The organism is Paenibacillus faecis (assembly GCF_008084145.1).
GTDB classification, from domain to species: domain Bacteria; phylum Bacillota; class Bacilli; order Paenibacillales; family Paenibacillaceae; genus Fontibacillus; species Fontibacillus faecis.
On sequence record NZ_VSDO01000002.1, the window covers coordinates 1152206 to 1209876 of the forward strand.

A 57671-nucleotide genomic window follows, 5' to 3' on the forward strand; every position below is an offset into this window, starting at 1 on the left:
TGAAGCAGGAAAAAGCCGTGCATCTATCGCTGGAGGAACGTCTGGCTTCCTACGTCGTGGAAGGAACGAAAGACGGGTTGATTCCGGACCTGGAAGAAGCGCTGAAAAAATACAGTGCGCTCGAGATCATCAACGGACCGTTGATGGCGGGGATGGAAGAGGTCGGCCGCCTGTTCAACAACAACGAGCTCATCGTAGCCGAGGTGCTGCAAAGCGCGGAGGTTATGAAAGCCTCGGTCGCGTTCCTGGAGCCGTTCATGGAAAAGAACGAATCCTCCGTTAAGGGTAAAATTTTGCTGGCAACGGTAAAAGGCGATGTTCATGATATCGGAAAAAATCTGGTGGAGATCATTCTGTCCAATAACGGTTACCACATCGTGAATTTGGGTATAAAAGTACCACCGGAACGTATTATTGAAGCTTGCAGGGAAGAGCTTCCGGACGCGGTAGGTTTGTCGGGTTTGCTGGTGAAATCGGCGCAGCAAATGGTGACCACCGCCCAGGACTTACGCAATGCGGGGATCGATGTCCCGATTCTCGTCGGCGGGGCGGCTTTAACCCGTAAATTTACCAGAACCCGGATTCGTCCGGAGTACAACGGGCTGGTGGTGTACGCCAAAGATGCGATGGACGGGCTGGATCTGGCCAATAAGCTGATGGATCCGTCGCACCGTGAAGAAATCCGGAAGGATATCGAGGCTGAAAAAGATGCCGATGCCAAAGCCGTTCCTGCGGCACCGCTTCCGGAATTAAGCCGGGCCGTCCGCTCGAATATCTCGACCGATGCTCCTGTGTTTATTCCGCCGGACCTGGACCGGCATGTGCTGCGGGATTATCCGATCAATCATATTATTCCGTACATTAATATGCAGATGCTGCTCGGACATCACCTGGGTCTGCGCGGTTCGGTGGAGCAATTGCTCGCCCAAGGGGACGAAAAGGCCGTTCAGCTTAAAAAAACGGTGGATGAAATTTTGCGGGATGCCGCCGGTAAAGGAATTATCCGGGCTCAGGCGATGTATCGTTTCTTTCCGGCCCAATCGTCGGGGAACGATATTATCATCTACGATCCCGCGGATAATACCCGCGTTCTCAAAACGTTCACATTCCCAAGGCAGCGGGTCGAACCTTTTCTCTGTCTTTCCGACTTCCTAAAATCGGTAGACAGCGGTATGATGGACTATGTCGGGTTCCTTGTGGTCACGGCCGGCCAGGGAGTGAGGGAGCTTTCGGAAGAGTGGAAAGCCAAGGGGGATTACCTGCGTTCGCATGCCCTTCAGTCGGTGGCGCTGGAAACCGCCGAAGCTTTGGCGGAACGCGTGCATCATATCATGCGCGATATCTGGGGCTTCCCGGATCCGCCGGAAATGACGATGAAGCAGCGCCATGGCGCGAGATACCAAGGGATTCGCGTATCTTACGGATACCCGGCCTGCCCGGATCTCGAGTATCAGCAGCCGCTGTTTGAATTAATGAAGCCCGAAGATATCGGGATTCAATTGACGGAAGGCTTTATGATGGAGCCGGAAGCGTCGGTGTCGGCGATGGTATTCGCCCATCCGCAGGCCCAGTATTTTAACGTAGATAAAGCTTAACTTACTCCAGTCTGCAAACCCTCCGAGCTTTCGGAGGGTTTTGGCGATTGAAACGAAAGAACGCCATACCATGTCAGGGCTGGGGAAACCGACGGATTAGCGTCCGGATAGGAGGTAATGCGATGGAGTTGTATTTTTTGGGAACGAATGCCGGAGTACCTTCGCTGGAAAGAAACGTAACTTCGCTTGCGCTTCGGTTGCTGGACGAGCGGCGATCTTTCTGGCTGTTTGACTGCGGAGAGGGGACGCAGCATCAAATTCTCCGCTCTCCTTTAAAGCTGAGCAAGCTGGAGTGTATATTTATCACCCATTTGCACGGTGACCATCTCTTTGGGCTGCCCGGTTTGTTGTCCAGCCGCGCTTATCAAGGCGGGGATACGCCTTTAAAGCTTTATGGCCCGCCGGGTTTGAAACAATTTGTTCAAATGGCGCTTGATCTAAGCGAATCGCGAATTAATTACAAGCTGGAGATTTTGGAGCATGAAGGCGGACGGATATTTGAGGACGAAACGTTCCGTGTGGAAGCCGCAAAGCTGGATCACCGGATACCGAGTTACGGCTACCGGGTGACCGAGAAGGATCTTCCCGGCAAACTGGATATCGACCTTCTCAGAAGGCACGGGATCGAGCCAGGCCCCTTGTTCGGGAAATTGAAGAAAGGCGAAAGCGTGACTACGCCGGAAGGCCGCATCGTACATCCTGCGGAGGTGCTCGGGAGCCCCAAGCCGGGAAGAGTCGTCACGATCTTAGGTGATACACGCCCTTGTCCGGCTGTGGTACCTTTGGCGGAAGGGGCGGATGCGCTCGTTCACGAGGCGACGTTTATGCATGATCTGGCCGAAACGGCGTTCACCTATCATCACAGCACGGCGAGACAAGCTGCGGAGGCGGCCAGACAAGCCGGGGTGAAAAGCCTGTACCTGACCCACTTCAGTTCGCGCTATAAATACGAGGATCAGCTTCAGCAACTACAGCGGGAGGCGCAGGCGGTGTTTCCGAATGCGCATCTTGCCAGGGAACATGAATTGTACCCGGTCAAAAGAGGCGGGGAATAGGAAATCGCGGCCGATTTATTTTCCGGGAAAGCGCAGGAAATGACAGGCCCTTGCAAACTTTGATAGCGCCAAAGCCTTGATATCAGGGCTTCTTCGATCCCGTTCGACGTTAGACGGCAAGGCGCGCGGCGCATTTGACAGAAAACTTTCCGGGTGCGTCCGGGAAATTTGCTTGGGGCTCGGGTTTATTTGTACAATGGATACAAGTAGGTGAGGAAAATGAATGTAGCCAAGCCGGCCTGGAAGGCCTATTTGATCGACTTGGATGGAACTTTATATCACGGCAGCCGTATGATACCTCAGGCTGACCGGCTTATCTCCGAACTGAGGGATCTGGGGATTCCCTATTTGTTTGTCACCAACAACTCCTCCCGGACTCCCGGTGAAGTGGCCGAGCATCTTCAGGCGATGGGGATTCCGGCTCGGAGTGAAGAGGTTTGCACCTCGGCGGTCGCCGCGGCGGAATATATTGCGGACCGCCACCCGGGCTGCAGGGTGGCTCCCATCGGGGAGGCCGGTCTGCTTACGGCGCTTCGGGACTCTGGCCTTGAACTGGTGGAGGAACGTCCGGACTATGTTGTCCAGGGAATCGCCCGGAATTTTACATATGAAACATTGACGCAAGCGGCCCGCTGGATTCGAAGTGGAGCCGGATATATCCTGACGAATCCGGATCTGCTGCTCCCCTCCCAGGAGGGTCTGATGCCCGGGGCGGGTACGATAGCCGCTGCGATCCAGGCCGCTTCAGGGGTGGAGCCGGTCGTGATCGGGAAACCGTCGGGCATATTGATGAAGCATGCGATCGATAAACTCGGTCTTCGCCATGAAGAAGTGGCGGTGATCGGGGACAATATGATGACGGATATTTCGGCGGGCGCTCATGCGGGCTGCGGGACGATATTGACTTTGACGGGCGTCACGAATTCGGAAAATCTCGAGGGTTATTTGGAAGCCTCAGGAGTCCGTCCGGATCTGATCTGCCGGGATTTGAATGAAGTGCGCAGGCTGATCGGCGGCTCTTCATAGATATTTTACATCGTGAATGAAAGGGAAGATGTGTTGTGCCGGAATTGCCGGAAATGGAAAATTATCGAATTCAGCTCTCCAAACATATTTTGGACCTTAAAATATCTAATGTGGTCGTTAACCGGGAGAAATCGCTCAACCTGCCTCAAGGAAGCTTTATTGAAGAACTCCTAGGCAGACAGGTTATTTTTATTGAACGGAGAGCCAAGCATTTGCTGTTTCACCTGGACAACGGACGCCGCCTGCTGCTTCATTTGATGCTGGGCGGGCTGCTTTACTTGGGATCGGGCGAAGACCGTCCGGAGCGGAACACGCAGGTCGAGATCACGTTCGGCGATGATTTGACGCTTTATTTTATCGGGTTAAGACTCGGTTATTTGCATCTGCTCAGCGCAAAAGAAGCGGAGGAAGCATTGTCGCATCTTGGTCCCGAACCGTTGGGGCGTAAAATGAACGAAGCGGTCTTTGCCGAACTTTTGCGGAAACGCCGGGGCAGCCTGAAAACTGTCCTGGTCAATCAGGAAGTGATCGCGGGGATCGGCAATTGTTATGCGGACGAGATTGCTTTTGCGGCGGGGATCCGACCATCGGCCAAAGTGCAGAATTTGAGCGAGACCGAAATATCCGCCGTTTACAAAGCCATGCTTGAGGTCTTGACGGAGATGACGGAAGCCGGCGGGTATATGGAGCTTCCTTTGACGAAGAACGATACGCTGACGGGGGGAGCCAACGAGCTGTGTCGGGTGTACGACCGGGAAGGGGAAAACTGCCCGCGCTGCGGCGACGCTATCGTGAAGACCGAATTGAACGGACGTAAAGTTTTTTACAGTCCGGGCTGTCAGTATGATCGCTAAGGTTAAAGTAGGCGGGCACCTAAGCATCCGGGGCGGCTTTTACGGCGCCGCGGAGGCCGCATACCGCATGGGAGCGGGAGCTTTTCAGTATTTTCCCAAAAATCCGCGAAGTTTAACCGTCAAGAAGTTTGACGAGAGGGATGCGGAGCGCTGCCGGAAGTTTTGTCAAAATCATGACATTTTATCCATAGCGCATACGCCTTATCCGAGCAATCTCGCGGTGAGTGCCGCATCCCAGGCGGAACAGTTCGACAGAACGGTGAAATCGCTGCGCAACGATCTGGAAATCGCGGAAGCTTGCGGGTCTGTGGGAATTGTTGTACATTTTGGAATATATAAGGAGAGAAACCCCTTACAAGGCTACCAAAATATTATACAATGTATTAATGAAGTGCTTCGGGATTGGCAGGGACAGTCCAGACTGCTGATTGAAAACCAGGCCGGCGATCATGGAGACATGGGAATGACGGTGGAGGAGCTCGTGCAGATTCGCAAGCTGTCCGACCATCCCGAGCGCATCGGCTTTTGCCTGGACACTTGCCATGCATTCGCCTCAGGCATGTGGACCGGAGAACAGGATGACACGTTCGCGGCGAAAGCGGAGGAACTGGGGTTTTGGGACGCGTTGGCCGCGGTCCATTTCAATGACTCCAAATACCCCGCGCTGTCCCGGAAAGATCGCCATGCCAGGGTGGGGCAGGGATATATCGGGGAGAACGGCTTCCGCAGACTGCTTAAGTACAGCCCGGTGAAGGAGAAGCCGTTGATCCTGGAGAGTGAAGCCGGAAGCGACGGCACTTATAGAGAAGATATGGACCGGATCAGGCGTTGGGTGGAAAGCTAGTCTGAAATACCGCGGAAAGGAAGAACGACTGTGATTCATGTGTATATGGACGACTTTCGACGTTGTCCCGAAGGATTTACTTTAGCCAGATCCGTGGATGAGTGTCTGGAGCTGCTGAGGATGGCGGAAGTGGACATCTTGTCGCTGGACTACGATATGGGACCGGGAGAGAAAACCGGCTCCGAAGCGGCAGCCGCGATCGCGCGGGAGGGGCTGTACGCTCGTGAAATTTACCTCCATACCTCGAGCATGTACGGAAAGAAGAGTATGTACGAGATTTTGTACCAAAATAAGCCTGAGCATGTCATTTTGCATAACGGGCCGATTCCGTTCGAACGGTTGGAGGAAATTGAACGAACAGCGGGAGGTCGCAAGCGTTGAACAACGAGATTGAGCGGGGAACCGCTACGGAATCGGAATCAGAATCGGAATCCGTAACAAGATGGGTATGTACGGCCAACCATGGTTTTGCTCCATACGCGCAGGAAGAGCTCCGCAGACAATTCGGGTCCGTCAAAAGCACCATGCTGGTGCCAGGGGAGATTTTCGTCGCGTCGTTGCAAGCTGAACCGCAGCGGGTGGTAGAATCTTTGCGCGTGAAAGAGCCCGTGTTTCTGCGCCATCTGTTCGAGGTGCAATGGGAATGGCCAAACAGGGAGGAGGCATCTTCCGCGGACATTGAGCATGCGCTGGCGGAACTTTCCGGCTTTTTGCGGGGGGATGCCCGGCTGCATGGAACCAAGGTTGCGATCCAGACCCGTAAATCGGAGCAAGCGGTCTGGGCGAACAGCGCCGCCGAACTAAAGGAGGCGCTTCAGGCGCGATTGGACGGCATCGATGCGGAAATCGTCGTCAGGGAGGCGGATTGGGTTATTTCCGTATTTGCCTCCAAGGATCGGATGATGGCCGGCATCAGCGCGCCGGCGGACAATTTATCCGACTGGAATGGCGGTGCGATCCGGTTTCAGCGGGAGGAAGGGCAAATTTCCCGGGCGAAGTTCAAGCTGCTTGAGGCCGAGTCGATCTTCGGCATTGACTTTGCCTCTTTCCGGGAAGCGTTAGACATCGGAGCCGCACCGGGAGGATGGACTTCTTTCCTGCTGGAGCGGGGGATGAAGGTGACCGCGGTCGATCCGGCCAAACTTCATCCCGATGTGCTCCGCAATCCGCTGCTTACGCATTTGCGCAAGAATGCGAACAGTGTTAAATTTCGCGAGAACCAATTCGATCTCCTCGTTTGTGACATGAGCTGGAATCCGAAGCTGACCGCGAAACTGGTTACGGAGCTGCTCTATGCCCTTGCACCGGGGGGAACAGCGATCGTGACCGTAAAACTGCTGAGCAAGAAGCCGATGGCGCTTATTCACGAGATCATGGAAACCTTTGAAGCGGCCCGGCTTCAGATTCAGCGGGCCAAGCAGTTGTTCCACAACCGCGATGAGATCACCTTATATATGATTAAATATTAATGAGATTAATTAATTTGAGGCAAAAAAGCACTTTACAAGTCGGGACCTTTTGGTCTATACTTGTTCCAAAATTATACAAATTTGACGTTTGGGAAAGCATCCCTTGTCCGTTCGGTCTTCTAAAGATCGGTGCGGAACAGGGGATGCTTTTTTGCGTCAGAAGGGAGGGAGAGACTTGCCGTCCGTTACGGATTTTGAAATGGGCGATATTCTGGCGGGCAGATATCGTTTAGACCGATTGATCGGTAAGGGCGGGATGAGCCGGGTGTATCTGGCCTCTGATTTAAAGCTGCCGGGGAAGCGGTGGGCCGTAAAGGAATGCTTCGGCACGGAGGGAATTGGGGTCCGTCCGGAAGAGGAAGCCGAGCTTCTGATCGGATTGAGCCATCCGCGGCTTCCGCAAATTGTGGATTTTTTTCAGCTGCGGGATTCCGGTTACTCGTATCTGGTCATGGATTACGTGGAGGGCGTTCATCTGGACCGGTTTGTCCTGAACCGGAAAGAAGCACCTCCCGCTCAGGAATTGGCGCGATTCGGCCTGCAAATTTGCGAAGGGTTGGAGTACCTGCATAGCCGCCGGCCGCCGATCGTGCATCGGGATTTAAAACCATCCAATCTGCTGGTGGACGGCAAAGGGGAAATTCGCTTCGTCGATTTTGGCATCGCGCGCAAGTATAAGCCGGAGCGGCCGGAGGATACGATTCAACTGGGAACCGTAGGCTTTGCGGCTCCTGAACAGTATGGAGGTAGGCAAAGTGACGGGCGGGCGGATTTGTACTCGCTTGGGGCCGTGCTGTTGTATTTGGGAACAGGCTGCCGATACAGTTCCTGGTCGGAAGCAGCCGACCGGGAGTTCCGAAGCAGAGGCTACGGCGAGTTGAGGGAGGCGGTCTTCAAGCTGCTCCGGGAAGATCCGGAGGAACGATTCGCCTCAGCCGAAGAAGCCGGAAGGGCCTTGTTGCCGATATGTCAACCGAGGCTTCGCATGACGGCGGGAGCTCCGTTGCGGGGGCGGCGTCCTCATGTTATCGCCGTAATGGCTTCCGTTCCGGGTTCGGGGGCTACCTATGTCTCCATCGCGTTAGCCCATATATTATCACGCAGTTCGCGAAACGTGGCGATTGTGGAAACGGATGAGAAGTCCAGCGCCATGGGGGCTATCGCCCGATGGGCCGGGGAAGAGGCATGCGATCAGCATCCCGGGAGTACTGCCGGGTTTCGGCTTCACGGAGTGGACTACGTTCATATCTCGAGCAAAATGGAGCTGCTGGAGATCTTCACCGATCGCTACGAGTTTGTCGTATGCGATCTTGGATCCAGCAGGCGCAAGGAGATGATGGAAGAGTTCTCGCGGGCGGATTTGTCCATCCTGGTTACGCCGGGAGCGGCGTGGAGGCTCGATGATCTGGCCGCTTTCATGGAGCATCCCTTGGCCGCCAAGGGAAACATGGTTTGCTGCGTTCCGATGGCCTCTTCGGACGTCATTCGATGGTATCGAAAACAATGGGGAGGTATCAGGATCATTGGGCTTCCTGCGGACGGCTGCCCATTCTGCCCCGGCCCTCTGCTGGAACAAGCGCTAATGGAAGTGTGCGGGGGAATTCTGCCCGCCCCGGGTCAGGATAGGGGAAGAGGGATTCGCTGGTATCGAAAAAAACGGAAGGGACGTGATTGATTGCTTCTTTGGAGAAGAAAGACAAGGCAACTGATGCTGGCCGCCGTGATCGGCGCGGTGGTTACCGCCGCTGTTTTTACCGTCTGGATGAGTATGCGGACCCATCGGTACGCCGTGCAATCGGCCGAAACACGCCGGGCTTTGGAAGCCGAGATCGCGCGGTTGAAGGAAGCTTCGGAACAAAAGTATATTCGCGGGTGGGCGCCTTCCCGGCCGCTTCCAGCCGGACATCTGATCCGCGGGGAGGATGTGGCCCCTGTCGAGTTTCCGGCTCAAACCGCCCCGGCGGACTTGCTGATCTCCAAGGACAAGGTTGTCGGCAAAACCGTCAAACTCAGGCTTTCCGCCAATACGCTGCTGACCGAAGCGCTGTTAAATGAGGAGGAACCGACTTCCGCGGATTTACGTTACCGGGAAATGGGCTTTATTCAGCTTCCCGGGACGCTGGGCAATCAGGATACCGTAGATGTACGGATCCAATTCCCTACGGGTCAGGACTACATTTTGCTGGCGAAAAAAAGGGTGATCTCGCTTGCGGACGGCGTAGTTACAATGACGCTGAACGAAGCCGAGATTTTGTCCCTATCGAGCGCAATCGTCGATGCTTACCTGCATAAGGCATCGATCTACGCCTTGTTGTATGTGGAACCCGGACTGCAGGCCAAGGCCGTGCCGACGTACCCGGCGAACGATGCCGTACTTCAGCTAATCCGGAAAGATCCCAACATCGTTCATCAAGCGGAACAAGCGCTGAACCGGTCCGCCCGAGCCGGCCTGGAAGCCGATTTGGCCGGAATGTCGGCACAGTCGGCGGCGGAATTTGCGGGTCTCCAGGCGTCCGGTCCCGGGGCGGGAGCGAAGCCAGCCGGAGACGATCAGCAATTTGAGATGCGGCCATTGGAATAAGGGGGGAGCGGGCTGTGAAACGTATAATTTTTACCGGAAAAAGCGATAAAAGGGACCTGCTGCTCTTTATTTGCAAAGCGCTCGGCGAAGCGGGGAAGCGGGCGCTGTTGGTAGATTTGACCGACGGCGGGAAATACCGCTACATCCTGGGAGGCGGCGATTCGGTGCTGAGCGTGACCGAGTTTTGCGGTTTTGACATTTGTGACGGCATGTTGGGGGAACCCGCCGGCAGCGAGTACGATTTCTGCTTGTACGACATGGAAACGATGCATTTCGGGACTAGAGAGCTTTGGAGTATGGCGAATGAAGCCCTTTGGGTCACTTCCTTCGACCGATACGAAGTCGAGCGCACGGTGGAATGGTTTAAACAACTGTTTGTACGCTGGCCCGAATTGCAAATGCTCGAGCTTTGGCCGGTTTTTATTCGTACGGTCGACAGTTCTTTAAAACCGGAATACATATTAAGCGGCATGGAGGGGTTGCCGGTTCGTTGGTCCAGGGATGTGCTTGAAATCCCGTGGTGTGAGAGCAATTTGGCGGTTCAACTGGAGAATGAGTATCGTCATATTTTGCGGATGGCGAGATTATCGAGATCCTATAAAAAGGCGTTGCGGACCTTGCTCGAGGAATTGGCGGGATGGACCGGTAAGGACGCGAGGAAGACGCTTCGGCAAGCGGAAAGGAGGAGGGCATGAGCCGGATTATATTTGAGGATACCGGTTGGGGAGGTTCACCGCAGCTAGTGGCGGCAAGTGCGCTATATATGGCGTTAAACTATCCGATGCGCATGTTGCTTTTAAATCAAGACCCCCGCGGTACAGGGCTGGAAGCCGGTTTTTCCGTTCATGGAAACCATTATGCTTCGCTTCCGCTGCTTGCGGAGAACGGGATGGACGCGATCCGAAGGCTTGCCGTGAATGAGAGGCTGACGAAACACAACTTTCCGGATTATACGACGCCTGTCGTCATCGGGAGACTGGATCTTTTGACCGGACCTTCTCATCTGGAAGGGGAGGCGCTTTTAGACTTGGAAGAAAAGGAGAGGATTTACGCGATCGCGGGTCAGGTCTACGATATTTGCTTTTCCCGCACCCGCTTTTCCGAACAGACCGCCATCCCATCCGGGGATTGGTATAGGAAAGAGCCCGTGCCTTTAAGGGTGGCGGTTTTACGCCAGGATAGATCGGAGCTGGAAGCTTTCTTTCGGGATCAGACATTGGATCGGAAAACCGGTCGCACTACCGGGGCTGAACTGATCGCCGTCTATCCCTATGATTCCGGGTCGCAGTGGACGGTGCGCAATATTTGCCGGAGGTTTGCCTGCAAGCTTCCCGCTTTCGGTATATCCTACAGCACCCAATTTTCGGATGCCTGGAATAACCGGGAATTATTGAAATTTTTCAGGCTTAACTGCCCGGTGCGCCAGGATAAGAAAATAAGGGATGAAATGCTGCGCGGGCTCATTCCGTTTTGCCAAGCCATTTATACGCTGGCCGGACGCGCAGCACCTTTGTCCGGCGAAAAGGGGGCATAAACTGTGAACAGCGCAGCCGTAAACGTCTTAGGTTGCTTAGCACTGGTCCTGACTTGCTTGTCGGCTTTATGGTTTAGAGTCAGAATTTCCAAAGAAGATCCCGGGGAGCGTTCGATTGCGCAAGACCGCTACTCGATGGACGAACTGATCGCTTTTATCAAGCATCAGATTCACGAGCTGAGCCGTAACCCCTCCAACGATTGGGGAATGAACGAAGAAGCGTGGAAACGTAAAGTCAAATCCCGGGCTGAGCTGCGTCAGGCGCTAAAAGGATGCGTGCACGGCGATCCGCAGGATAAACGCTATGTGAAAATGTTTATACGCGATTTGCTGCAAAAGGGCTACGGGATTAATGAAAGCAACATCGGACGCATCATTCCTTTCGATCAGCGGGAAAAGCTGACGGCCCAGGACCGGTTTGATATCGTGCTCTATTTGTACGAGAAGAAACACGGACCCGACGGACTCTCGACCATGATTGACGAGTACGGGCTCGACCGGGCGAAAGCATTCTCCGAGGAAGGGGAGGGCGAAGCGTTTGAGATTACGGCCGAAGATATCGACCGGATTTTTTACCGGGAATTCAGGCTGCTTTCGTTCCCGGAAAAGCTTGATTTGGTCGTGCAGCGGGTCTATCAAATGTACAAAGGCTTTTCCGTCATCGATGCCGTTCGCGAACAGCGTATCGACGGGGTCAGCGGGGGAGTCAGCGGCATCCCCGGGAACGGCGCCTTATGGGGAGACTCGGTTCCCGAGCGGGGTGGTGAATGGCCGGGAGTTTCGCTCGATGAAGATGGGAAAAAGGTGACGCGCGCCTGGGATAGCGTATGGATTTTTTACAAGGGGAAAAGTTTGCGCTTGTCCTTTCTAACCTTTGGAAGCGAGGCCGAACTGAAGCGGGTATGCCAAAACATCTACAAGTTTAATTTGCCCGGCCAACTGTCCGAGGCGAACGGCTATAAGGTCAACGAAATGAAGGACGGGTCGAGGGTCGTTGTAGTACGTCCTCCATTTGCCGAAACCTGGGCGTTCTTTGTCCGCAAATTCGATGTGAAGAGCGCCTCCCTTGAAAATCTGATCGAAGGGAATAACGCCGAACTGCCCGCCGAGCTGCTGAAATTTCTTATGAAGGGCAACCGGATTACAGCGATAACGGGTTCCCAGGGGTCCGGCAAAACGACGCTCCTCATGGCGCTTGTCAAGCATATCGATCCCTCCTATACGCTGCGGGTTCAAGAGATGTCGTTCGAGCTTCATCTGCGACGGATGTATACCGCAAGAAATATTTTAACTTTTAAAGAGACCGAGTACGTCACCGGTCAAGCGGGGCTGGACGTACAGAAGAAAACCGACGGAACCGTCAATATTCTGGGAGAAGTGGCGACTGACGAGGTCGCGGCCTGGATGATCCAGATGGGGCAGGTGGCCAGCCTGTTTACTATTTTTACGCACCACGCCAAAACGTTTCGCGATCTGGTCGATTCGCTGCGCAATTCCCTCCTTAAGACGAGGGTCTTCCGCGATGAGCGAATCGCGGAGGAGCAGGTGGCCAAGGTGCTCGATTTTGACGTTCACCTGTGCAAGGATCGCCAAGGAAACAGGTACATCGAGCGGATTTCGGAATGCTGCAAGCAAGATGAACGTCGCGGGCGAAGTAGGGAATATGCCGGAGACCACAGCCAGGGCGGGCTTTTAGGCCGCTCCAATGGATACAGGGAAAGGGTGATTGTGGAATACCGGAATGGCGGATATTTTCCGGTCGAACCCCTATCCATGAAGTGCCAAGAGGAAATGCTTCGGGAGATGTCCCCAAGGGAAGCGGCGCGCTTCGGTGCGTTTCTGGATAAGCATTGGGGGGAGCGGCTTGGAGCTTAAATCTTTGCTTGTCGTCATTTTCGGGTTGGCCCTCTGCCTATTCGCTTTGCTGTATGGAACGGGTCGTCTGCTCGACGTGAAGGAGCGTAAACGGGGATACGTATGGAATCGTGAGCCAATTGCGTCGTCAAGGCTGCGGAGTGTTTTTTTCGCGATACTGCTGAGATCCTATGCGATATCGGTAAAAACCCCGTTGCTTCGCCACGATGTGCTGAAAGTGCGCCAACGCCTGGCATTGCTTCATCGATATGATGAATTTTCGCTAAGAAGGGCGACCATGAAGTTCGTCATTCTGCTGGCCTTGCTGTATGGGGCTGCCGTCGGGCTGCTGTTCGTCTGGAAATCCGGAATCGTGTTCGCGATATGCTTGCTGCTTGCGATCGCCGTCATCCAGGGGAATCTACTGGATGCGTACGTGAATCGGATGGAACAAAAATTGCTGGAACAAATGCTGGACTGGTTTGCGGCGGTCAGACACGGCTTTCACAGGCACGGCATGGTCGGCGATGCGATTCTTGAGTCGGTAGACCAGGTTCCGGCGGAGATCGGCATGCATGCCGAAAGGTTATATGAGGCTTTGACCGACAGCAAGCCGGAAGAGGCGTTGGATAAGTTTAATGAAACTGCGCCGAACCGTTTTCTCAAAATGTTTGCGGGAATATCCAGGCTTGTCATGGAATTCGGGGACCGAAAAAGAGAACGCGGATCGCTATATTTGCGGGGGATTTCCGGTCTTGCCGGGGAGATTCAGTTGGAGTTGTTACGCCGCAAAAGACTGGAGTATTTGCTGCAAGGCTTAAACATCATCGCGCTGGCGCCTTTTTTCTTTACCAAGCCGATCGAACGGTGGGCCAGATTGAATTTTCCCCTGATGAACCACTTTTATCTGAGCAAGACCGGACTGTTCGTAAAAATCGGTCTATTTATAGTCATACTCATCTGCTATGTGTTGCTGCAAAAACTGAGAGGAGACCGGGTCATGCCTTCTTACCGGGTCTCGCAGGGCCGAAAGGTTCCATGGGAAGCTCGCTTGCTTCGTTGGGGCGTCGTCCGTAAGCTGAGGGGAATATTCACGCCGCCTTCGGCGACGGCGGCCTACTCCCGGCTTGAGCGGTTGTTGAAAGACGTCAATCACCATCTCGACGTGGGACAGTTCCAAGTCAGAAGGATGACCGTGTTTGCGGCTTGTATCATTTTGGCGATAGGAACGCTGATCTATATGCACGCGCAATCCCGGAACTGGATATTAAGCGAACCGCCGGCCGGTACCGTTTTTTTCGGAACAATGTCGGAAGAGGACAGCCGAACGGCCGCAAAGGCGGCTGAACAGGATCGGCGAATTATGATCAAGCTCGGTATGAAGTCGGGAATCGCTTCCGCGAAAATCGCGGAAGCCGTGGCAGCTGGGTGGTCGATCGGGGGCGGGAAATTGGACGAACAGCAGGCTGCCGGGATAACCCAGCGAATCCTCGACAAATTGGAACGCTGGAATCGGGAGTATGTGAAATGGTGGGAGCTAATTTTATCCCTTACCGCAGGCTGTGTCGGCTATTTTTCGCCCCTTTGGGTATTGAAGTTTCAGCGCGGGATGAGGCTGATGGATATGCGGCATGAAGTGTACCAGTTTCAAACGATGATCTCGATTTTACGTGAACTTGAACGCATCTCGGTGGAAGAAATTCTCGAGTGGCTTCATACCTATGCCGTGATATTCAAGGAGCCGTTGCAAAAATGTTTGCTTCATTACGGCCACGGAGGAGAGGACGCCTTGCGAGAAATGAAGGAACAAGCCGCGCTGAACGAGTTCCGGCAGCTTTGCGATAAGCTGCTTTTGGCCGCAGAGCGAATCACGATCCGCGACGCCTTCGACGAATTGGATGGTGAAATGTCCTACCAATTCGAACGGAGACGGCTCGATTATGAGAAATCGTTGGATCTCAAAGCGGGTTGGGGCCGATTGCTCGGCTTTTGCCCGATGTATTGCCTTATTTTTGCCTATTTGGTGATACCGCTAATATGGATGAGCTTTGAGCAGATGGATATTTACTTTAAGCAGATTCAACATATTTAACAATGGGAGGCTTAAGCTTATGAATAATGCATCGTCCGCGCTGAAGGTGGCGGCAGGAATATTTTTGACTATCGCACTCATTACGATCGTGGTTATTTTGTTCGTTTCGGCTCAGGAGGCAACGAAAACGGCCCAGAACAATTTTTCCGATATCCAGACCGAGCTTTCGCAAGCTTCTTTTACGGTTTACGACGACACGACGGTGAGCGGATCGCAAGTGACGAACGCGCTGCGTAAATTCAAGGACCGGGGGGAGTTTGGGATACAAATTAAAACAGGGAAAAACTCGGGAGGGCAATGGTACGGGGACATCCTCCGCATCAGCGGACCGCTTACCAACGAAGAGTACGGCTCGGTAAGCGGCCGAAGTCTGGCCGACATCGGGAACACATGGAATGAAAAACTCAATGAATACGTCAACCCCAGCGGGAAATTCAAGGCCAAGGTTATTAAGGATAATTCGAATGTTGTCCGCGGAATCATTTTCACACAGACGACGGTAGCCCCGTAAGCCTATGCTGAATGCCGTGAAAAGTATGGTTTGGCTGGGGGTGGCCGCATCCGTATGCTTTACCGCACTCCTCCTTACGCTGGAACGTAGCCGGGATTTTGATTTGGCCCTACAGAGGATACTCCCTTACGTTCAGGGGCAGAAAGCAAGTGTCGCTTCAACACTTGGCAGGGAAGCCGAAGGGCTGGATCTGGCAGTGAAGTATAAAGGGAGCCACATTTTATACGGGTTAAGAGAGTGGGCCGGCGAAGGCTTGGAAATCACCATTGATTCCAAGCAGATCCCATATGATGGAGAGCCGGTATACGAGCCGGGGGGGAGTGGGGATCGCGATTTGCGTTCGGCTTTATCATTACTCGACCTGCAAGGCGATTACAGGGCGGACTGTTATTACGATGCAGGGGAACATCTGTATAAGCTTGCTTTTAATAAAATTTAGGGAGGCTCGCGGATGAGTAACCCGCTGTCCAAAATTGCGGCTGCCCTGCTGTCCCTTCTCCTCGTATTTATGTATCCGGCTATGGAATTTGCGCAGCGGGAGGCGGATTTCGATATGCTTGCGGCGTATAATTCGCTTGTTCAGTTTACGGACGCGGTAAGGAATAAGGGATATTTCTCTCCGGAGATGTATCGCGAATTCAATCGGAACCTGGAGGTAGGCGGCAAAGTGTACGACATAGAAATCGAGCACCGGAGAAAAAAATACCACCCGGAATACGGCGATCCGGCCGATCCCGCAACCTTTCAAGATCGCTACTCCGTAGTCTACGATTCTTATTATACCGACCGGATTCTAGAAGTTCTCTATCCGGCAAACCCGGACGGGACCGCTGAGGAGGAGCGGCTGTACAAACTCGCGGCGGGAGACTTCGTTCAAGTGAGCATAAAGCCGAAAACCCGTTCAACTTATGAAACGTTGGCCGAACTCGTCTACGGCTCGGGGAGCGCAAGTTTGGAAGGGAAGCGGATTTCCTATGGGGGAATGGTACTGAATGAAGATTACTGATTGGGCCGTCATTTTTGTTCTGCTCGCTTGTCCGGCGTTATATATGCTGCAGTGGGATGCGGTGCAGCTCAGGGAAGCGAATCGTTTGCAGCTCAAATATACGGCTGCCTTAAGGACGGCCGCCCAAGATGCAGGAAGCAGGCTGGGTCAAAACGAGCTTCAGCGTTATGAGGCCGGTTACGGGTCTTCCAAATTTATGCGCGCCGATAAGGAGGCGGCTTTATCGGCCATGCTGGATACATTGCTGCTGAATTTGGGCGAGCATGAGGACGCTCTTTCGCGCGATCTTCTGATGACCTATATTCCGGCGGTTATCGTGATCGATTATGACGGTTACCATATATACGCAGTACAAGAGAAAGAGGGCGAGGACGGGAGCGTTTTGGCCCGGCATCATTGGCTGCCCAAGAAATCCTACGTCCATCGCGACGCGGAAGGAAATATGATCTATTTTACTTTGGATGATCAGATTACGGTCATCGACTCGGCTTCCGGGGAAGTGCACCGCGGTTTAAGGGAGGAGCTGGGCAGCGCATTGTCCGTCAAACTTTTGCAGCAAAAAGAAGCCTTTGAGGATGTCCGCAGGTCGGCCATCGTGTCCAGTATCCAAGAAGACCTGTCCCGGGTTATCGACAATCATAATGCGTTTGTGAGGAAGCTTGGCTTCAATTATATATTTACGCTGCCGACCATCTCGATGGAGGCGTGGAACAACTCGATCGATGACGTGGGGATCCTTGTCTTCCTGCAGGGCCTTCCTGTCGGCGGCAAGCATTACAATAATTACGCGCTCGGCGGAGGGAGGGTTCTTAGGCAAAGGCCGGTTTATGGATGGAGCGATCCTAATACCGGAATTCGGTACGCAGGCCACAGGCACTGTTTCGGCGGACCCGGGACGGAAAGGGCGGAAATATTCGCAAGTCCAAAGGATGCCGCGGCAAAAGGTTATTTTGAAGCCCGATGTCCTTTGCAGGGACCCTGACTTCAGCTCATAGCACTTTTATGGTCTTTTATTTTGAGAGGTTACGGAGCTCTTCTCCATATGTTAAAATAGGTTCTTGAATGTCACTTTTGAAAAGAATCAAAAACCTATTTTCATATAGAAGGAGCTTGTGCGTTAATTATGAGTTTATTGACCGTAGAGAATCTGTCCCACAATTTTGGGGACCGGACCCTTTTTAAAAATGTTTCCTTCCGGCTGCTTGCCGGGGAACATGTTGGACTGGTAGGAGCGAACGGGGTGGGGAAATCCACGCTGATGAATATTTTGACCGGACAACTTCTGAAGGACGAGGGGAAAGTGGAATGGACCCCGAAGGTCCGTTACGGATACCTGGATCAGCATTCCAAGCTGACGCCGGGGAAAACGGTGCGGGATGTGCTAAAGGACGCATTTCTTCCGCTGCTCGAGCTTGAGAAAGAGATGCTGGAAATCACCAATAAAATGGCGGACGCTACACCGGAAGAGCTGGAGGAATTGCTGAATCAGATGGGAGAAATCCAGGAGCAGCTGGAGATCGGGGATTTTTATCTCATCGATGTCAAGGTTGAAGAGATGGCCAACGGCCTCGGTCTTTCCGCCATCGGGCTCGATCGTGACGTTGCGGCATTGAGCGGGGGGCAGCGAACCAAAGTGCTGCTTGCGAAGCTTTTGCTCGAGAAACCGAACGTTCTGTTGTTGGACGAGCCGACGAACTACCTGGACGTGGAGCATATCCATTGGCTGACGAGTTATTTGCAAAACTATCCGTACGCGTTCATTTTGATTTCCCACGACACGGAGTTTATGAATCAGGTGGTCAATGTCGTTTATCATCTCGAATTCGCGAAACTCACCCGATACAGTGCGAACTATGACAAATTCCTGGAGATGGCCGACATCAACAAAAGCCAGCATATCGATGCTTATGAGAAGCAACAGGAGTTCATCAAAAAGCAGGAGGACTTCATCCAGCGGAACAAGGCGCGTTATTCGACGTCCGGCCGGGCCAAGAGCCGGGAGAAACAACTGGACCGGTTGGAGCGGATCGATAAGCCGGAGGAAGCGGCCAAACCGATTTTCGGTTTTAAAGAAGCGCGGGCCAGCGGCAAGACGGTATTCGAGGGGATCGACTTTGAGATCGGCTATACGCACGCTTTGCTGCCCAAAATGTCCATGACGATCGAACGTGGGGAAAAGATCGCTATCGTCGGATGCAATGGGGTAGGTAAATCGACCCTGCTGAAAACGATTCTGGGCAAAATCCCTCCGGTAAGCGGAAAAACGTATCAGGGCGATTTCCTTTATCCGGCATATTTTGAGCAAGAGGTTCGTCCCGGGAACGGGACGCCGATCGACGACGTATGGAACGAATTCCCCCATTTGAATCAGCATGAGGTCCGGGCTCATCTGGCGCGCTGCGGGCTAAAGAACGAACACATTACCCGTCAGTTAAAAGCGTTGAGCGGCGGAGAGCAGGCTAAGGTCCGCCTCTGCAAGCTGATGATGCGGGAGACGAACTGGATTTTGTTCGACGAACCTACCAATCACCTGGATGTTGTCGCCAAAGAAGAATTGAAACGGGCCTTAAAGGAGTTCAAAGGCACGGTTCTGCTCGTATCCCATGAACCTGACTTCTATGAGGATTGGGTTACCAAAATCTGGGACGTCGAGGCCTGGTCTACCCGGAAGTAACCCGGGGAAGTGTGCGGTATCGGCACAAGCTGCGCCCGATTTCTTAGCGGAAGGATCTGAAGTAAGATGAATGGAACACGGCATGATCGTTATTCCCGCCAAAAGCTGTTCCCGCCGATCGGAGCCGCGGGTCAAAATCGATTATCGGAGTCCTCGGTTCTGATTATCGGAGCGGGAGCGCTGGGGACCGCGATCGCCGAAACGCTGGCTCGCGCCGGCGTCGGGCGTCTGATCTTGGCGGACCGGGACTATGTGGAATGGAGCAATCTGCAGCGTCAGCAGCTTTATAATGAGGCGGACGCCGCCGAAAGGCTCCCCAAGGCGGTTGCCGCCGAGCGGCATTTGCGGGCGCTTAACAGCGAGATTATTCTGGAAAGCCATGTCATGGATGTGACGTACGAAGAAATGGACGAACTTTCTCGCGGCGTTAATCTGATCATGGATGCCACGGACAATTTCGACACCCGGCTGGTGATTAACGACATTTCGCAAAAGCGCGGAATTCCTTGGATCTATGGCGGGTGCGTCGGCAGCTACGGCATGACTTTGACGATTTTGCCGGGGGAGACCCCTTGCTTAAATTGCCTGCTTGGCGTAGTCCCTCTAGGTGGCGATACTTGCGATACGGCTGGCGTTATTCCGCCTGTCGTTCAGATGGTCGTCGCTCATCAGACGACGGAAGCGCTGAAACTGTTGACGGGAAATAAGGATGCTCTGCGCCGGACGCTGCTGACCTTCGACCTGTGGCGCAATGAGCTGACGGAAATCAAAGTGGGGGCGGCCAGAAGAGCGGATTGTTTGTCGTGCGGGGAACAGAGAACGTTCCCTTATCTATCCGCTGCCCATTCCCGCAAAACCGAGGTGCTGTGCGGCAGGGATACGGTTCAAATCCGGCCTGCGGCCAAAGGCAAACTATCGCTTCCGGAGGTGGCCGCCAAGCTGAAGAAGCTGCCGGATGGGAAGGTAGAGACCAATCCCTTCTTGCTTTCCTTCTCGATGGATCACCTCCGTCTGGTGTTGTTTGAGGACGGGAGAGCCCTCGTACACGGGACAAAGGATATATCCGAAGCGAAAGCCATCTACGACCGGTATTTAGGCTAAGGTGGGCTGTCCATCGCCTTGCCGTCAAAAACGAATCATTTCGCGGTTTACGCGGAATGATTCGTTTTTGTTTTGACCATGTTAGTAATACGAGGATTGTACCAAGTTTAGGGCGAGGCGGGAGGATATGAAGGACAGCGTGCTTTTGATGCACAATAACGATGCCGCCGGCATAGAGATGCAGCAAAAATTGGAGGAGGCGGGATATCGGGTTCGCCGCAGTGATCATGTTGAAGATACCGCCGCCGAATTGACTAGGGACATGCCAGGAATCTTGCTGGTTCATGTCGAAAAAGACGGTCGTGAGTTATATGCGCAAATGGAGCTGGCGGGACATTTCAGCTTTCCCGTCTTGATGATGCTGGAGGAATGGAGCTCCGAGGAATTAATAGCGGCTTTAGAGGCGGGGGTGACCGAAGTTGTTGAGGCCGCCATCCCGTTTGTTGAACTCGTGGCGCGGATCCGCAGTCTGATCCGGCTTTATGGCCGATTTGCCGAAGGCTACGTCGCGGAATTGAATTATGAAGACCTCAAAATGGAGATGAAAGGGAGAAAGGTTTACCGTGGCGACGAGCTAATAAAACTGACCCCGAAGGAATTCGACCTGCTCAGATATTTGGTCAAACGAGCGGAGCAGGTCTGTCAGCGCGAGCAGATTTTGCAGGAGGTTTGGGGGTATGATTTTGCAACGGGGACCAACGTTGTCGATGTGTACATCCGTCACCTCCGTAAAAAAATCGATAAAGGAAGACCGCGCAAACTGATCCATACGGTGCGGGGAACAGGGTATATGATTCACTAAAAAATAATGCTCTGGAAAAAACAAATTACCCGATAGAGAGGCTATCGGGTATCGGTAACATATTATTATGATCTAATATTAATGAGGTTTCCGGACGTAATTCGCAAGCGACTGTGACTAGAGGACGCGGCGGGCTTTCAAGTACGTTCTCTTCCAATTCCCGGAGTTCAGATTGGAAATCGTAACACCCGGTTTACCGTAAGTGTGCAAAATCTTCCCGTTACCCATATAAACGGCTACGTGGGTCACGTTATGTCCGTTAGCGCGGCTGCCGCTGGAGAAGAACACCAGATCGCCGGCTTTCAAATTCGATTTGGAGACGGCACGTCCCACTTTCGATTGAGCCACGGATGTGCGAGGCAGGTTGATGCCATACTTGCTGAAAATACGCTTCGTAAAAGAAGAGCAATCAAATACTCGAGTTGTCGAAGTCGATGCGCCGAATTGATAAGGTCTGCCCATAAATGTTTTTCCGTAATTTACGATTTGGGATCCCTTGGATACCGCTACGCTTTCCGCAGCTTGGGCCGGTGCGGCTCCAGCTCCGCTCGCAAGCAGAGTGCTGAATCCGATAGTTGAGACAATCCCTACCGTCAATACTTTTTGGAATAGGTTGTGCAATTTCATGTTGTAGTACCTCCAAATGTTTTTGTCGACCGGTTCGAAATGAAGTATAACAGGTTTTTAACTGCCTAATTTTTGGCAACACGCCTATAAGTACAGGGCCTGCGCTGGTTTGAGGCCCTTTATTAAAAAACGATTAAAGTTTACAAAAAAGTAAGAAATAAAGAAGTGGAAATGTAAAGAAGCATGAAAAAAGCCTTGATTTCTCAAGGTTTTTTTCATGCTTCTTTAGTTACAATCTGAGGTCATAAAGGTTACATTTTTGTATTAATTTGAACACGCAAAGTTCCTTAATCCTTGCTTTGAATAATGAGAAGCAGCCCGCTCTCGATTCGAACTGTTCCCTTGTCTCCCTTTAAACGATTGCTGACTCCCAGCGACTGGCCCATTTTGAGCGTGGCGTTGTCCAGCGGATATATGAACCCTTCCAAATGAATCCCGGTCACCTCTGTAGTGAGGGGGAGCAGGGATACATATTTAAATCCGCGCTCCTCGACGATGCAGCTCGTTCCGGTTAGGGTAACATAATTGTGGGCATCCCAGATGGCGCTGGTAATCTGGTGCTGCATGCCTCGAAGCATCATTTGAATATTGGACAAAGTATGATCCAGCCGCGTGCCGACAACGCCGGTCATAACGACTTCGGAAGCGTGTCTTTCAATAGCAAGGTCGAAGGCGAGCTCCGTATCGGTCAGATCTTTGTTCACCGCATCGCAAGCGATCATTTCCCGGCTGTTTGCTTGGATGAGCTTTAATTCTTCGGGGGTGACGGAGTCGAAATCTCCGACCGCCAGGTCGGGACGGATTCCGTGCTGGACGAGGAATAAAGCCCCCCGATCCGCGCCGATGATCATGTCGTCTTTCCGGATTTCCTTAATGATATCAGGGTCGATCGTTCCGCCTGCAAAAATAAGCACTCGTTTCGCTACCATAAAGAAAACTCCCTTTCTGTTGTAGGCCCGCTTATTACCAGTATAGTTCAGTTTTTTCACTTGCACAATTGAACCGCGCAAGCATACAATGGACTGGTCAAATGTTACTGAACGTGATAGAGAGGAGTCAGAGCGTAAGCATGCATTTATTTGACATTTTCAGTATTATCGGCACCATCGCGTTTGCCATGTCGGGCGCGTTCGTGGCGATGGAAGAGGAGTATGACATTCTTGGCGTGCTTGTACTCGGCCTTGTAACGGCTTTTGGCGGGGGAATTGTCCGTAATGTGTTGATCGGCGTTCCCGTCACTACGCTATGGGCTCAAGGGGATTTAATCATGCTTGCGGTTTTATCGGTCCTTGTCGCTTTCGTTCTGCCTCTAAAATGGATTCATCATTGGAAAAAGACAGAAGCGCTTTTTGACGCCATCGGCTTGTCCGCCTTTGCCATTCAGGGGGGGCTGTATGCCAGCGGTATGAATCATCCGATCAGCGCCATTCTGGTGGCTGCCGTTCTGACGGGGATCGGCGGCGGAATCATCCGGGATTTGCTTGCCGGACGCAAGCCGCTCGTTCTAAGAGATGAAATATACGCCGTTTGGGCGATGTTGGCCGGGCTCGCCGTAGGGTTGAAGTTTTTTACGTCAACCGTCGGTCTGCTGCTGCTGTTCGGCCTGGTTGTCTTCTTCCGGATGCTTTCCGTTCATTATAGATGGAAACTGCCGAGCCGTTCTCTGCGTACGGGAAACATCGGGACGAAATCGGAACAGGGTTAGCCCGGGCAATAAAGCTTCTTTCTATAATGTAAAGAAAAAAAGGATATCGCCCCAATGTGGCGGTATCCTTTTTGTTTGGGGCTTTAGCCAGTTGAGCTCGCGAAGCGTGCGAAACAAAGAACCATCTGATGGGGGTGTGATCATAGGAGTGTTCAAGCTACGATGTATAACGAAAGGAAAGGGTGCTTAATGGCTAATCGAAGGGATATGTCACATCCAAAGAGGCGCCAAGTTGTGCTTCCAAGCCTCCAACTCCAAAAAGATGCAAATCTGCAAGTATTTTAGGCCGATTCCCGAGGCGATGCAAAAAAGGATGCAAATCTGCAGGAATTTCTAACGATTTTAGAGAAATGAGCCGGTTTCGTCGAAAATTCTTGCAGATTTGCAGGTATTTAGAAATTTTGAGTCCAAACAGGAAAAAAGCATGCAGATATGCAGGAATTCAATGTTATCAAGGTTTGTCTGACGGAGTACGAGTAATAATCGCACCCCTTCAGGGGAAGGCAATAGCGGCAACGGAATAGAACAAGTGGGAATGGTATTTCTGACGAGCTTGCTCACCACGCGTTCCTAATTCAGGGGTGAAATTGCAGTCCGGCGAGGGATGAAGACAGCTCACTCCTGAAGATGGGGAACTGGCGAAGGAAAGCCGTGTGCGGGAAATCCGCATGCACGGTTTGACGGGGAGTCTGGGGGAGTAAACCCCCGTCTTACCCTACTGAGGAAGGCTTGCGTCGATCTTATTGCAAGAAATGCGTCAGCGCCTCGGGCAGTTCCTGCTGCCAAAATCCCCAAAGGTGTTTGCCGTCCTTTTCATAATAAACCACTTTTGCGCCCCGTTCTTCAAGCAGTTGTCTGGCCCGGCGATTTAACTCCACGAAATTGTAGGTCCCCGTGTCGGTGGTGTATTGTTGCTCTTGAAGACCGACGACCATAAAGAGGGAGAGGTGGGACAAATCGGATTCCGCTTCAATCATCGCGAGCGTTTGGTCGTAATAGGCTCCGGAAAGGCTGATGATTTTGGAAAACAGTTTGGGATTTTTCATAGCCAGATGAAGAGAGAACGATCCGCCCAACGAATCTCCGGCCAATACCCGATCCTCCGGCTCTCGCCGCACGGGATAATTGCGTTCTACAAAGGGTATAATCTCTTCTGTAATACAGCGGCAATAGGCTTCGAACCGATGGCCGAAAGGCGCGTATTCTTCCGTACGGACGGTAGTATCGACTTCAATGCCTACAATAATAAAAGGCTCGAGTCCGTCATCCAGAATCAGCTTGTTCGCATGGGTGGCAATTCGCCCGAAGTTGAAAAACTCCTCGCCGTCCTGACAGTAGACGACAGGGTAACTAAGAATTTCGTTATAGCCCGGCGGGAGGTAAATGCGTAATTTTCGCTTCTCCCCCAAGCTGTCGCAGTCGATTTCCTCCCTGACAATAGTCCGCTTTAAATAGCGTGAATCCGTCATAATTCGGCTCGCTCCTTATCGTCTTGATATTTTGCTTTTGACCTCTCATTACGTTAAGATAGCCCTGGGAGAGGTAAACGCATTCACTACCAGGACCCGATTGTGTTACATAATTGTGTTACTGCTGTTATACAAACAAAGATAAAAAATTAAGTCATTTATGCGCAATTCCTTTGACTTAACGACTGAAACAGATGTATAATAATTCTATAACAGCGGAACATGATAATCAAATATTTTGTCGAGGTGAAGAAAATGAGCAAGATTCCTTATGAAGTATATACCGAGGAAGTCGAGGCTTTAACCGTCCTTTCGCCGGATGGTGAGATTGTTAACAAAGATAAAGTCCCGAACTTGACAGATGATCAATTGAAAGAATTAATGTACCGTATGGTATTCACCCGCACATGGGATGAGCGCGCCATCAACCTGGGCCGCCAAGGCCGCCTCGGCTTTTATGCGCCGGTATCCGGTCAAGAAGCTACGATGGTCGGCAGTGAATTCGCTCTGGACAAGAACGACTTCGTTTGCCCGGGCTACCGCGATATGCCGCAGCTCGTATGGCATGGTCTTCCGCTTTATCAAGCTTTCCTGTATTCCCGCGGCCATCAGCACGGCGGACAAATTCCGGAAGGCGTCAACGTACTTATGCCACAAATCATTATCGGCGCTCAAGTGCTTCATGCGATGGGGATCGCTATGGGCTACAAATTGAAGAAGCAAAAACAAGTCGCCATTACTTACACGGGAGACGGCGGTTCGTCCGAAGGCGATTTCTACGAAGCGCTTAACTACGCTGGGGTTTACAAACTTCCGGTCATTTTCTTTGTGCAAAATAACGGCTATGCCATTACGACTCCGTTCTCGAAACAAACCGCTGCTTTGTCCATTGCTCATAAGGCGGTTGCCGCCGGGATTCGCGGCGTGAAGATCGACGGGATGGACGTGTTCGCCGTCATCAGCGCGGTTCAAGAAGCCGCCGAGCGTGCCCGTAACGGCGAAGGCGCTACTTTGATCGAAGCCGTGACTTACCGTTTCCGTCCGCATTCCCTCTCTGACGATACGAGCAAATACCGTACGAAAGAAGAAGAAGGACAATGGAGCGAGAAGGACCCGATCGCCCGTCTTGCCAAGTACTTGGAGAAGAAAGGCCTTTGGACCGAAGAAGATACGGCTCGCGTGAAAGAAGAAGCGAAAGCGAAAGTGAACGAGCAAATCAAGAAGGCGGAACAAACCGAGAAGATGACGATTCCTGGTCTGATCGACAGCATGTTCGAGCAAACGCCTAAGCATCTGGAAGAGCAAAAAGCCGATTTTCAATAAGCCTTGAAGAAGTTCTAATGAGGAGGATAAGAAGCAATGGCACAAATGAATATGAAAGAAGCAATCCGCGATGCGATGCGCGTAGAGTTGAATCGGGATCCGAACGTCCTGCTTTTCGGGGAAGACGTAGGTAATGTCGGCGGGGTATTCCGCGTAACGGAAGGACTGCAAAAGGAATTTGGCGAAGAGCGCGTATTCGACACGCCGCTGGCCGAATCCGCGATCGGCGGTCTGGCCGTCGGTTTGGGAATCCAAGGATTCCGTCCTGTTGCGGAAATCCAGTTTGTCGGCTTTATTTTTGAAGCGTTGGACCAAATTCTCGTACAGGCTGCCCGCATGCGTTACCGTTCCGGCGGCCGCTATCATGCGCCAGTCGTATTCCGTACGCCATACGGCGGCGGGGTTAAAGCCGCTGAATTGCACACCGACGCCCTGGAAGGTTTGATTGCGCAAACTCCGGGTATTAAACTGGTGATTCCTTCGAACCCATACGATGCGAAGGGCCTGATGATCTCCGCGATCCGCGACAATGACCCGGTATTCTTCATGGAGCATTTGAACTTGTACCATGCTTTCCGCGCGGAAGTGCCTGAAGGCGAATATACCGTAGAACTCGGCAAGGCGAACGTGGTTCGCGAAGGATCCGACGTCACGATTATCGCCTACGGCATGATGGTTCATACCGCGGTGAAAGCGGCGGAAGAACTGGAGAAGAGCAAAGGCATCAAAGCCGAAGTCATCGATCTGCGCACGCTTGTGCCGCTGGACATCGATACGATTCTTGCATCTATCAAGAAAACGAACCGCGCGATCGTCGTGCAGGAAGCTCAGAAATCCGCCGGCATGGCCGCTGAAATCATCGCTCAAATCAACGAAAAAGCGATCCTGCACTTGGAAGCCCCAGTGCTTCGCATTACGCCTCCGGATACCGTTTATCCGTTCGCGCAAATCGAAGATCAATGGCTTCCGACTCCGGCCCGCATCATCGAGGGCGTCAACAAAGTACTTGAATTTTAATTAAACGGCATACGAAAAATTGAAAAACAGGAGGTCTTCCAGGTGGCAAAATTTGAATATCGCTTCCCAGAGCTCGGCGAAGGTTTGCATGAAGGCGAAATTATTAAAATGCACATCAAAGCCGGCGACAAAGTAACAGATGAAGATATCGTCATGGAGGTACAAAACGACAAGGCGGTCGTTGAAGTCCCATGTCCGGTAAACGGTACGGTGCTTGAAGTGTTCGGTTCGGACGGCGCGATCTTCCGCGTTGGCCAAGTCGTGGCCGTCATCGACGCGGAAGGCGACATTCCGGAGCAGGAATCCGCTCCTGAGCAAGCCGGCGCGCAAGAAGCCGACGCGGCGAAAGGCGCAGCGGATACGCAAAACTCCCCGGCTTCGGCCAGCCCTGCGGCAGCCAAAGAAGGCGGCACCGACGGTCCTGCGGCTCCAGCTGCACCTAACCGCGAAGTGCTGGCAACGCCAAGCGTGCGTAAATACGCCCGTGAGCAAGGCATCGACATCACGCAAGTGAGCGGCTCCGGTAAAGCCGGCAAAATCACGCGCGAAGACGTCGACGCGTTCAAAAACGGCGGCGGCGCAGCAAGCCCTGCGGCATCCGGCGCTGCGCAAAGCGCGGACGCCCCTGCGGCACCGGCGGCTTCCGCGGCTGCAAGCGTGAGCGCGGAAGAAGAACGCGTTCCGTTCAAAGGAATCCGCAAAGCGATTTCGAACGCCATGGTTAAATCGGCTTACACCGCTCCGCACGTAACGATTATGGACGAAGTGGACGTGACCGAGCTGGTAGCGTTCCGTACCCGCATGAAACCGATCGCCGAGAAGAAAGGCATCAAAGTCACTTACCTGCCGTTCATCGTAAAAGCGCTCGTAGCGGCTTCCCGTCAATTCCCTGCGCTTAACGCATCGATCGACGAGGAGAACAACGAGATCGTCTACAAGAAACATTACGATATCGGGATCGCTACCGATACCGACAACGGTCTGATCGTGCCTGTTATCAAAGATGCCGATCGTAAGAGCATCTGGATGATCGCCGACGCGATCCGCGATCTGGCGGCCCGCGGCCGGGAAGGTAAGCTGTCCGCAAGCGAAATGAAGGGCAGCACCATCTCCATCACGAACATCGGCTCCGCAGGCGGCATGTTCTTTACGCCGATCATCAACTATCCTGAAGTGGCGATCTTGGGTACAGGCCGCATCAGCGAGAAGCCGGTCGTGAAGAACGGCGAAATCGTCGTGGCTCCGGTTATGGCTCTGTCGCTCAGCTTCGACCACCGTCTGATCGACGGCGCAACGGCTCAAAACTTCATGAACTATATCAAACAGCTGCTCGCCAACCCTGAGCTGCTCGTTATGGAGGTGTAACAATATGGTAGTAGGAGACGCTTCTCTGGATATTGATACATTAGTTGTAGGTGCCGGTCCCGGCGGATACGTGGCGGCCATTCGTGCCGCCCAGCTGGGCCAAAAAGTGGTGATCGTGGACAAATCGGAGCTTGGCGGCGTGTGCTTGAACCGCGGCTGTATTCCTTCGAAAGCCCTGATCTCCGCTGCGCACCAATACGAATCCGCGAAACATGCCGACGCGTTCGGCATCACCGCGGAAAATGTGAAAGTGGACTTCAAGAAAACGCAAGAATTCAAAAACGGCGTCGTTAAGAAAATGACCCAAGGCGTAACCGGTTTGCTGAAAGGCAACAAGATCGAAGTTTTCAGCGGTGAAGTCATGTTCATCAACGAAAACGAAGCTCGTGCTTTTAACGACCATGAATCGCCGCGTTACCGTTTCAAGCATTGCATCTTGGCTACAGGTTCCCGTCCGATCGAGCTGAAAGCCTTCCCGTTCGGCGGACGCATCCTGTCCTCGACCGAAGCGCTCGATCTGCAAGAAATTCCTAACAGCCTGATCGTAATCGGCGGCGGTTATATCGGCGCGGAACTCGGTCAAATGTTCTCGAAATTCGGCACGAAAGTGACGATTATCGAAGGAATGGACAGCGTACTCGCAGGCTTTGACAAGGATATGACCCGTCTCGTCACGAAGAGCATGGAGAAAACGGGCATCGAAATCATCACCAACGCCAAGGCCGAAAGCGCTGAGCAAACGGACAAGGACGTAACGGTTAAATACTCCGTAAACGGCGAAACCAAAGAAGTTACGGCGGACTACCTGCTCGTAACGGTTGGCCGTCGTCCTAACACGGACGGCGACCTCGGCTTGGAACTGGCCGGTGTGAAGCTGACGGACCGCGGTCTGGTGGAAGTTGACCATCAAGGGCGCACCAGCAATCCGAACATCTTTGCGATCGGCGACATCGTTGCCGGACCTGCGCTGGCGCACAAGGCTTCTTATGAAGGTAAAGTGGCCGCCGAAGTGATTTCCGGTCTTCCATCCGTCGTGGACTACAAAGCGATTCCTGCGGTCGTATTTACCGATCCGGAATGCTCAAGCGTAGGCTACACGGAAAAAGAAGCCAAGGAAAAAGGCTTCAACGTCAAAGCGGGCAAGTTCCCGTTCGCGGGCAACGGCCGTGCGACTTCGCTGAATCAGCCTGACGGCTTCATCAAGATTGTGGCCAATGCCGACAACAATGTGGTTCTCGGCGCACAAATCGTCGGGATCGAAGCTTCCAACCTGATTGCGGAGCTTGGCCTTGCGATCGAAATGGGCGCCACTTTGGAAGACATTTCGCTCACGATCCACGCTCACCCTACGCTGGGTGAAATCGTGATGGAAACGGCTGAACTCGTTGAAGGTCATCCGATTCATGTTATCTCCCGTTAATTTTTGAGCTATTACTCTCGCGTCCTCCGGTTATCCGGCGGATGCGGATCTCCTAAGCATATGGATAGGGCAGGACCGGCAAGTTGGGTCTTGCCCTCTTTTTTTGGCGTTCAGGCCGAACTTTTCCGGTTTTGGCTACGTTTAGTTATTAATAGAACCGTCATAGGGGAGGAAGAGATGAAGAACAGGAGAGCGATGGGGTGGAAGCTTGCGGTCTGCGTCCTGATGTTCGCCGCGGGCACGGTGCTATCCGGGCCGGCGAAGGCCGAAATCAAGAACAAGCTCAATTCCGAAACTACGCCGCAGACCCAAAAGGCAATATCCAAGAAACAGGTGACTCAATGGATCAAACAACAGGGGGCCAGGAAAGCAAACTACTATTTCGAGGGTTTGACTTTTATTGAAGTGCAGCTGGACGAAGACAAGGAGCTTGAGGTGATCGCGGGTATTGACGGAGGCGTCCATCTGGGCCATTTCTTCGTGTTTGACCGGACGAAAGCGGGGACTTACAAGCTGATTGCCGAAAAGGACTGGAAGGTGGAGGCGCTGCATCCGGGGCTCGCGGTTGAAACGGATTCCAGAGTGTTATATGAAACGGTCGAACGTACGGGCGGAACGGGCATCGATGTGAAATACGCCCACCTGTGGTATGTGAAGAACGGAAAATGGGTGGAGGCGTGGAAAGGTGTCCTTAAAGAACGCAACGCGATGATCACCGGTGCACATTCGCTTGTCGCCGGCAGTTATCAGGTGATTGACGATACTCTTTTCAGTTGGCAGACTTTGACGCGGCTTGAAGACGATGACGAGACGGTGAAGGGCGAGCGCGAAACGACGCTCCAGGTGTTTCAATTCGACGGAACCCGTTTTGTGGAGGAAAAATAAAGGAGCTGTTTTTTTGATTAGCAAAAAGAACGCGGAGCATTATATGTGGGGAGACCGCTGCGATGGTTGGCGGCTGGTACATGAACAGGACCGAAGCATCATCCATGAAAAAATGCCTCCGGGAACATGTGAAACCCGGCATTTTCATAAACAGGCGAAACAATTTTTCTTTGTGCTGACGGGGACAATGACCCTCGAGGCCGGAGGAATCGAAACGGTACTGCGGGCCCATGAGGGATTGAATGTCCCGCCGAATCTGCCCCATCAAGTGTTCAATAAATCCGGCGAAGACTTGGAGTTTTTGGTGATTTCTCAGCCCAGCACGACAGATGACCGGTATCCGGCACCGGGCGGAACAGAAGAGGAACGAGGAACTTAAGGACCTTTAAGGTCTGATACATAACGCGCAGGCAAGTGCAAGGATTGCCAAAACAGCCAAAAAAGGATGTCGGCATGTTCCCTCGTCAAGGGGGTTAAGCCTCACGGGGCCCTGCTTACTGCGTTTCGGAAAGCCATCGGGCACGGACAGGGTCGGCGCAAGGATCATCTTGGATGAATTCTGGCGTCGGCTTTTTTTGAACTTTGGTATTGGGCAGGTATATAATAGAGGACGGCTTGCCGCACTCGTCAGGCGGAGAGAATCGGGCGGTAGTTTGCCGATGGCGGAATTTCCGGGAAGAAGAATATGCATGCGGCGACAGCAATAATATGTAGGGTACATGCCCGCCTTTGGCAAAAAAAATCGAGCCGCATGTCGGGAATACGCATTCGGTGGTAGCCTGGCTGACGAATCTTATGATAGGATGGATGTTGCGGTTCAGCCGGCGGCAGCGCAGATCGATTTAACCGCGAGAATATTTAATAACGGAATGTGTTCTGGAAAAAGGAGATCTCGAAGTTATGGAAACTATTTTTTCAATCCTGAAATCGATTATTTTGGGGATCGTGGAGGGGATCACCGAATTTTTGCCGGTATCTTCCACGGGCCATCTGGTCATCTTTGAAAATTTGCTGGGCTTCAATGGGACGACCCCCTCATATGTGGAGATGTATACGTACGTTATTCAACTGGGAGCGATTTTGGCCGTCATCGTCCTGTATTGGGGCAAAATCAAGGATACGCTGGTCAACTTCTTCCCGCAGAAGGTCGGTTTTGAAAAGTCGGGATTCCGCTTTTGGCTGATGCTGGCGATCGCCTGTATCCCGGGAGGCGTGTTCGGCGTTCTGCTGAACGACTGGGCGGATGAGCATCTGTTTACGCCGGTTGTCGTGGCGTTCACGCTGTTTTTCGGCGGACTGTGGATGCTTTACGCGGAGAAAAAATTCCGCAACAACGGACTGGGCGGCGGAGGCGACGAGTTGAACGTCACGGTCAAACAAGCGCTGATCATCGGCGCTTTCCAATGCCTCGCCATTATTCCGGGCATGTCGCGCTCCGCTTCGACGATCATCGGCGGCTGGGTAGCGGGCTTGACCACGGTGGCGGCGGCGGAGTTCTCGTTCTTCCTGGCGATCCCGGTCATGGTGGGGATGAGCTTCCTGAAAATCGTGAAGATCGGCGGATTTTCGTCGATGACTTCGACCGAACTGATTTCGCTCGGCGTCGGCTTTGTCGTTTCGTTCCTCGTCGCGCTCGCCGTCATCAGCAAGTTTATTTCGTACCTGCAAAAGAAACCGATGAAGGTATTCGTATACTACCGGATGATTTTTGCGATTATCGTCCTGATCGCCGGGATTGCCGGCTTGTTCCACTAAACAAAGTCATGAGGCCCAGTCCGAAGAAACAGATTCGGCACTGGGCTTTTTTTGTTAATTCTTATAGTATAGAAGAAGTTAAAGCAAGAATACGGCTGGAGGAAGGTGCTTTGATGAGCGCAAAACTAATGATCGTCCAGGCTTCGCTTGGCGACCTGCAAGATGTGGCGGAGCTGTTTAATCAATACCGGGTGTTTTACGGGCAAGCGTCCGATCCGGCGGGAGCCGAAGCTTTTCTGTTTCAATTGATGGAGCACCGGGAGTCCGTTATTTTGCTGGCAAGGGTAGAGAACGGTCGCCAACCGGTTGGCTTTGTCCAGTTGTATCCGACGTATTCGTCGATTTCCATGCAGCGCTCATGGGTACTGAACGATTTATTCGTTCCGGAGAAATGGCGCAAGCAAGGCATCGGCCGAAAGCTTCTGGATGCCGCGGCCGACATGGCGCGTCTGACCAAAGCGAAAGGGCTTGCCCTGGAAACCGCCCCGGACAACCTTTCCGCGCAAAAGCTCTATGAAAGCCTGGGATATGTCCGTGACACGGAATTTTTCCATTATTATTTGACTCTATAAGGCAAGGGGAGGCATAGCATGAAAAGAATCGATATTGTCTACGCCTTGATCGCCAGTCCCGACAACCAAAAGGTGTTAATGGTACAAAACCTCGATAACCGGGACACATGGACTTTGCCCGGAGGGACGGTGGAGCCCGGGGAAACCCTGGAAACGGCGCTTATCCGCGAGGTGAGAGAAGAGGCCGGCATCGAGATTGCCGTTCGCGGGGTGGCCGCGGTGAACGAAGTGATTTTTCCTGAAAAACAAGAGCATTATCTGCTGCTTACGTTCCGCGCCGACCGTCTTGGCGGGACGGAGAAAACGAATGTCCCTGCGGAGATATCCGCGGTCTCCTGGATCAACGTGGACCTGGCGGATTCCCTGATGCCGTATTACGAGGCAGGCATCAGCGGACTGGTAAGCAGCGGGGACGAGGTTCCTTACTGCGATGAAGGTCAAGAGAAAGAGACCTAGACGGAGGAGAGAGGAATGATCATATGGATCAACGGAGCTTTCGGCTCCGGCAAAACTTCGGCCGCCTATCCGCTCCACCGGAGAATTCCCGGATCTTTTGTGTATGATCCCGAAGACGTCGGATATTTCATCCGGAAGCGAATTCCGGGCGGGATGGAGAAGGATGATTTTCAGGACTATCCCATGTGGCGCGAGATGAACTATGCGATGCTGAAAAATATCGCCGCCGAATTTGACGGCATCCTCATCGTTCCGATGACCGTGACCCATCCCGTCTACTTTAACGAAATCGTAGGCAGGCTAAGGGATGAGGGGGTCGGCGTGCGCCATTTTACCTTATGGGCCTCGCGCGATGTGCTGCTGGCCCGTCTGAAGGGGCGGGGCGACGGCTATAATTCCTGGCCTGCCCGGCAGGTGGAGCGCTGCCTGGAAGGACTCGCGAATCCGCTGTTCGGGGAGCATCTGGACACCGATCATCTGAGCCGGGACGAGGTGGTCGGCCGGATTGCCGCCGAATGCGGCATCCCGCTGCAGCCCGACGAGCGAACCAAGCTGCAGAAGGCTTGGGACCGGGCGATCCTTACTTTAAAGCATATCCGGATTGGGAAATAGAACGACCTCTGATATAATAAACAAGATGTCAATTGATCGATAGAGGGTGTTGAAAATGAGAAATTATTTGGATTTGTTGCAGGACATTTTAGATAACGGAACACCGAAGGAAGACCGCACGGGGACGGGGACGCTCTCCGTTTTCGGCAGACAGCTGCGTTTTGATCTCAGTCAGGGTTTTCCTCTGGTTACGACCAAGCGCATCCATTTGAAATCGGTGGTTCATGAGCTGTTATGGTTTTTGAAGGGCGAAACTAATATCGCCTACCTCAAAGAGCACGGCGTGCGAATCTGGGATGAATGGGCGGACGAGAACGGGGATTTGGGACCGGTCTACGGCTCGCAATGGCGCGCCTGGGAGGCACCGGACGGCCGCCGGATCGACCAGATCGCGAATGTGATCGAAGCGATCAAGAAGAATCCCGACTCCCGCCGGCACCTGGTCAGCGCCTGGAACGTGGCCGAGATCGACAATATGAAGCTGCCGCCCTGCCACTTCGTATTTCAGTTTTACGTGGCGGGAGGGAAGCTTTCCTGCATGCTGACGATGCGTTCGGTCGATACGTTCCTGGGGTTACCTTTCAACATCGCCAGTTACTCCCTGCTTACGCATATGGTGGCCCAGCAGTGCGGGCTCGAGCCGGGCGAGTTCATCTGGTCCGGAGGGGATGTCCATATTTACAGCAATCACCTGGAGCAGGTGAAGACGCAGTTGACGCGCGAGCCTTATCCGCTGCCGCGCCTGATCATCAAACGCAAACCGGAGTCGATTTTCGATTATGTTTACGAAGACTTCGAGTTTGAAGGTTATCAGTATCACCCGACGATTAAGGCTACCGTTGCCGTATAGCGGAAATCCGAAAGAAAGGGGCAAGACGGATGGGAATTACCCTGATCTGGGCCATGTCGAAGAACGGGGCGATCGGCCGCGACAACCAGCTGCCTTGGCGGCTGCCGGCTGATTTGAAGTTTTTTAAAGAGCAGACCACCGGAAAGACGATGGTCATGGGCCGGAAAACCTGGGAATCGATGGGGAGCAAACCGCTTCCGAACCGGCGCAGCGTTGTCCTGACCGCGGACCATGCTTATCGGGCGGAAGGGGCGGAAATCGTTCACTCCGTAGAGGAAGCTTTGGAGTTCGCAAAAGGGGAAGAACTGATGGTCATCGGTGGTGCGGGCGTATTCTCCCATTTCCTTCCGTATGCCGACAAGCTGCTGGTGACCAAGATCGACGAAGACGTGGAAGGGGACGTGTTTTTTCCGCATTTCGAATGGTCGGAGTTTAGGCTTGTACAGGAAAAAGAGGGAATTCGTGATGAGAAGAATCCTTACAGTTACCGCTTTTTGACTTATGAGCGGCAGAAGCCCGCTGCGCAATAGTGCAAATTATCATATCAATAATCCATTAATAACGTTTCCCCCGGATGCTAACATCAAGATACACTGAAATGTGAGAATTTCACCGCCTGGGAGTTCTCGCTTAAAACGGATGGGGGAAGTTTAAGATGTCAACACCAACGGGTTTCATGGAATATAAAAGACAGCTTCCTGCGGACCGGAGCCCGTCCGAACGGGTTCAGGACTGGCAGGAGTTCCATAAGCATATGTCGGACGAGGAACTCCGGACGCAGGGCGCCCGCTGTATGGATTGCGGCACGCCATATTGCCATACGGGAATGGATATGACGGGAGGCACCTCCGGCTGCCCGGTGCACAACCTGATTCCGGAATGGAACAACCTGGTGTACCGCGGCCTGTGGAAGGAAGCGCTGGATCGGCTGCATAAAACGAATAATTTTCCCGAATTTACGGGAAGAGTCTGCCCGGCTCCTTGTGAGGGCTCATGTACAGTAGGGCTGATCGGACAGCCCGTGACGATCAAAACGATCGAGCAAGCGATCATCGATAAAGGCTTCGAGGAAGGCTGGGTTGTGCCCGAGCCTCCGAAGCATCGCACCGGCCGCCGGGTTGCCGTCGTCGGCTCCGGTCCGGCCGGCCTGGCTTGCGCGGCTCAGCTCAACAAGGCGGGCCATGAAGTGACCGTATTCGAGCGCTCCGACCGGATCGGCGGCTTGCTGATGTACGGAATTCCTACGATGAAGCTCGATAAGGCTGTTGTACAGCGCAGAGTGGATCTGCTTGCGGCGGAAGGTGTGAAGTTCGTCACCAATACGGAAATCGGCAAGGATATTCCAGCCAAACAGCTCGTGGACGAATTCGACGCGGTCGTGCTCTGCGGGGGTGCGACCAAGCCGCGCGAGTTCAATATCGAAGGCAGCGATTTGAAGGGCGTCCACTACGCGATGCCATTTTTGAACGGGACGATCAAGAGCTATCTCGACTCCGGGCTGCAGGACGGTCAGTATTTGTCGGCGGCCGGCAAGGACGTCATCGTCATCGGCGGCGGGGATACCGGTTCCGACTGCGTGGCGACATCGCTGCGGCACGGGTGCCGCAGCGTCACCCAATTCGGTACCCATGCCAAAGCGCCGTTGGAGCGGGACGTCATCAATAACCCTTGGCCGCAGTTCCCGAATGTGTATTCTCTCGACTATGCGCAGGAGGAAGCCAAAGCGCTGTTCGGCTCCGACCCGCGCGAGTTCTCCATCATGACGACGAAGTTCGTCGGGGATGAGCAGGGGAATTTGAAGGAGCTGCACACAGTGCAAATCCAGCGTATTGTGGATGAGACGGGACGCAAGATTTACCAGCCGATTCCCGGCACGGAACGGGTGTTTCCGGCTCAGCTCGCGCTGATCGCGATCGGTTTTGACGGGCCGGAGCAGGGAATCGTTGGCGAACTGGGGTTGGAAACGGACCGCCGGACCAATGTCAAAGCCCGCTACGGTAAGTACAACACCAATGTCGAGAAAGTGTTTGCGGCCGGGGATATGCGGCGCGGGCAAAGCCTCGTCGTATGGGCTATTCATGAAGGCCGTGAAGCGGCGCGCGAAGTGGATAAATTCCTGATGGGCGCCACCGTTCTCGCCTAGTTTTTCGAGCTTCCGGTATTCAGTGGACTCCAAAAATATGATATAATAGATTCAGCTACAGGGCTGCGCGGCGCGCGGCCCTTTTTCTTGAGCATACTTATGAATTCTATTATTTTCTGGAAGCTTTAACGCTTTGGAAGCTAGGAAAGTGGGGCCCGTACCAATGAAAACGCTCGTTATCGCCGAAAAACCGGACATGGGGCGAACGATCGCCGCGGTCATCGAGCCGAAGGCGAAGAACAACCGGACCTATTTGGAGGGGGATCGCTACATTATCACTTGGGCGATCGGTCATCTGCTCGGTTTGGCCGAGCCTGACGCCTACGACGAAAAGTATAAACGGTGGAACTTCGGCGATTTGCCGATACTGCCGGAACGGTTTAAGATTGTCCCCAACCCGCGGACGAAGGATCAGCTCAAAACGATCGGCGAGCTGTCCAAACGCTGCGACAAAGTCGTCAACGCGTGTGACGCCGGGCGGGAAGGGCAGTATATTTTCGCCTTGATCCAGCAGCAGTTGAAGCTGACGCAGCCGGTTCAACGGCTTTGGATCTCCGATTTGACGGCCGAAAGCATCGCCCAAGGGTTCGAGAAGCTGCGCGACGGCGCCGAGTTCGATAATCTGACGTCGGCGGCCCGGGCCCGCAGCGAAGCGGACTGGCTCGTCGGCATGAACGCCTCGCGGGCGTTTACGACGAAGCACCGAACCCTGTTGTCCGTCGGACGCGTACAAACGCCGGTATTGGCGCTGATTTACGACCGTCAGAAGGAGATCGAAAACTTTGATTCACTGACCTACTACGAGATCAAGGCGCTGTTTGAGCAGGGCGACCGTCGGTATACCGGCAGTTGGCAGGGCGAGCGGCTGACGGATAAAGACCGTGCCGCCGCCATAGCGGACAAGGTGCGCGGGAAGCAGGGCAGGATCGCGGAATACGAAGTGAAGGATACGCGGGAATATCCTTACAGGCTTTACGATTTGACGCTGCTGCAGCGGGAGGCCAACGCCAAGTACGGCTATTCGGCCAAGAAAACGCTCGATCTGGCTCAGGCGCTGTATGAGAAACATAAGGTGATTACTTATCCCCGGACGAGTTCGAACTATGTGACCGAGCAGAATATCGACGGGATGCACAAGGCGCTGCACATGCTGAAATCAACGCCATACAAAGAACTGGCGGAAGGCGGAAATCCGGGGATCGTGAACGTCAACAACAAGTCGGTGTGCAATCCGTCCCGGGTCGAGGATCACCATGCCATCCTGCCTACACTGCGCCGTCCGGGGGCGCTGGGCAAAGAGGAGCAGAACATCTATGATCTCGTGGTCCGCCGCTTTCTGTCCCATTTTTATCCGCCGGCGGAATATAAGCAGCATACGGTCCTGACGGAAGTCGAAGGCGAAACGTTCAAAACGAATGTCAAAGAGCTCCGTTCCCTGGGGTGGAAAGTTTGTCTACCGGGGGAGGACAACGCCGGGAAAACTTCCGGACGCGGCAAGAAGCAAGAGGAAGACGACGAGGCGGAAGAGCTGGTCAGCGAACCGTTTACGATCGACCGGAACGCGCCGGTCCGATGCGCCGAAGCGGAAGCCAAGGAGAAGGCGACCCAGCCGCCGAAGGCTTACACCGAAGGGACGCTGCTGAAAGCGATGGAAAGCGCCGGGAAGCAGCTTGAGAATGAGGAGCTTCGCGAAGCGATGAAAGAAGCGGGGCTCGGCACGCCCGCGACCCGGGCCGCAACGATCGAACGGCTGAAGAAAGTCGGCTACATTACGATGCAGGGGAAACGGATCACGGTCACGCAAAAGGGCCGGACGGCGATCGAATTGATCCGCCACGCCGGCGTCGAACTGCTGACCTCACCGGAGATGACCGGGCATTGGGAGCGCCGCCTTCATCAGATCTCGAAGGGGGAGGCCGCCCGGGAGGCATTTATGGAGAACGTGAAACGGTTCACCATTTCGATTATCGAGAAGGTCCGCACCCAGCCGAAGGCGGACGCCTCGTTATTCGAGCCGGGCGAAGCGGAGAAGGGCAAGCGCGGGCGCGCAGCCGGCGGAAGGAAGTCCGCCGCCGCCAAGGACACCGGCGGCAGGAAAGCCGCGGGCGATAAGCCGGCGGGAGCGGCCCGTCGATCGGCGGCATCGGGTCCCGGCGGACTGCAGCCGCTGGCGCCCTGCCCGCGCGAAGGCTGCGGCGGCCAGTTGATCGAAGGCCGCAAAGGGTACGGCTGCACGCATTTCAAGCAGGGCTGCGGCTTTGTCATCTGGAAGGAATTCGCCGGCAAGCAGATCTCCCTCCCGATGCTGAACGCCCTGCTGGAGAAAGGCCAAACCCAGCTGCTTACGTTCAAGCAGCCGGACGGGGAGATGAAGGCGCGGATCCGGCTTGCGGATCGTTCAACCGGCAAGCTGGAGGTGGAGCGCGCCGCATCGCCAACCGTATAACAGAACAGCCGCCCGGGACCTTTAAATCAGGTCCCGGGCGGCTGTTTTTACTTCTTCGACGATGCGACGTTATGCTTCCGCTGCCGGGCCGCGACGCTCTCGGCGATGATCGCCGGCACTTCGGTCAGGGAGGAGACGGTGTACATTTGCGTATCCATCGTCTTTTTCAATTCGATCACATTGTAGGACCATTCGGTCGGGTGTTTGATATAAACCGCATTGATTCCGGCGGAAAGCGCCGGAGCGATATCCGTCCGCAAGCTGTTGCCGATCATCCAGGTGTTGTTACGGTCAAAAGTCCGGGAGGACAGAATTTCTTCCAGCGCATCGATATTTTTGTGCCGACGGATGTAAATCCGATCCTGAAAGTAGGCGGCGAGTTTCATCTGTTCGATCTTGCGCTGTTGGATCACCGTTTCGCCGCCCGTATAAAGGTAGAGTTCATGACCGTGACTCGCAAGCAGCTCCAGCGTCATCTCCATCCCGGGATAGGGTTCGACCTCCTGGTCGTAAACGCTCATCCCGAGCTTGAGCAGCTTATCCTCTTCGGCCAGCCGAGTTTCGCGGCCAAGCAGCCTGCAAAAATACCGGTACGTATCGATCAGGGACTGGGGAAAATGGGTGCTGACGAAACCGATTTTTTGCACCCCGGCGACGTCGATTTCGATTTGTTTGCCGCGGACTTCTTCGGCCGAAATCCGGGAATCGCCGAACCAATCGACGATCAGCTCGGCAAATTCATCGAGAATGCGATCGAAATAGATATTGCAATGCACCAGCGTATCATCCAGGTCAAAAATAAGTTGCTGCCGCAGCGGCAGATTCATCTGAGGTCACTCCTTTGGCGAAAAGGCAAGAGTTATCCGTTACAGCCGGATATAGGATTCCAGAAACATATTGAGTTCGGACGTTCCGTCCGGGCGAATGCTGAATTTCTCGGTATCCCGGTCGACGAGATGGACCCGGAGCAATCCCGCGACGCGCAGCCGCATCAAATGGTGCATTAACTGTTCTTCGGTTTCTTGAAGCTCCTCCACCATCTCGGGCAGCGATTTCGGCTGGTCCGCCACATAACGAAGGAGACGGAGCCGCTCCGGTTTGGCCAGGGCCCGGGTAAAGCGAAGCAGGCTGATCGGCGGCTCGTCCTCGTCAAGCTCGGGCAAGTCGAGCGGATACTGGATCAGCAGCGTGCGTTCATAGAAACAGTATGTATTAATCGGCCGAAAATGAATCGAAGGAATTAAAACGACGTGGTCGATCGGCAGTTCAGGTTCGAGGACCAATCCTCCGGATGCATACTCCACCAAGGCGTCGGGATCCATTTTACGAACCAAGGCCCGCTTCTCGGCAGCATCCTCTTCCAGCAGTTCCACATATTGCGGCTCGATCGGATGAAAATAAGATTCGTACCATATCCTCATCGGAGAGGCATATTGGCGCAGACGGGCGATATCCTGGCCGGTCACGGAGGGAACATACGCGCTTAACTTGTGCAAAAGAATCTCCTCGCCGGCGGAGGCCAGCGTTTCAATATAGCCCTCGATACCGTAATCGGGGTGGCGTTCGATAGCCAAGGCGTACAGCAGATCATAGTCCGAAAAAGGCAGCCGGGCCGCCGTCTCAAAGGCCGAGCGCCGCTGCTCGTCCAGGCGGGATTCGATATCCGCGATCCACTCGGGTCCAATATCGAGATTATTTACCCATTTTTGCGTCGTATATATCATAAAGCTGCTCAGAAGCTCGTACACGGGAGATACGTCGATTTTAACGTCATAAAACATGACAAGCCCTCCTCTATTTCAATGCACATAATTTCATTATGGCTTGTTGCGGCGGGGCTTGTCTACTATAATGTTTATGGACTCTTTATGAAAAGGCGTTTATCGATTTCAAATAACCAGCAAACGTGCCATTATGCGGAAGGTCGCCGGGGATACCAGCGATTTTCTTCTTTTTTGTCGGCAAATATGAACAGGCTGTAATGGATTTTCAGGAACAATTCCAATACACTAAAGAGTAGATGCAGGAATATTCAAAGGAGAATCGGACTGATGATCAATGTGAACCGTTTGAATAAATCGGTGGATGGCCGTAAGAAGCAAATACTTCGCGAGGTAAGCACCCGGTTTGAGCAGGGGGAGATGATCGGCGTGGTGGGGCCGAGCGGTAGCGGGAAGAGCACGCTGCTGCGATGCCTTGCCCTGCGCGAGAAATGGGACGGCGGCGAATATACTTGGGATGGAGAGACGGTGATCGCCGGCGGCGGCACCGGTTCGCAGAAATACCGTTCGCGCTGTGCGTATCTTGAACAAAACCCGTCGCTCTATCCCGAAAGAACGGCTCTAAAAAACGTGCTGATCGGACAAGTCGGACAAACTCCCCTGATCAGGCGTATCACCGGTATGGTGCGATCCGACGATTACATGGGGGCGATGGACGAGCTTGAGAAGTTCGGGCTGCTGGATAAGGCTCATGTGAAGGCCGGCAAATTGAGCGGAGGCGAACGCCAACGGGTCGCCATTTGCCGCGCGCTGGTGCATGGAGCCGGATTTATCGCGGCGGACGAGCCGGTCGTCGGCCTGGACCCGCAATCGGCGGAGCGCGTCCTCACGACGCTGCGAACGCTTTGCGCCGAACAGGGGAAAATCGTCGTCGCCGCTCTCCCGATGGAGCTCGCGGAACGTTATTGTTCGAGAATTTGGGGACTCTATGAAGGAGAGCTTAAGCTCGATATCTCGGGCAGACGTCTGACCGGCGAAGAGAAACGGTCCATTGAACTGGTATGAAGAAGAGAGTGATGATATTGCTTTTTAATCGATGGCTTGCGATCGTGGCCGGGAGCATGATTCTGACGGCCCTGAGCGGCTGCACCATCATCAAGGATCCGAAGTCCCTGATGGAGACACCGCAATTGACCTCGGACCGGGAGTCGCTGATGAGCGTGATTAACGCGGAACTCAAAGGCGCCCAGCCGATCCGCCCCCGCGATGCCAGCGATATCAGCTCGGTCCGCACGCCCGACTTGGATAATGACGGGGTCAAGGAAGCGATCGTCTTTTATGAAACGCCGGACGAAGCGGTGCGGATTCACGGGTTGATCCTGGAGCAGGAAGGGGATACGTGGGAGCCGAGAGTGAAGTTTGACGGCGAAGGCCAGGTGCTTGAGACGTTCCAACTGCGGGATATTACCGGGGACGGGAACTTGGAGATTATCGCCGGTTTTTCCAGCGGGGAAGAAGATCCACAGCGGGGATTGACCGTATATAGGTACAACGGGAGCGAAGTGGAGAACATCCTTACGCTGCCCTACAACGATTTTCTTATCGACGATTTAAATCAGGACGGGCAGCTGGACTTGACGGTCGTTACCTTGAAACGGGATCAGAACGCTATGGTTACCGTGTACCAATACGACGGTTCGTTTAATGAAATAAGCCATATCCAGCTGGACGATCCGATCCGGGAATATTACAACACCGTCAGCGGCAACATCACTCCCGATTTGAAAGGAATCGTGCTGGACGCCTCTTTTGGCTCGCATTACGCTTATTCCCATATTATCGTGATGAAGGATAACCGATTGGTCGATTTGCTGCCGTCCCAGGACGCCACCTTTAAGAACTATCCCGTCTTCAGCGGGGACGTGGACGGGGACGGAATATTGGAGGTCGGCCGCTCCGAAAAACCGAAAGGCTGGGAGAACCGCCCTTATGACGATATCCCGTTGTTTTCTTTTTATCAGTGGGAGGAAGAGAAGGGTCTGAAATTCGTGCTTCAGCAATATATGGATTTAGCGGGCCGTTTCTACTTTAATTTTCCGAAGGATTGGTGGGGAAAAGTGACCATCGACCCGAAATCGAACCAGAACGAACATCTGTGGTTCACCCGGATCGATAACGGCGATGTCGTTGCGGAGATTTCCTTCTTCTCCTTGTCCGAGTGGGAAAAGCATAAAGAGGACTGGGAGCTGCTGGCCAGGGATAACGATAAGGTGATCGGCTTCTTGAGCCACACCGATTTGAAAATCAATAAAGGCGAAAAAGAAATCAAGCGTTAAGGTTTTTTGCATAGTTGAGGGAGGAGACCAAGTTGAGCAAAGTACTGATTTTGGAAGATGAGGAGTCGATCCGCAGTTTTATCGTCATCAATTTGAAGCGCAACGGCTTCGAGGTATTGGAGGCGGCCGACGGCAACGAGGCGTTGGCCAAACTGCAAAGCGTGCCGGATATCGATATCGCCCTGCTTGATGTGATGGTCCCGGGGATCGACGGATTTGAGGTATGCCGGCGAGTCCGTGAAACGAACGAACGGATCGGCATCATCTTTTTGACGGCGAAGGTGCAGGAACAGGATAAGGTATACGCCTTGTCCGTCGGAGCGGATGACCATGTGAGCAAGCCTTTTAGTCCGACCGAATTAATCGCACGGATTCAGTCGCTCCTGCGGAGGGTCAACGTGTACCGGGAAAGCAGCGCGAAAGTCTCTTTCACCTCGGGGCCGTTCACTTTGGACCTCATCTCCAAACAGTTTAAGAAGAACGGTAAATTGATCGAGCTTACGCCTACGGAATTCTCGCTGATCCAGTATTTTCTGGAGCAGGAGAACACGCCGCTTAGCCGGGACCTGCTGCTCGACCATGTTTGGGGCAAGGAATATATGGGGGATCCGAAGATTGTGGACGTGAATATCCGCAGGCTCCGCCAAAAGATCGAAAATAACCCTTCCGAGCCGGCGTTCCTGCAGACCGTATGGGGACACGGCTATAAGTGGAAAGGCGAGGGACAATGATCAAGAAAGGCATCGGCCGACAAATCGTAATGCAGTATTTTATCGTCGTTTTCGTAACCTTGTTTATGGTGGAGGTTATTTTTTCCTTGGCCATCCGGGTTTACTATTACGATACGATTTATAACCATATGTCCACGCATTCCACCTGGGCATCCGACTTTTTTCAAAAATTTGTCCGCCTCAGCTCGGAGCGGGATCCCGCTTATTTTACCGAAATGCTGCGGACGTTTGAACTGGACAACACCGAGCTGATGATCCTGAACCGCAAAGGCGAGGTGAAAGCCAGCAGCAATATGTTTCAGGCGGACAAGGCGATCCAGACGAGCGATGTGATGCAGGCAGCCGCAGGAAACATGGGCAAATGGGTCGGGCGCCAGACCTCGACGGGCGAGATGGTCATGGCGGTCTCTACCCCGCTACAGGTAAGGGGCGAGAACCGGTATATCGTTCGCTTCGTAACCTCCCTGGAGGCCGTCAACGCCAACCTGATGAAGCTCACCTTATTTTCCGCGGCCGTTTGTCTGGCCGTTCTGGCTCTCGTTACGCTCTTCAGTATCGGCCTGGCCAACTCGATCGTTAAGCCGATAAACAATATACGCGCGGTATCGGCGCAGATGGCCAAGGGCAAATTCGATGTGCGGATTAAAGGGGATTATCGATACGAGTTGGGGGAACTGGCGGCCACGTTAAATTACATGGCGCAGGAAATCGTCCGCAGCAACGAGCTTAAGGATGATTTTATCTCTTCGATATCCCATGAGCTCCGTACGCCGCTGACGGGAATTAAAGGATGGAGCGAGACTTTGACGCTCGGCGGGTTTGACCCCGAGGAGACGAAGATCGGAATGGGCATCATCGCCAAGGAAACCGACCGGCTGATCGGTCTGGTGGAAGAAATGCTCGATTTCTCCAAGCTTCAGCGCAACGAGATGAAGCTGGTTATCGGACAGGTGAATTTAAAGGAATTGCTGCAGGAAACGATGCTGAACGTCTGGGCAAAAGCCGAACAGAAGGGAATTCAGATCAAGCTGGAAGATCGCACGACCCAGCCTGTCACCGTCACCGGGGATGGAAACCGGCTGAAGCAGGTGTTCCTCAATCTGGTCGATAACGCGATCAAGTTCTCCGACGAGAATAGCTGGATTCATCTCGTCATCAGCCGGACCGAGCCGGGTTACGTACTTGTGGAAGTGGTGGACACCGGCATCGGCATCAGCGAAGAGCATTTGAACAAGGTTAAAGACCGGTTCTTCCAAGTCAACCATCAAGGGGGCGGCACCGGGCTTGGCCTGGCGATTACCCAACAATTGGTCGACTTGCACCACGGCACGATGGATCTGCATAGCGAACTGGGCGTAGGAACCACGGTGTCGGTGAAGCTGCCGCTGTCGGAGGAGGAAGAGACCGGAAACGGGAACAATTCCGAGCCGGATGCCTCGGCAGCCGGTGAAGCGGCTTTGGATTCGGGCCGTAATGATGCGGGGGGAGAGAAGAATGGCGAAGAGATGGGGTGAACTGCCTTCGTCCGCGGGGACGTTTGAAGTGGCATTGGCCGAACCCGCCGATGCCGAAATGGTGCGGACGCTGCTGACGGAGGCGGCCGAGTGGATGCGGGCGAACGGGATTGCGCAATGGTCGCCCGAGCAATTTACCGAGGAATTGATCGCTTCGTATTTTGCCGAACGGGAAATTTTTATGCTTCTTATGGAGAATGAACCGACGGGATTGTTTACGCTGCAGAAAAGCGACCCGGATTACTGGGGGCCGCTGAATGACGAAGGGTTCGCTTATCTTCACCGGTTAACGGTTCGCCCGAATTTCCGGGGACTCTCCTTAGGAAAGGAAATGATCTACTGGGCGGCCAAACACAGCCGGGAAACCGGGCGTAAAGGCTTGAGATTCGATTGCTGGGACCAAAACCGCAAACTCAATCCCTATTACCGGGAACTCGGAATGGAGGAAAAGGGGATCGGGACCCTCAACGGCAGACAATACATTTTGTATGAAATGAACCGGGAGCTGTTCCAATCCTTATGATACAACCCAAAAGGCGTTCGCCAGCATGCTGGCGAACGCCTTTTTATGCGTGCAAACCTGATTAAGAGGACAGTCCTTCCGCGCGAAGGCGGGCGGTCTTGTCGTACACTTCCTTGAGCAGACGCGCCGGTTGGGGCCGGAGGGCCGGCTTTGCCACTACCGTCTCATAAGGTCCGACGACCATGATTTCGTCCGCGGTTCCTTTAATGACCGCGCCATCGTGAATGACGGCGCCTTCGCCGATGATGGCCCGCTCGATATGCACGTTACGTCCGATTTGAACGTTCGGCATAATGACGCTGTCTTTGATCTTCGTAAAGCGCCCGATCTCCGCGCCTCCAAAAATAACGGAGCGTTCCGAAACGCCGTCCAGGCTGCAGCAATCATGGATCAGCGAACTTTTCGCCTGAACGCTGCGGTTCTTAAACGGTCTGGGCTTCGATCTCCATTGCTCCCGCGTGTACATCGGCCAGGCTTCGTTAATCAGCTGCCAGTCGGACTCTTTGGCAAGCAGGTCCATGTGCGCTTCCCACAGGCTCTGCACCGTGCCGACGTCCCGCCAGTAACCCTTGAACTCATAAGCGTGGAGCGGCCGCTCTCCGGCCAGCATTTTCGGGATAACGTCTTTTCCGAAGTCATGGCTCGAATTTTCGTCCAAGGCATCCTCAATGAGATGCTGTTTCAGGTAATCCCATTTGAACAGGTATATGCCCATCGACGCCAAATTGCTGGGCGGGTTTTGCGGCTTTTCGGCAAATTCCGTAATCCGGAATTTCTCGTCCGTGGACATGACGCCGAAGCGGTGGGCTTCTTCCCACGGTACAGGCATCACGGAAATCGTGGCGCAAGCGTCTGACGCGACGTGAAACTCCAGCATTTCACGGTAATCCATGTGGTAAATGTGATCACCGGACAGGATCAGCACGTTTTCCGGGGCGTGACTGTCCACGTAGGCGATATTTTTGAAAATGGCGTCCGCGGTTCCGGCGTATTCCTCAACACCAGCATTGTAGGAAGGGAGCAAAGAAATTCCGTTGTTTTCCGATCGCGGAAGCTTCCAGGCTTCGCCTTCGCCGATATGTTCATGAAGGGACTCTGCTTCATATTGAGTAAGTACACCAATCGTGTCGATTCCCGAGTTTACGCAGTTGCTGAGAGGAAAATCGATGATCCGATAATGTCCGCCAAAGGGAACTGCGGGTTTCGCAAGCCTGGACGTAAGCGGCGACAAACGTCTTCCTTCCCCTCCGGCCAACAGCATTGCAATACAGTCTTTCTTTTTCATTTCGTTTCCCTCCCGTTAGGTTTCGTCTGTGTAGTACATACATAAACGAGATATAATGTAGTTGAAACTAGAATTATGGAAAACAACAGAAAATATTACATATATTTTTTCAGGCCTGTTTTTTCTGTTCCATTCGAGGGAGAATTGGGTAAATAGTTAATTGGAATTCTACATAAAGCAGGTGATCAATTGACGGAATCCGTGAAATCACAGGGCATCTCCGAGACGGACATTTACTTGTTTCATGAAGGAACGTTATATCGCAGTTACCGTACGTTTGGCGCTCACGTCACGGAAGAGAACGGCCGCCGGGGGGTCCGGTTTACCGTTTGGGCCCCGGGCGCGCGCCAGGTTTCCCTCGCCACCGACTGGAACGGGTGGAACGGGGACAAAGATGTGTTATATAGGATACCCGATTCGGGGATTTGGACTCGTTTTTTTCCGGATGTTTCGGAAGGAACTTTTTACAAATACGACATCACCGGGCCGGACGGCAGCCGGTTCCTTAAAGCCGACCCCTACGCCTTTCATGCGGAAGTCCGGCCGGCGACGGCCTCGGTGGTGAAATCGCTGGACGGTTATTCTTGGAAAGACGGGGATTGGCGCAGAAAGAAACGGGCTCCTTATCACAAGCCGATGAACATTTATGAGCTCCATTTCGGCACCTGGAGGCAAAAGGCGGACGGCGGTTTCTACTCGTATCGGGAAATGGCCGACCTGCTCATTCCTTACGTCAAAAAGATGGGCTACACCCACATCGAGATTATGCCGCTCACCGAGCACCCCTATGATTTGTCCTGGGGGTATCAGGCGACCGGCTACTTCGCTCCGACCAGCCGCTACGGGGAGCCCAAGGATCTCATGTATTTCGTCGACCGGTGCCATGAGGCCGAGATCGGCGTGATCCTGGATTGGGTTCCGGGTCATTTTACCAAGGATGCGCACGGCCTTCGCAGGTTTGACGGTACACCGCTGTATGAATATACCGATCCGATGAAGGCGGAGAAACCGGGGTGGGGGACGCTCAGCTTTGATTTCGGAAAACCGGAAGTCCGGTCGTTCTTAATTTCCAACGCGTTGTATTGGATGGACCTGTATCACTTTGACGGTCTGCGGGTAGACGCCGTAACGAGCATGCTACGGCTTGATTTTGAGAAGCCTCCGGGGCAATATGTACCAAATGAACACGGGGGCATAGAAAATCTGGAAGCGGTGGCTTTTCTGCAGCAACTGAATGAGGCGGTGTTCCGTTATTATCCGCATGCCTTGATGATGGCGGAGGAGTCCAGCGCTTGGCCGCTGGTCACGGCTCCGGTCCATGAAGGCGGACTGGGGTTCAACTATAAATGGAACATGGGCTGGATGAACGATACGCTCAAGTATATGGAGACCCCGTTTGCCGAGCGGCCGAATCGGCATCATCTCCTGACGTTCCCCATATGTTATGCCTATTCGGAGAATTTTGCTCTTCCTCTTTCGCATGACGAGGTGGTCCACGGCAAAAGGTCCCTGCTGGACAAAATGCCGGGGACCTATGAAGAGAAGTTCGCCGGGTTAAGGCTTCTGCTGGGTTACCAGATGACTTCGCCGGGCAAAAAGCTGCTGTTCATGGGCGGCGAGTTCGGCCAGTTTATCGAATGGCGCGATCAGGGGGAGCTGGATTGGTTCCTCCTGGATTATGACTCGCATCGCGGCGTGCAGGCTTATACGGAGGCGTTGAACCGGCTGTACCTCGAGGAGCCGGCGTTATGGGAATTGGACCATACGTACGACGGTTACCAGTGGATCCATGCGGATGACGCCCAGCAAAGCGTAATCGGGTATCTGCGCAAAGGAAAGAGAGTGAAGGATACGCTGTTGATTATCATCAATTTTCAGCCTGTGGCCCGCGAGAACTACCGCATCGGCGTACCGCGTGCGGGGAGTTACGAAGAAATATTCAGCTCGGAGGACCCGGCGTTTCGCGGCATCCAAACTACGAGCGGCAAACCAAGACGGGTGCGAAGCGAAAAAATTCCATGGCATCAGCAAAACGACAGTATGGAAATCTCGCTGCCTCCGCTAAGCTTATCGATTTGGAAAAAGTCAGCCGTTCAAGCGGCCCCGCAAAGGAGGAAGAAAAAATGAAAATTTTGTTCGCGGCGGCCGAGGCGGCGCCTTTCATCAAAACGGGCGGCTTGGCCGATGTTATCGGCGCGCTTCCGAAAGCTTTGAAGCAGGCGGGGCATGACGTTCGCATCGTACTGCCCAAATACCAGGATATTCCGGCCGCCTATACGGATACGTTGCGGCATCTGGGGGAAACGGTCGTGCCGGTCGGATGGCGCCGGCAATACGGGGGGATCGAATATCTCGTTTGGGATGGGATTCCCGTTTATTTTATCGACAACGAATATTATTTCCGGAGAGACGGCGTATACGGATATTGGGACGATGGCGAACGTTTCGCCTTTTTGAACCGGGCCGTCCTGGAGATTCTTCCGGTCATCGACTTTATTCCCGATGTCCTGCACTGCCATGATTGGCATACGGCGATGATTCCGCTGCTGCTGAAGGAGCATTTCGGCCAACATCCGGATTATCGCGGAATACGCACGGTTTTTACGATTCATAATCTGCTGTACCAGGGCGTTTTCCCGTATGAGGTGCTCGGTGATTTGCTGGGCTTGCCGTCATCGTATTTTACGGCGGACGGGGTGGAATACTATGGCAATGTAAGTTTTATGAAAGCCGGTTTGGTGTTTGCGGATCATGTCACGACCGTTAGTCCGACCTACGCCGCGGAAATCCGGACCGAGCATTACGGTTACGGTCTGGACGGCCTGCTTCGCGCTCTGGGCAACCGCTTGTCGGGGATCGTCAACGGCATTGACGTCAAGCTGTACAACCCTGCAACGGATCCGGATATCCCCGTGCGTTACCGCAAGAGTCTGAGCAAAAAACGCGAGAATAAAGCCGCCTTGCAAAAAGAGCTCGGGCTTCCCGTTGCCCCCGGCGTTCCGCTGGTCGGCATGATCACTCGTCTCGTCGAACCGAAAGGGTTGGATTTGGTCACGCGGATCATGGACGAGTGGCTGCATTTTGACGAGGTGCAATTTGTCGTGCTGGGCACGGGCGACCCTGCTTATGAGGATTGGTTCAAGGAAGCGGCTTACCGGCATCCGGATAAGTTGTCCGTCCATATTCGATTCAACGAAGGGTTATCGCGGAGGATTTACGCGGGGAGCGATTTGTTTCTGATGCCATCGAGGTTTGAACCTTGCGGAATCAGCCAACTCCTGGCATTACGCTACGGAAGTATCCCGGTAGTACGGGAAACGGGGGGCCTTAACGATACGGTTCAGGCATATAACGAATTTACGGGAGAAGGAAACGGATTCAGTTTTACAAACTTCAACGCGCACGACCTGCTCTATACGATCCGCAGAGCCGTTTCGTTTTATCAAAACCCAGGCGAGTGGAAAAAAATAACGGCGAACGCGTTTGCCGGAGACTACAGCTGGAACCGGTCCGCCGGCCAGTATGAAGAGATTTACCGCGAGATTACAGGCTTGAAAGACTGATAAGCGGCAACAAAAAAGCGGGAGCCGAGGGGATGGTCCCCTCGATTCCCGTTTTTCTTACGTTACCTGTTGAAGGAATGCTTGCCTTCGCTTTCGTTTTACTGCAAATGACGGTAAAGGATGCGAAATCCGTAAGGATCCAGGCCGATATGCATGACGCCGTCCTTCGGTTTGACTCTTTCCTGGGACAAAGCGTCGCGCCAGTCGTCGGTTTCCATCGGATGGGACAGGGTCCGGTACTTCCCGGTATTGTTCATCCAGACGGTAAAATGCATATGATCGTCCATTCGTTCGTACACGATGCAGGGATCGTTGACGTTCGCCTGCAGGAAGCGGAAGCGGCCTTGGCGGAGCGCGTTATGCTGGCGGCGAAGCTCGATCATCAACTTGTAAAAATCGTAAAGTTCGCGATCCTGCTTCGCCGGGTCCCATTCCATGCATTTTCGGCAATCGGGGTCGCCGCCTCCCGTAATTCCGATCTCGTCCCCGTAGAAAATGCAAGGCGTGCCGATATACGTAAACAGGAACACTACGCAAAGCTTCAGCTTGCGTTTGTCTCCTCCCACACGGGTAAGCAGTCTCGGCGTGTCATGGCTGCACAACATGTTGAACACGACTTCGTTGGTCTGCTGCGGATACCGCATGATGAGCGCTCCCATCTCATTGGAGAAATGGTAGCCGTCCATGCCCCCGTTAAAAAACTCCAACACTTTATCCGCGAACGGGTAGTTCATGACGGAGTCGAACTGATCGCCCATCAGCCAGGTCAGGGAATCGCTCCATACCTCGCCGATAATGTAAGCCTCAGGATTTGCGCTTTTGACGACTTGCCGGAAATCGCGCCAAAAATGATGATCGACTTCGTTGGCCACGTCAAGCCGCCAGCCGTCCAGCTTGATTTCCCGGATCCAGTATTCCGCGACGCCCAGCAGATATTTCTTGACCTCCGGATTCGCCGTATTGAATTTTGGCATGTTCCCGAAAAAACCGAACGTATCGTAAGTCGGAATCCCGTTTTTGATCCGGACGGGAAACTCGTTGATATGGAACCAGTCCGCGTATTTGGAGTCGGCCCCATGTTTCAACACGTCTTGGAAAGGCGGAAACTGTTCTCCGCAATGATTGAACACGGCGTCGAGCACGACCCGGATTCCGCGCTTGTGGCATTCCTCCACGACTCGCTTCAACAGCTCGTTATCCCCAAAATGCGGATCCACTTGCTTGTAATCCACCGTATCGTATTTGTGGTTGGAAGGAGAGACGAAGAGCGGAGTGAAATAAATCGCGTTGATGCCCAGGTCGGTCAAATCGTCAAGATGGTCGAGAACCCCCTTCAGGTCGCCCCCGAAAAAGTTGTCCGCCGTCGGCTGCCCGCCCCACGGTAAAGTATGTTCCGGATCATTGGTAGGATCACCGTTGGCGAAACGCTCGGGCATGATCTGGTAAAAGACGGCCTTCTTGGCCCATTCGGGAACTTTAAACACATCGATGTCATGAATATAGGGGAATTCATACAATTCGCCCGGCGGAGTAGGGCCGTCATGGGAAATCCCCGTATCCATCATGTATACCGTTTCGGTTCCGGCCGTCAGTTTAAAAGCATAGGATAAGCGCTTGAATTTCGGTTTGACCGCAACCTCCCAGTAGTCGAACATATGATCGTGCGCGGCTTTTTCCAGGGGGATCTCCTGATAGGTGCCGCTCCAATCATATTTGTCACCCGTCATCGCATATACATTTTCTACGTCATCGCGCTTCGTTCTCACTCGCAAATGGATTGTAGCGGAATCATAGGCATAGGCCCATTTATCACGCGGCACATGGTATAATGCCTCCAACAGCATCAGGGCCACCTCCTAATCATGGCTTGGGTTAAAATCGGGGTTTTCAGCTAATTAATAACCAATTGGGGCCTGACATGAACCATTATTCCCAACCTTTACCCTTGTATGAATGGAGGAGGCAATCGGTGAATGCGGCGGTATATTTTTGATGCGGATGAGTCATATTAATTTAGATGGGGCGACATGATCCTAAGGATAATGCCTGGATAAATTGACCGATGTTACATAATTGAAACGAAAATCCCTTATTTTATGCGGTTTTTCTTGAAACATTCATGAAAAGGACAAAATTAGCTTTGCATATATATACATATTGATTTATAATTAGCCCATTGAAACGATTCGATGAAACATTTATTTTACCGACGGGAGAGAGACAGATGAGAAAATGGGGTATTTTAATTGTAGCACTCATGATGGTGAGCGTACTTGCCGCATGCGGACAGAATAAGAACGCCGGGACGGGGAATGCGCCCGCAAAACAAGGCAACGCGGCGGAAGCCAATCAGGGAACCGCGGACACCGGAAATGCCAAAAAGCTGATCATAGGGATGAGCGCGGATTTCCCTCCTTATGAGTTTCATATCAAGAACGAAAAAGGGGAGGACGAAATCGTCGGTTTCGATGTAGACATCGCCAAAGAGATCGCCAAAGACCTTGGAGCCGAGCTGGAAATCAAAGACATGATTTTCGACTCCCTGCTCAATGAACTGGAAAGCGGCCGCGTTGATCTGGTCATTTCCGGCCTCAGCCCGACTCCGGAGCGTGCCAAACAAGTCGATTTGTCGCAGATTTATTACAAAGCGGAACAATCGGTCGTCTCTTTGACGGAGAACAAAGATAAGTACGCTACGATGGAATCCCTGGAAGGGACGAAGATCGGGGTGCAAAAGAGCTCGATCCAGGAAGGAATCGCGAAGACCGTGCCGGGCGCCAAGTTGACTTCTCTGAACAAAATTTCCGATATCGTCATGCAGCTCAAATCGGGACGGGTGGACGTCGCCATCCTTGAAGGTCCGGTCGCCGGCTCCTTTGTCAAAAACGTCGAAGGCATCAGCATTACGGATGCCAAGCCTGTAACGGATGACGAAGGCTACGTTATCGGTGTCAAAAAGGGCAACAAGGAAATGCTTGACCAGGTGAACGCGACGCTGGACCGGCTGATCAAAGACGGTTCGATCGACAAGTTCGTGGCCGAAGCAAGCGCGCTCGCCGAGAAGAAGTAAGCGCGGATCGAATGCAGAAAATAGCGGATCCCTTCGCTATTTTCTGTTTTTTTGTGAAGGATTGAGGTAAAATAGGAGGAATGATTGGAACATGGAGTTTTTCACAATATTTTGGGAGTACCGCAGCTATTTCTTTACCGGGTTGCAATATACCCTGCTGCTAGCGGCTCTCGGCGTTCTGTTCGGATTTATATTAGGCCTTATCATCACGCTTTTGCGGATGGCCCCTTGGGGGATTCTCCGGTTTATCGGGCATGCCTGGGTTGAGTTTTTGCGCGGCACACCGATGCTTGTCCAACTTTTTATTATCCATTACGGCTTTGCCAACGCGTTCGACTTGAATTTTTCTCCGATCCAGTCGGGAGCGATTACGCTGTCCATCAACAGTTCCGCTTATCTGGCCGAGATTTTCCGGGCCGGGATCCAGGGCGTGGACCGGGGACAGGGGGAGGCGGCGCGTTCTTTGGGGATGACCCGGGGGATGTCGATGCGCTTCATCATCATCCCGCAGGCGATCAAATCGGTACTTCCCGCGATTGGGAACGAGTTCGTCACCATCATCAAGGAGTCCTCGATCGTATCGTTTATCGGGATTACGGAGCTGATGTTCCAATCCGGCGCCGTTGTGGGAATTACCTATAACGGAATGACGCCGTATCTGATCGTCGCGGTGATGTACTTTATTTTGACATTTACACTTTCCCGCATTCTTGGGTTGTTCGAAAGGAAGTTGAAAGCCAGTGATCACCGTTAAAAATTTGCATAAAAAATTCGGTCAGCTTCATATTTTGAAGGGCATTGATCTTGAAATTTCCCAGGGAGAGGTCGTCGTCGTCATCGGGCCGAGCGGCTCCGGCAAAAGTACGTTTCTCCGCTGTTTGAACCGGCTGGAGGAGCCGACCGAAGGCGAAATCACGTTTGAAGGCAAATCCATTACCGCCAGGGGGCACAACATTAACCAAACCCGTGAAAAGATGGGCATGGTGTTTCAGCAGTTCAATCTCTTCCCGCATAAGTCGGTCATCGACAATATTACATTGGCTCCGATCCGGGTGAAGAAGATGGAGAAAGCCCGCGCGGTATCGCTGGCGGTGGAGCTGCTGCGGACGGTCGGACTGGAGGACAAACTCAATGCGTACCCTTCCCAACTATCCGGCGGACAGAAACAGCGCATAGCTATTGCCCGGGCCCTGGCTATGGAACCGCACGTCATGCTGTTCGACGAACCTACCTCCGCGCTCGATCCGGAAATGGTCGGGGAAGTGCTGGACGTCATGAAGAAGCTCGCCGACAAGGGCATGACCATGGTTATCGTCACGCACGAAATGGGCTTCGCCCGCGAAGTGGGCGACCGGATCATCTTCATGGACCAGGGACAGATCGTGGAACAAGGCACTCCGCAGGAAGTGTTCGGCGCGCCGAAGCATCAGCGCACCCAGGATTTCTTGAGCAAAGTGTTGTAAATCTTGTACAATATAAAATCATGAGACTGCCTTCCCGCACGAACGGAGGGCAGTTTTTTTACTTTTTTGTCATGAATACATCCATGAAAAAACGGCGATATGGCGCGGATTATCACATCTTGGAAACAATTGCTTGGTCTTTTGGTTACAAAATTGTGATATATTGAATGGGCCAAAACCTGGCATGACAGGTTGACTATCGCCACAGGCGTGTTCAAGGAGGACTTCAACATGAATAAATATCTTAGACATAGGCTTCAATGGAAAAAAATCATCGGAACCGCCGCCATCGCAATCGGACTTGCCGGGACCCTGCAAGCCGCTCCGGGAATGGCGGAAGCGAGCGCCATACATAAGGCGAAGGAGGGGGACACCTTTTATCAGCTTGCCCAGGAATACGGGGTGGATCTGAACCAACTGGTGGCCGCCAATCCGTCGATTTCGGCTACAAACATTTATGAGGGCCTGGAGATCCTCATTCCTGGAAGTGAGGCTGAATCCCAGCAGACCGGAAGCTCCATGAGTGTAAAAGGGAACTTGGAACAAGCGCTTCCCACGCTTAAGATCGCTGAGAGCGATAAAGTGGTCGAGGCCTGGGGCAAATCCTTTAATTACTCCAGGACGCTGGACGTTAAAGCGAGCGCCTATTCGGCTGCGGCTGAAGAGAACGGAAACTGGGGAGCGGTCGATTATTTCGGGAATCCGCTGCAGCTCGGGACGATCGCGGTCGATCCTAAGGTGATCCCGATGGGAACCAAAGTACTGGTGACGGGACACACTCATGCGAACCTGCCGAAAAAAGCCTTCGTGGCGACCGCCTCGGATCAAGGCGGAGCGATCAAGGGCAATCGCATCGATATTTTTATCCCCGGCAAACCTAGTGAAGTCGAATCGTTCGGATTTCAAGACGTTACTTTATATATTTTAAAATAGGCAAAAACGAAGAAACAGCGGAAGCCGATAAGGTCCGCTGTTTCTTCGTTTTTGCGTTTATTTGTATTTCGGGAGATTGAGCAGTTCAGGGAGGGTGACGAACTGGTATCCCCGGTCTCTAAGGGTTTCAATGATTTCCGGCAGAGCCTCGATCGTACCGGTCAAATCGGATCCGGTTCCCCCGCCGGCGTGAAACAGTACGATGGATCCGGGGCCTGCGGCATTCAGAACATTGGCCTTGACTTTGGTGCGGTCAATGCCTTTCCAATCCAAAGAATCTACGTTCCAGTTGACGATCGTATACCCGTTTTTCTTGGCCCATTTCACCTGCCCCTCATTGATTTCGCCATAGGGCGGACGAAGGAGCTTGGGGCGGTAGCCGATGATGCCGCTCAGTGTTTTTTCGGTACGTAATATTTCTTGTTGAAATTGTTTCACCGACCGGCTGCGGAACTGCGGATGAGTGAAGGAATGATTACCGAGAACGTGGCCTTCCCGATGGATTCGCTGGACCAGATCAGGGTATTTCTTAACCCGGTGTCCCACGGCAAAGAAGGTCGATTTCACATCATAGCGGTGCAAAATGTCCAAAATCCGGGGCGTAAACCGGGGATCGGGAACATCATCAAACGTCAAAGCGATTTTTTTGACGTTAGGTCCGCGAAATTTAAAGGTTTCCGAGTATTGGCGGCGCAGTTCCGCCAGGTTCTTCGGTTTGGCGGAGGTTTCAACGGATTCGGGAGCCTCCTGAACAGGCTCAGCCACGGCCGCCATTTGAAAGGTTTCTACCGCTGCTGCTTGCCTCGGAGCTCCGCAAGCAGCGGCGGGGGAGCCATGCAGCAATACGGCCGCAATTCCGCAAGCGACCCCCATCAGTTTGATAATTCTG

General features: G+C 53.3%; 54 protein-coding genes (2 of these 54 running past the window's edge). 46 read left to right on the forward strand and 8 right to left on the reverse strand.

Annotation, left to right across the window (positions count from 1 at the left end; genetic code table 11):
* From metH to FRY98_RS13260, 20 genes are all read left to right on the forward strand, one after another.
* On the forward strand, positions 1–1595 hold the end of the coding sequence (metH, locus tag FRY98_RS13165) for a methionine synthase (RefSeq protein ID WP_148452417.1). Its footprint begins 1843 nt before the window's first position; only the last 1595 of its 3438 coding nucleotides appear in the window; the start codon falls outside the window, past its left edge; it ends in the stop codon at positions 1593–1595.
* Positions 1596–1717: 122 nt separating this feature from the next.
* Positions 1718–2650 carry a ribonuclease Z gene (gene rnz / locus FRY98_RS13170; RefSeq protein WP_148452419.1) on the forward strand — a complete coding sequence of 311 codons (933 nt, stop codon included), beginning with the start codon at positions 1718–1720 and terminating at the stop codon, positions 2648–2650.
* Between the two features lie 219 nt (positions 2651–2869).
* Positions 2870–3676, forward strand: coding sequence for a TIGR01457 family HAD-type hydrolase (locus FRY98_RS13175; protein ID WP_148452421.1), 807 nt, complete (start codon positions 2870–2872; stop codon positions 3674–3676).
* Positions 3677–3711: 35 nt separating this feature from the next.
* Positions 3712–4530 carry an Fpg/Nei family DNA glycosylase gene (locus tag FRY98_RS13180; RefSeq protein ID WP_148452423.1) on the forward strand — a complete coding sequence of 273 codons (819 nt, stop codon included), beginning with the start codon at positions 3712–3714 and terminating at the stop codon, positions 4528–4530.
* Positions 4520–5374: a deoxyribonuclease IV gene (locus FRY98_RS13185; protein ID WP_148452425.1), complete on the forward strand. Its 855-nt coding sequence runs from the start codon at positions 4520–4522 to the stop codon at positions 5372–5374. Before FRY98_RS13180 ends, FRY98_RS13185 begins: the two co-directional genes overlap by 11 nt.
* A gap of 33 nt (positions 5375–5407) precedes the next feature.
* The gene (locus FRY98_RS13190) at positions 5408–5755 is read left to right on the forward strand and encodes a cyclic-phosphate processing receiver domain-containing protein (RefSeq protein WP_148452742.1); all 348 of its coding nucleotides are present in this window, start codon (positions 5408–5410) and stop codon (positions 5753–5755) included.
* Positions 5752–6843, forward strand: coding sequence for an SAM-dependent methyltransferase (locus tag FRY98_RS13195; RefSeq protein WP_249043399.1), 1092 nt, complete (start codon positions 5752–5754; stop codon positions 6841–6843). The genes FRY98_RS13190 and FRY98_RS13195 overlap by 4 nt, the downstream gene beginning before the upstream one ends.
* Before the next feature lie 175 nt (positions 6844–7018).
* Positions 7019–8518, forward strand: a complete 1500-nt coding sequence (locus tag FRY98_RS13200) for a serine/threonine protein kinase (protein ID WP_249043400.1) — start codon at positions 7019–7021, stop codon at positions 8516–8518.
* Positions 8519–9424 (forward strand): SAF domain-containing protein, encoded by a 906-nt coding sequence (locus FRY98_RS13205; protein ID WP_148452427.1) that lies wholly within the window; start codon positions 8519–8521, stop codon positions 9422–9424.
* A 14-nt stretch (positions 9425–9438) separates the two neighbouring features.
* The gene (locus FRY98_RS13210) at positions 9439–10119 is read left to right on the forward strand and encodes a hypothetical protein (RefSeq protein ID WP_148452429.1); all 681 of its coding nucleotides are present in this window, start codon (positions 9439–9441) and stop codon (positions 10117–10119) included.
* Entirely contained in the window at positions 10116–10958 is an 843-nt protein-coding gene (locus FRY98_RS13215) for a hypothetical protein (protein WP_148452431.1), read from the forward strand. Before FRY98_RS13210 ends, FRY98_RS13215 begins: the two co-directional genes overlap by 4 nt.
* Before the next feature lie 3 nt (positions 10959–10961).
* Entirely contained in the window at positions 10962–12833 is a 1872-nt protein-coding gene (locus tag FRY98_RS13220; RefSeq protein ID WP_249043401.1) for an ATPase, T2SS/T4P/T4SS family, read from the forward strand.
* Positions 12823–14904 carry a hypothetical protein gene (locus FRY98_RS13225; protein WP_148452433.1) on the forward strand — a complete coding sequence of 694 codons (2082 nt, stop codon included), beginning with the start codon at positions 12823–12825 and terminating at the stop codon, positions 14902–14904. Before FRY98_RS13220 ends, FRY98_RS13225 begins: the two co-directional genes overlap by 11 nt.
* Positions 14905–14923: 19 nt before the next feature.
* A complete protein-coding gene (locus tag FRY98_RS13230; protein WP_148452435.1) occupies positions 14924–15415 on the forward strand; it encodes an ABC transporter permease in 492 nt (163 codons plus the stop codon).
* Between the two features lie 4 nt (positions 15416–15419).
* Complete coding sequence (locus FRY98_RS13235; RefSeq protein WP_148452436.1) at positions 15420–15854, forward strand: hypothetical protein; 435 nt, start codon at positions 15420–15422, stop codon at positions 15852–15854.
* 12 nt (positions 15855–15866) lie between these two features.
* Positions 15867–16421, forward strand: coding sequence for a hypothetical protein (locus tag FRY98_RS13240; protein WP_148452438.1), 555 nt, complete (start codon positions 15867–15869; stop codon positions 16419–16421).
* The gene (locus FRY98_RS13245) at positions 16408–17403 is read left to right on the forward strand and encodes a hypothetical protein (protein ID WP_148452440.1); all 996 of its coding nucleotides are present in this window, start codon (positions 16408–16410) and stop codon (positions 17401–17403) included. Before FRY98_RS13240 ends, FRY98_RS13245 begins: the two co-directional genes overlap by 14 nt.
* A 141-nt stretch (positions 17404–17544) precedes the next feature.
* The gene (locus FRY98_RS13250; protein WP_148452442.1) at positions 17545–19095 is read left to right on the forward strand and encodes an ABC-F family ATP-binding cassette domain-containing protein; all 1551 of its coding nucleotides are present in this window, start codon (positions 17545–17547) and stop codon (positions 19093–19095) included.
* 66 nt (positions 19096–19161) lie between these two features.
* Complete coding sequence (locus FRY98_RS13255) at positions 19162–20196, forward strand: MoeB/ThiF family adenylyltransferase (protein WP_148452443.1); 1035 nt, start codon at positions 19162–19164, stop codon at positions 20194–20196.
* A 127-nt stretch (positions 20197–20323) separates the two neighbouring features.
* On the forward strand, positions 20324–20998 hold the full coding sequence (locus FRY98_RS13260) for a winged helix-turn-helix domain-containing protein (protein WP_148452445.1): 675 nt from the start codon (positions 20324–20326) through the stop codon (positions 20996–20998).
* A 117-nt stretch (positions 20999–21115) separates the two neighbouring features.
* Here FRY98_RS13260 and FRY98_RS13265 read toward each other — a convergent pair whose 3' ends face one another.
* Together FRY98_RS13265 and FRY98_RS13270 are read right to left on the reverse strand one after the other, a co-directional pair.
* On the reverse strand, positions 21116–21625 hold the full coding sequence (locus FRY98_RS13265; protein WP_148452447.1) for a C40 family peptidase: 510 nt from the start codon (positions 21623–21625) through the stop codon (positions 21116–21118).
* A gap of 287 nt (positions 21626–21912) precedes the next feature.
* The gene (locus FRY98_RS13270) at positions 21913–22554 is read right to left on the reverse strand and encodes a thiamine diphosphokinase (RefSeq protein ID WP_148452449.1); all 642 of its coding nucleotides are present in this window, start codon (positions 22552–22554) and stop codon (positions 21913–21915) included.
* Between the two features lie 140 nt (positions 22555–22694).
* Here FRY98_RS13270 and FRY98_RS13275 point away from each other — a divergent pair, with 140 nt between their 5' ends.
* The gene (locus FRY98_RS13275; protein ID WP_148452451.1) at positions 22695–23330 is read left to right on the forward strand and encodes a trimeric intracellular cation channel family protein; all 636 of its coding nucleotides are present in this window, start codon (positions 22695–22697) and stop codon (positions 23328–23330) included.
* Positions 23331–24070: 740 nt separating this feature from the next.
* On the opposite strand, the gene FRY98_RS13280 is transcribed toward FRY98_RS13275, so the two are convergent.
* Entirely contained in the window at positions 24071–24799 is a 729-nt protein-coding gene (locus FRY98_RS13280) for an alpha/beta hydrolase (protein WP_148452453.1), read from the reverse strand.
* Positions 24800–25054: 255 nt separating this feature from the next.
* Here FRY98_RS13280 and pdhA point away from each other — a divergent pair, with 255 nt between their 5' ends.
* The 14 genes from pdhA (at position 25055) to FRY98_RS13350 (ending at position 39643) form a co-directional block, all read left to right on the forward strand.
* On the forward strand, positions 25055–26122 hold the full coding sequence (gene pdhA, locus FRY98_RS13285; RefSeq protein ID WP_148452455.1) for a pyruvate dehydrogenase (acetyl-transferring) E1 component subunit alpha: 1068 nt from the start codon (positions 25055–25057) through the stop codon (positions 26120–26122).
* 36 nt (positions 26123–26158) lie between these two features.
* Positions 26159–27139: an alpha-ketoacid dehydrogenase subunit beta gene (locus FRY98_RS13290; RefSeq protein WP_148452457.1), complete on the forward strand. Its 981-nt coding sequence runs from the start codon at positions 26159–26161 to the stop codon at positions 27137–27139.
* A 42-nt stretch (positions 27140–27181) separates the two neighbouring features.
* Positions 27182–28504 (forward strand): dihydrolipoamide acetyltransferase family protein, encoded by a 1323-nt coding sequence (locus tag FRY98_RS13295; protein ID WP_148452459.1) that lies wholly within the window; start codon positions 27182–27184, stop codon positions 28502–28504.
* 4 nt (positions 28505–28508) lie between these two features.
* Entirely contained in the window at positions 28509–29924 is a 1416-nt protein-coding gene (lpdA, locus tag FRY98_RS13300; protein WP_148452461.1) for a dihydrolipoyl dehydrogenase, read from the forward strand.
* A gap of 177 nt (positions 29925–30101) precedes the next feature.
* The gene (locus tag FRY98_RS13305) at positions 30102–30809 is read left to right on the forward strand and encodes a hypothetical protein (RefSeq protein ID WP_148452463.1); all 708 of its coding nucleotides are present in this window, start codon (positions 30102–30104) and stop codon (positions 30807–30809) included.
* A 43-nt stretch (positions 30810–30852) separates the two neighbouring features.
* The gene (locus FRY98_RS13310) at positions 30853–31188 is read left to right on the forward strand and encodes a cupin domain-containing protein (protein ID WP_148452748.1); all 336 of its coding nucleotides are present in this window, start codon (positions 30853–30855) and stop codon (positions 31186–31188) included.
* A 521-nt stretch (positions 31189–31709) separates the two neighbouring features.
* The gene (locus FRY98_RS13315) at positions 31710–32564 is read left to right on the forward strand and encodes an undecaprenyl-diphosphate phosphatase (RefSeq protein WP_148452465.1); all 855 of its coding nucleotides are present in this window, start codon (positions 31710–31712) and stop codon (positions 32562–32564) included.
* Positions 32565–32677: 113 nt separating this feature from the next.
* Positions 32678–33136, forward strand: coding sequence for a GNAT family N-acetyltransferase (locus tag FRY98_RS13320; RefSeq protein ID WP_148452467.1), 459 nt, complete (start codon positions 32678–32680; stop codon positions 33134–33136).
* A gap of 18 nt (positions 33137–33154) precedes the next feature.
* Positions 33155–33592: an NUDIX hydrolase gene (locus tag FRY98_RS13325; protein WP_148452469.1), complete on the forward strand. Its 438-nt coding sequence runs from the start codon at positions 33155–33157 to the stop codon at positions 33590–33592.
* 15 nt (positions 33593–33607) lie between these two features.
* Positions 33608–34204, forward strand: a complete 597-nt coding sequence (locus FRY98_RS13330) for an AAA family ATPase (RefSeq protein ID WP_148452471.1) — start codon at positions 33608–33610, stop codon at positions 34202–34204.
* A 55-nt stretch (positions 34205–34259) separates the two neighbouring features.
* The gene (gene thyA / locus FRY98_RS13335) at positions 34260–35054 is read left to right on the forward strand and encodes a thymidylate synthase (RefSeq protein ID WP_148452474.1); all 795 of its coding nucleotides are present in this window, start codon (positions 34260–34262) and stop codon (positions 35052–35054) included.
* Positions 35055–35083: 29 nt separating this feature from the next.
* Positions 35084–35584: a dihydrofolate reductase gene (locus tag FRY98_RS13340; RefSeq protein ID WP_148452476.1), complete on the forward strand. Its 501-nt coding sequence runs from the start codon at positions 35084–35086 to the stop codon at positions 35582–35584.
* Between the two features lie 125 nt (positions 35585–35709).
* Positions 35710–37197 carry a glutamate synthase subunit beta gene (locus FRY98_RS13345; protein ID WP_148452477.1) on the forward strand — a complete coding sequence of 496 codons (1488 nt, stop codon included), beginning with the start codon at positions 35710–35712 and terminating at the stop codon, positions 37195–37197.
* Between the two features lie 163 nt (positions 37198–37360).
* Complete coding sequence (locus tag FRY98_RS13350) at positions 37361–39643, forward strand: type IA DNA topoisomerase (RefSeq protein ID WP_148452479.1); 2283 nt, start codon at positions 37361–37363, stop codon at positions 39641–39643.
* A gap of 47 nt (positions 39644–39690) precedes the next feature.
* Here the strand turns inward: FRY98_RS13350 and FRY98_RS13355 are convergent, their stop codons facing one another.
* Both FRY98_RS13355 and FRY98_RS13360 read right to left on the reverse strand, forming a co-directional pair.
* Positions 39691–40470, reverse strand: coding sequence for an HAD family hydrolase (locus FRY98_RS13355; RefSeq protein WP_148452481.1), 780 nt, complete (start codon positions 40468–40470; stop codon positions 39691–39693).
* 39 nt (positions 40471–40509) lie between these two features.
* A complete protein-coding gene (locus tag FRY98_RS13360) occupies positions 40510–41424 on the reverse strand; it encodes a helix-turn-helix domain-containing protein (protein WP_148452483.1) in 915 nt (304 codons plus the stop codon).
* A gap of 270 nt (positions 41425–41694) precedes the next feature.
* Between FRY98_RS13360 and FRY98_RS13365 the strand changes: the two genes are divergently transcribed.
* The 5 genes from FRY98_RS13365 to FRY98_RS13385 are packed head-to-tail and all read left to right on the forward strand — an operon-like array spanning position 41695 to position 46468.
* Positions 41695–42429, forward strand: a complete 735-nt coding sequence (locus FRY98_RS13365; protein ID WP_148452485.1) for a phosphonate ABC transporter ATP-binding protein — start codon at positions 41695–41697, stop codon at positions 42427–42429.
* Between the two features lie 11 nt (positions 42430–42440).
* On the forward strand, positions 42441–43700 hold the full coding sequence (locus FRY98_RS13370; protein WP_249043402.1) for a hypothetical protein: 1260 nt from the start codon (positions 42441–42443) through the stop codon (positions 43698–43700).
* Positions 43701–43732: 32 nt separating this feature from the next.
* Positions 43733–44431, forward strand: a complete 699-nt coding sequence (locus FRY98_RS13375; RefSeq protein WP_148452489.1) for a response regulator transcription factor — start codon at positions 43733–43735, stop codon at positions 44429–44431.
* On the forward strand, positions 44428–45945 hold the full coding sequence (locus FRY98_RS13380) for a sensor histidine kinase (RefSeq protein ID WP_148452491.1): 1518 nt from the start codon (positions 44428–44430) through the stop codon (positions 45943–45945). Before FRY98_RS13375 ends, FRY98_RS13380 begins: the two co-directional genes overlap by 4 nt.
* Positions 45926–46468: a GNAT family N-acetyltransferase gene (locus tag FRY98_RS13385; protein ID WP_170287083.1), complete on the forward strand. Its 543-nt coding sequence runs from the start codon at positions 45926–45928 to the stop codon at positions 46466–46468. The genes FRY98_RS13380 and FRY98_RS13385 overlap by 20 nt, the downstream gene beginning before the upstream one ends.
* A 61-nt stretch (positions 46469–46529) precedes the next feature.
* Here the strand turns inward: FRY98_RS13385 and FRY98_RS13390 are convergent, their stop codons facing one another.
* Positions 46530–47753 carry a glucose-1-phosphate adenylyltransferase gene (locus FRY98_RS13390; RefSeq protein ID WP_148452495.1) on the reverse strand — a complete coding sequence of 408 codons (1224 nt, stop codon included), beginning with the start codon at positions 47751–47753 and terminating at the stop codon, positions 46530–46532.
* A gap of 189 nt (positions 47754–47942) precedes the next feature.
* On the opposite strand from FRY98_RS13390, the gene glgB reads away from it, so the two are divergent.
* Both glgB and glgA read left to right on the forward strand, forming a co-directional pair.
* The gene (gene glgB / locus FRY98_RS13395; RefSeq protein WP_148452497.1) at positions 47943–49880 is read left to right on the forward strand and encodes a 1,4-alpha-glucan branching protein GlgB; all 1938 of its coding nucleotides are present in this window, start codon (positions 47943–47945) and stop codon (positions 49878–49880) included.
* Positions 49877–51316 carry a glycogen synthase GlgA gene (gene glgA / locus FRY98_RS13400; RefSeq protein WP_148452499.1) on the forward strand — a complete coding sequence of 480 codons (1440 nt, stop codon included), beginning with the start codon at positions 49877–49879 and terminating at the stop codon, positions 51314–51316. The genes glgB and glgA overlap by 4 nt, the downstream gene beginning before the upstream one ends.
* Before the next feature lie 98 nt (positions 51317–51414).
* On the opposite strand, the gene FRY98_RS13405 is transcribed toward glgA, so the two are convergent.
* Positions 51415–53160 (reverse strand): alpha-glycosidase, encoded by a 1746-nt coding sequence (locus tag FRY98_RS13405; protein ID WP_148452501.1) that lies wholly within the window; start codon positions 53158–53160, stop codon positions 51415–51417.
* 380 nt (positions 53161–53540) lie between these two features.
* On the opposite strand from FRY98_RS13405, the gene FRY98_RS13410 reads away from it, so the two are divergent.
* The 4 genes from FRY98_RS13410 to FRY98_RS13425 all read left to right on the forward strand — a co-directional run bounded on the left by FRY98_RS13410 (position 53541) and on the right by FRY98_RS13425 (position 56782).
* A complete protein-coding gene (locus FRY98_RS13410) occupies positions 53541–54386 on the forward strand; it encodes a transporter substrate-binding domain-containing protein (RefSeq protein ID WP_148452503.1) in 846 nt (281 codons plus the stop codon).
* A gap of 91 nt (positions 54387–54477) precedes the next feature.
* Positions 54478–55140 carry an amino acid ABC transporter permease gene (locus FRY98_RS13415; protein ID WP_148452505.1) on the forward strand — a complete coding sequence of 221 codons (663 nt, stop codon included), beginning with the start codon at positions 54478–54480 and terminating at the stop codon, positions 55138–55140.
* On the forward strand, positions 55127–55849 hold the full coding sequence (locus tag FRY98_RS13420) for an amino acid ABC transporter ATP-binding protein (protein ID WP_148452507.1): 723 nt from the start codon (positions 55127–55129) through the stop codon (positions 55847–55849). Before FRY98_RS13415 ends, FRY98_RS13420 begins: the two co-directional genes overlap by 14 nt.
* Before the next feature lie 231 nt (positions 55850–56080).
* Positions 56081–56782, forward strand: a complete 702-nt coding sequence (locus FRY98_RS13425) for a 3D domain-containing protein (protein ID WP_148452509.1) — start codon at positions 56081–56083, stop codon at positions 56780–56782.
* Between the two features lie 57 nt (positions 56783–56839).
* Here the strand turns inward: FRY98_RS13425 and FRY98_RS13430 are convergent, their stop codons facing one another.
* Positions 56840–57671, reverse strand: the 3' portion of a protein-coding gene (locus FRY98_RS13430; RefSeq protein WP_148452511.1) for a polysaccharide deacetylase family protein. 5 nt of this gene lie beyond the right edge of the window; 832 of the gene's 837 nt are visible here — the last part of the coding sequence; the start codon falls outside the window, past its right edge — the gene reads right to left on this strand; its stop codon occupies positions 56840–56842.

Coding starts and splice junctions, on each gene's coding strand:
- FRY98_RS13265 (WP_148452447.1), bottom strand. CDS start 21,625: ATGAAATTGCACAACCTATTCCAAAAAGTATTGACGGTAGGGATTGTC.
- FRY98_RS13415 (WP_148452505.1), top strand. CDS start 54,478: ATGGAGTTTTTCACAATATTTTGGGAGTACCGCAGCTATTTCTTTACC.
- FRY98_RS13380 (WP_148452491.1), top strand. CDS start 44,428: ATGATCAAGAAAGGCATCGGCCGACAAATCGTAATGCAGTATTTTATC.
- FRY98_RS13305 (WP_148452463.1), top strand. CDS start 30,102: ATGAAGAACAGGAGAGCGATGGGGTGGAAGCTTGCGGTCTGCGTCCTG.
- FRY98_RS13175 (WP_148452421.1), top strand. CDS start 2,870: ATGAATGTAGCCAAGCCGGCCTGGAAGGCCTATTTGATCGACTTGGAT.
- FRY98_RS13355 (WP_148452481.1), bottom strand. CDS start 40,470: ATGAATCTGCCGCTGCGGCAGCAACTTATTTTTGACCTGGATGATACG.
- rnz (WP_148452419.1), top strand. CDS start 1,718: ATGGAGTTGTATTTTTTGGGAACGAATGCCGGAGTACCTTCGCTGGAA.
- FRY98_RS13360 (WP_148452483.1), bottom strand. CDS start 41,424: ATGTTTTATGACGTTAAAATCGACGTATCTCCCGTGTACGAGCTTCTG.
- FRY98_RS13345 (WP_148452477.1), top strand. CDS start 35,710: ATGTCAACACCAACGGGTTTCATGGAATATAAAAGACAGCTTCCTGCG.
- FRY98_RS13315 (WP_148452465.1), top strand. CDS start 31,710: ATGGAAACTATTTTTTCAATCCTGAAATCGATTATTTTGGGGATCGTG.
- FRY98_RS13365 (WP_148452485.1), top strand. CDS start 41,695: ATGATCAATGTGAACCGTTTGAATAAATCGGTGGATGGCCGTAAGAAG.
- FRY98_RS13425 (WP_148452509.1), top strand. CDS start 56,081: ATGAATAAATATCTTAGACATAGGCTTCAATGGAAAAAAATCATCGGA.
- FRY98_RS13310 (WP_148452748.1), top strand. CDS start 30,853: ATGTGGGGAGACCGCTGCGATGGTTGGCGGCTGGTACATGAACAGGAC.
- FRY98_RS13325 (WP_148452469.1), top strand. CDS start 33,155: ATGAAAAGAATCGATATTGTCTACGCCTTGATCGCCAGTCCCGACAAC.
- FRY98_RS13320 (WP_148452467.1), top strand. CDS start 32,678: ATGAGCGCAAAACTAATGATCGTCCAGGCTTCGCTTGGCGACCTGCAA.
- FRY98_RS13370 (WP_249043402.1), top strand. CDS start 42,441: ATGATATTGCTTTTTAATCGATGGCTTGCGATCGTGGCCGGGAGCATG.
- FRY98_RS13410 (WP_148452503.1), top strand. CDS start 53,541: ATGAGAAAATGGGGTATTTTAATTGTAGCACTCATGATGGTGAGCGTA.
- FRY98_RS13230 (WP_148452435.1), top strand. CDS start 14,924: ATGAATAATGCATCGTCCGCGCTGAAGGTGGCGGCAGGAATATTTTTG.
- FRY98_RS13240 (WP_148452438.1), top strand. CDS start 15,867: ATGAGTAACCCGCTGTCCAAAATTGCGGCTGCCCTGCTGTCCCTTCTC.
- FRY98_RS13245 (WP_148452440.1), top strand. CDS start 16,408: ATGAAGATTACTGATTGGGCCGTCATTTTTGTTCTGCTCGCTTGTCCG.
- FRY98_RS13250 (WP_148452442.1), top strand. CDS start 17,545: ATGAGTTTATTGACCGTAGAGAATCTGTCCCACAATTTTGGGGACCGG.
- FRY98_RS13260 (WP_148452445.1), top strand. CDS start 20,324: ATGAAGGACAGCGTGCTTTTGATGCACAATAACGATGCCGCCGGCATA.
- FRY98_RS13255 (WP_148452443.1), top strand. CDS start 19,162: ATGAATGGAACACGGCATGATCGTTATTCCCGCCAAAAGCTGTTCCCG.
- FRY98_RS13215 (WP_148452431.1), top strand. CDS start 10,116: ATGAGCCGGATTATATTTGAGGATACCGGTTGGGGAGGTTCACCGCAG.
- FRY98_RS13340 (WP_148452476.1), top strand. CDS start 35,084: ATGGGAATTACCCTGATCTGGGCCATGTCGAAGAACGGGGCGATCGGC.
- FRY98_RS13235 (WP_148452436.1), top strand. CDS start 15,420: ATGCTGAATGCCGTGAAAAGTATGGTTTGGCTGGGGGTGGCCGCATCC.
- FRY98_RS13385 (WP_170287083.1), top strand. CDS start 45,926: ATGGCGAAGAGATGGGGTGAACTGCCTTCGTCCGCGGGGACGTTTGAA.
- thyA (WP_148452474.1), top strand. CDS start 34,260: ATGAGAAATTATTTGGATTTGTTGCAGGACATTTTAGATAACGGAACA.
- glgA (WP_148452499.1), top strand. CDS start 49,877: ATGAAAATTTTGTTCGCGGCGGCCGAGGCGGCGCCTTTCATCAAAACG.
- FRY98_RS13270 (WP_148452449.1), bottom strand. CDS start 22,554: ATGGTAGCGAAACGAGTGCTTATTTTTGCAGGCGGAACGATCGACCCT.
- FRY98_RS13405 (WP_148452501.1), bottom strand. CDS start 53,160: ATGCTGTTGGAGGCATTATACCATGTGCCGCGTGATAAATGGGCCTAT.
- pdhA (WP_148452455.1), top strand. CDS start 25,055: ATGAGCAAGATTCCTTATGAAGTATATACCGAGGAAGTCGAGGCTTTA.
- FRY98_RS13185 (WP_148452425.1), top strand. CDS start 4,520: ATGATCGCTAAGGTTAAAGTAGGCGGGCACCTAAGCATCCGGGGCGGC.
- FRY98_RS13290 (WP_148452457.1), top strand. CDS start 26,159: ATGGCACAAATGAATATGAAAGAAGCAATCCGCGATGCGATGCGCGTA.
- FRY98_RS13350 (WP_148452479.1), top strand. CDS start 37,361: ATGAAAACGCTCGTTATCGCCGAAAAACCGGACATGGGGCGAACGATC.
- FRY98_RS13280 (WP_148452453.1), bottom strand. CDS start 24,799: ATGACGGATTCACGCTATTTAAAGCGGACTATTGTCAGGGAGGAAATC.
- FRY98_RS13275 (WP_148452451.1), top strand. CDS start 22,695: ATGCATTTATTTGACATTTTCAGTATTATCGGCACCATCGCGTTTGCC.
- FRY98_RS13330 (WP_148452471.1), top strand. CDS start 33,608: ATGATCATATGGATCAACGGAGCTTTCGGCTCCGGCAAAACTTCGGCC.
- lpdA (WP_148452461.1), top strand. CDS start 28,509: ATGGTAGTAGGAGACGCTTCTCTGGATATTGATACATTAGTTGTAGGT.
- FRY98_RS13390 (WP_148452495.1), bottom strand. CDS start 47,753: ATGAAAAAGAAAGACTGTATTGCAATGCTGTTGGCCGGAGGGGAAGGA.